Source organism: Bacillus sp. UNC41MFS5, assembly GCF_000686805.1.
The window spans coordinates 115,343-173,013 of sequence record NZ_JMLP01000011.1 but is presented as its reverse complement, the minus strand read 5'-3'; the positions used below and the strand labels follow the sequence as shown (position 1 = coordinate 173,013).

56 protein-coding genes and 1 riboswitch (2 of these 57 running past the window's edge) are annotated in these 57,671 nt (G+C 39.7%); of the genes, 48 read left to right on the top strand and 8 right to left on the bottom strand.

Annotated elements, in window-relative coordinates; translation table 11 throughout:
* Positions 1-1,313, bottom strand: the 5' portion of a protein-coding gene (locus BR30_RS35130) for a glycoside hydrolase family protein (RefSeq protein WP_051633476.1). Its footprint begins 469 nt before the window's first position; the window shows 1,313 of its 1,782 coding nt (coding positions 1-1,313); it begins with the start codon at positions 1,311-1,313; its stop codon lies beyond the left edge, outside the window.
* A gap of 241 nt (positions 1,314-1,554) precedes the next feature.
* Here BR30_RS35130 and BR30_RS0105760 point away from each other — a divergent pair, with 241 nt between their 5' ends.
* On the top strand, positions 1,555-2,556 hold the full coding sequence (locus BR30_RS0105760) for a LacI family DNA-binding transcriptional regulator (RefSeq protein ID WP_026564186.1): 1,002 nt from the start codon (positions 1,555-1,557) through the stop codon (positions 2,554-2,556).
* A 169-nt stretch (positions 2,557-2,725) separates the two neighbouring features.
* On the opposite strand, the gene BR30_RS0105755 is transcribed toward BR30_RS0105760, so the two are convergent.
* The 3 genes from BR30_RS0105755 to BR30_RS0105745 form a co-directional block, all read right to left on the bottom strand.
* Positions 2,726-3,631 (bottom strand): aminoglycoside phosphotransferase family protein, encoded by a 906-nt coding sequence (locus tag BR30_RS0105755; protein WP_026564185.1) that lies wholly within the window; start codon positions 3,629-3,631, stop codon positions 2,726-2,728.
* A 76-nt stretch (positions 3,632-3,707) separates the two neighbouring features.
* On the bottom strand, positions 3,708-4,229 hold the full coding sequence (locus BR30_RS0105750; RefSeq protein WP_442852956.1) for an AAA family ATPase: 522 nt from the start codon (positions 4,227-4,229) through the stop codon (positions 3,708-3,710).
* 8 nt (positions 4,230-4,237) lie between these two features.
* On the bottom strand, positions 4,238-5,257 hold the full coding sequence (locus tag BR30_RS0105745) for a LacI family DNA-binding transcriptional regulator (protein WP_026564183.1): 1,020 nt from the start codon (positions 5,255-5,257) through the stop codon (positions 4,238-4,240).
* Between the two features lie 469 nt (positions 5,258-5,726).
* Here BR30_RS0105745 and BR30_RS0105740 point away from each other — a divergent pair, with 469 nt between their 5' ends.
* From BR30_RS0105740 to manA, 11 genes are all read left to right on the top strand, one after another.
* Positions 5,727-7,046 carry an extracellular solute-binding protein gene (locus BR30_RS0105740; RefSeq protein WP_026564182.1) on the top strand — a complete coding sequence of 440 codons (1,320 nt, stop codon included), beginning with the start codon at positions 5,727-5,729 and terminating at the stop codon, positions 7,044-7,046.
* Positions 7,046-7,924, top strand: coding sequence for a carbohydrate ABC transporter permease (locus BR30_RS0105735; protein ID WP_026564181.1), 879 nt, complete (start codon positions 7,046-7,048; stop codon positions 7,922-7,924). Before BR30_RS0105740 ends, BR30_RS0105735 begins: the two co-directional genes overlap by 1 nt.
* Positions 7,911-8,741 carry a carbohydrate ABC transporter permease gene (locus tag BR30_RS0105730; protein ID WP_026564180.1) on the top strand — a complete coding sequence of 277 codons (831 nt, stop codon included), beginning with the start codon at positions 7,911-7,913 and terminating at the stop codon, positions 8,739-8,741. Before BR30_RS0105735 ends, BR30_RS0105730 begins: the two co-directional genes overlap by 14 nt.
* Positions 8,742-8,761: 20 nt before the next feature.
* Positions 8,762-10,378 (top strand): glycoside hydrolase family 13 protein, encoded by a 1,617-nt coding sequence (locus BR30_RS32720; RefSeq protein ID WP_051633474.1) that lies wholly within the window; start codon positions 8,762-8,764, stop codon positions 10,376-10,378.
* On the top strand, positions 10,356-11,300 hold the full coding sequence (locus BR30_RS0105720; protein ID WP_026564179.1) for an MTP-1 family protein: 945 nt from the start codon (positions 10,356-10,358) through the stop codon (positions 11,298-11,300). Before BR30_RS32720 ends, BR30_RS0105720 begins: the two co-directional genes overlap by 23 nt.
* A gap of 27 nt (positions 11,301-11,327) precedes the next feature.
* Positions 11,328-12,392 carry a BtaManbiosPhlase gene (locus BR30_RS0105715; RefSeq protein WP_026564178.1) on the top strand — a complete coding sequence of 355 codons (1,065 nt, stop codon included), beginning with the start codon at positions 11,328-11,330 and terminating at the stop codon, positions 12,390-12,392.
* Positions 12,393-12,517: 125 nt separating this feature from the next.
* Positions 12,518-15,040, top strand: a complete 2,523-nt coding sequence (locus BR30_RS0105710) for a beta-mannosidase (RefSeq protein WP_026564177.1) — start codon at positions 12,518-12,520, stop codon at positions 15,038-15,040.
* Entirely contained in the window at positions 15,037-16,029 is a 993-nt protein-coding gene (locus BR30_RS0105705; protein WP_026564176.1) for a zinc-dependent alcohol dehydrogenase family protein, read from the top strand. Before BR30_RS0105710 ends, BR30_RS0105705 begins: the two co-directional genes overlap by 4 nt.
* A gap of 54 nt (positions 16,030-16,083) precedes the next feature.
* A complete protein-coding gene (locus BR30_RS0105700; RefSeq protein ID WP_026564175.1) occupies positions 16,084-17,313 on the top strand; it encodes an MFS transporter in 1,230 nt (409 codons plus the stop codon).
* A 26-nt stretch (positions 17,314-17,339) separates the two neighbouring features.
* The gene (locus BR30_RS0105695) at positions 17,340-18,212 is read left to right on the top strand and encodes an ROK family protein (RefSeq protein WP_026564174.1); all 873 of its coding nucleotides are present in this window, start codon (positions 17,340-17,342) and stop codon (positions 18,210-18,212) included.
* Between the two features lie 20 nt (positions 18,213-18,232).
* Positions 18,233-19,180, top strand: a complete 948-nt coding sequence (gene manA / locus BR30_RS0105690) for a mannose-6-phosphate isomerase, class I (RefSeq protein ID WP_026564173.1) — start codon at positions 18,233-18,235, stop codon at positions 19,178-19,180.
* A gap of 131 nt (positions 19,181-19,311) precedes the next feature.
* Here the strand turns inward: manA and BR30_RS0105685 are convergent, their stop codons facing one another.
* Positions 19,312-19,701, bottom strand: a complete 390-nt coding sequence (locus tag BR30_RS0105685; protein WP_026564172.1) for a VOC family protein — start codon at positions 19,699-19,701, stop codon at positions 19,312-19,314.
* A gap of 237 nt (positions 19,702-19,938) precedes the next feature.
* On the opposite strand from BR30_RS0105685, the gene BR30_RS0105680 reads away from it, so the two are divergent.
* The 19 genes from BR30_RS0105680 to BR30_RS0105580 all read left to right on the top strand — a co-directional run bounded on the left by BR30_RS0105680 (position 19,939) and on the right by BR30_RS0105580 (position 39,468).
* A complete protein-coding gene (locus BR30_RS0105680) occupies positions 19,939-21,066 on the top strand; it encodes an acyl-CoA dehydrogenase family protein (protein ID WP_026564171.1) in 1,128 nt (375 codons plus the stop codon).
* Positions 21,067-21,112: 46 nt separating this feature from the next.
* Positions 21,113-21,439 carry a hypothetical protein gene (locus BR30_RS0105675; protein ID WP_026564170.1) on the top strand — a complete coding sequence of 109 codons (327 nt, stop codon included), beginning with the start codon at positions 21,113-21,115 and terminating at the stop codon, positions 21,437-21,439.
* A 13-nt stretch (positions 21,440-21,452) separates the two neighbouring features.
* Complete coding sequence (locus BR30_RS0105670) at positions 21,453-23,342, top strand: XylR N-terminal domain-containing protein (RefSeq protein WP_026564169.1); 1,890 nt, start codon at positions 21,453-21,455, stop codon at positions 23,340-23,342.
* 46 nt (positions 23,343-23,388) lie between these two features.
* Positions 23,389-23,877 carry a flavin reductase family protein gene (locus BR30_RS32715; protein ID WP_035445148.1) on the top strand — a complete coding sequence of 163 codons (489 nt, stop codon included), beginning with the start codon at positions 23,389-23,391 and terminating at the stop codon, positions 23,875-23,877.
* A 29-nt stretch (positions 23,878-23,906) separates the two neighbouring features.
* Entirely contained in the window at positions 23,907-25,187 is a 1,281-nt protein-coding gene (locus BR30_RS0105660) for a Rieske 2Fe-2S domain-containing protein (RefSeq protein ID WP_026564168.1), read from the top strand.
* A gap of 3 nt (positions 25,188-25,190) precedes the next feature.
* A complete protein-coding gene (locus BR30_RS0105655) occupies positions 25,191-26,396 on the top strand; it encodes a dipeptidase (RefSeq protein WP_231507631.1) in 1,206 nt (401 codons plus the stop codon).
* Between the two features lie 27 nt (positions 26,397-26,423).
* A complete protein-coding gene (locus BR30_RS0105650) occupies positions 26,424-27,179 on the top strand; it encodes an SDR family NAD(P)-dependent oxidoreductase (protein ID WP_035445146.1) in 756 nt (251 codons plus the stop codon).
* A gap of 25 nt (positions 27,180-27,204) precedes the next feature.
* Complete coding sequence (locus BR30_RS0105645) at positions 27,205-27,573, top strand: hypothetical protein (protein WP_026564165.1); 369 nt, start codon at positions 27,205-27,207, stop codon at positions 27,571-27,573.
* A 159-nt stretch (positions 27,574-27,732) separates the two neighbouring features.
* Positions 27,733-29,148 carry an amidase gene (locus tag BR30_RS0105635; protein ID WP_026564164.1) on the top strand — a complete coding sequence of 472 codons (1,416 nt, stop codon included), beginning with the start codon at positions 27,733-27,735 and terminating at the stop codon, positions 29,146-29,148.
* A 112-nt stretch (positions 29,149-29,260) separates the two neighbouring features.
* Positions 29,261-30,361, top strand: coding sequence for an NAD/NADP-dependent octopine/nopaline dehydrogenase family protein (locus BR30_RS0105630; RefSeq protein ID WP_026564163.1), 1,101 nt, complete (start codon positions 29,261-29,263; stop codon positions 30,359-30,361).
* Entirely contained in the window at positions 30,348-31,367 is a 1,020-nt protein-coding gene (locus tag BR30_RS32710; RefSeq protein ID WP_051633473.1) for a 3-hydroxybutyryl-CoA dehydrogenase, read from the top strand. Before BR30_RS0105630 ends, BR30_RS32710 begins: the two co-directional genes overlap by 14 nt.
* Before the next feature lie 132 nt (positions 31,368-31,499).
* Positions 31,500-32,831, top strand: coding sequence for an MFS transporter (locus BR30_RS32705; RefSeq protein ID WP_081825357.1), 1,332 nt, complete (start codon positions 31,500-31,502; stop codon positions 32,829-32,831).
* A 296-nt stretch (positions 32,832-33,127) separates the two neighbouring features.
* Entirely contained in the window at positions 33,128-33,955 is an 828-nt protein-coding gene (locus tag BR30_RS0105610) for a dioxygenase family protein (protein WP_026564162.1), read from the top strand.
* Between the two features lie 194 nt (positions 33,956-34,149).
* On the top strand, positions 34,150-34,983 hold the full coding sequence (locus tag BR30_RS0105605) for an alpha/beta fold hydrolase (RefSeq protein ID WP_026564161.1): 834 nt from the start codon (positions 34,150-34,152) through the stop codon (positions 34,981-34,983).
* Between the two features lie 34 nt (positions 34,984-35,017).
* A complete protein-coding gene (locus BR30_RS0105600) occupies positions 35,018-35,734 on the top strand; it encodes a carboxymuconolactone decarboxylase family protein (RefSeq protein WP_026564160.1) in 717 nt (238 codons plus the stop codon).
* Positions 35,735-35,757: 23 nt separating this feature from the next.
* Positions 35,758-36,447, top strand: coding sequence for a CoA transferase subunit A (locus BR30_RS0105595; protein WP_026564159.1), 690 nt, complete (start codon positions 35,758-35,760; stop codon positions 36,445-36,447).
* Positions 36,440-37,081: a 3-oxoacid CoA-transferase subunit B gene (locus tag BR30_RS0105590; protein WP_035445085.1), complete on the top strand. Its 642-nt coding sequence runs from the start codon at positions 36,440-36,442 to the stop codon at positions 37,079-37,081. Before BR30_RS0105595 ends, BR30_RS0105590 begins: the two co-directional genes overlap by 8 nt.
* Positions 37,082-37,094: 13 nt before the next feature.
* The gene (locus tag BR30_RS0105585) at positions 37,095-38,225 is read left to right on the top strand and encodes a muconate cycloisomerase family protein (protein ID WP_026564157.1); all 1,131 of its coding nucleotides are present in this window, start codon (positions 37,095-37,097) and stop codon (positions 38,223-38,225) included.
* Between the two features lie 49 nt (positions 38,226-38,274).
* Entirely contained in the window at positions 38,275-39,468 is a 1,194-nt protein-coding gene (locus BR30_RS0105580; protein WP_026564156.1) for a thiolase family protein, read from the top strand.
* Between the two features lie 59 nt (positions 39,469-39,527).
* Here BR30_RS0105580 and BR30_RS0105575 read toward each other — a convergent pair whose 3' ends face one another.
* Positions 39,528-40,421, bottom strand: coding sequence for an AraC family transcriptional regulator (locus BR30_RS0105575; protein WP_051633471.1), 894 nt, complete (start codon positions 40,419-40,421; stop codon positions 39,528-39,530).
* A gap of 118 nt (positions 40,422-40,539) precedes the next feature.
* Between BR30_RS0105575 and BR30_RS0105570 the strand changes: the two genes are divergently transcribed.
* The 8 genes from BR30_RS0105570 to crcB (BR30_RS0105535) all read left to right on the top strand — a co-directional run bounded on the left by BR30_RS0105570 (position 40,540) and on the right by crcB (BR30_RS0105535) (position 47,243).
* Entirely contained in the window at positions 40,540-41,322 is a 783-nt protein-coding gene (locus BR30_RS0105570; RefSeq protein WP_026564154.1) for a phytanoyl-CoA dioxygenase family protein, read from the top strand.
* A gap of 186 nt (positions 41,323-41,508) precedes the next feature.
* Entirely contained in the window at positions 41,509-43,569 is a 2,061-nt protein-coding gene (locus BR30_RS35125; protein WP_051633470.1) for a sensor domain-containing protein, read from the top strand.
* 77 nt (positions 43,570-43,646) lie between these two features.
* Positions 43,647-44,450 (top strand): prohibitin family protein, encoded by an 804-nt coding sequence (locus BR30_RS0105560; protein ID WP_051633469.1) that lies wholly within the window; start codon positions 43,647-43,649, stop codon positions 44,448-44,450.
* Between the two features lie 251 nt (positions 44,451-44,701).
* On the top strand, positions 44,702-45,046 hold the full coding sequence (locus BR30_RS0105555; protein WP_026564152.1) for an ArsR/SmtB family transcription factor: 345 nt from the start codon (positions 44,702-44,704) through the stop codon (positions 45,044-45,046).
* Positions 45,047-45,074: 28 nt separating this feature from the next.
* Positions 45,075-45,716, top strand: coding sequence for an MIP/aquaporin family protein (locus BR30_RS0105550; RefSeq protein WP_026564151.1), 642 nt, complete (start codon positions 45,075-45,077; stop codon positions 45,714-45,716).
* Positions 45,717-45,729: 13 nt separating this feature from the next.
* Positions 45,730-46,149 (top strand): arsenate reductase (thioredoxin), encoded by a 420-nt coding sequence (gene arsC / locus BR30_RS0105545; protein WP_026564150.1) that lies wholly within the window; start codon positions 45,730-45,732, stop codon positions 46,147-46,149.
* A gap of 208 nt (positions 46,150-46,357) precedes the next feature.
* Positions 46,358-46,419, top strand: a riboswitch (Fluoride riboswitch).
* A gap of 66 nt (positions 46,420-46,485) precedes the next feature.
* Positions 46,486-46,881, top strand: coding sequence for a fluoride efflux transporter CrcB (gene crcB / locus BR30_RS0105540; RefSeq protein WP_026564149.1), 396 nt, complete (start codon positions 46,486-46,488; stop codon positions 46,879-46,881).
* On the top strand, positions 46,881-47,243 hold the full coding sequence (gene crcB, locus BR30_RS0105535) for a fluoride efflux transporter CrcB (protein WP_035445083.1): 363 nt from the start codon (positions 46,881-46,883) through the stop codon (positions 47,241-47,243). Before crcB (BR30_RS0105540) ends, crcB (BR30_RS0105535) begins: the two co-directional genes overlap by 1 nt.
* 157 nt (positions 47,244-47,400) lie before the next feature.
* Here the strand turns inward: crcB (BR30_RS0105535) and BR30_RS0105530 are convergent, their stop codons facing one another.
* Entirely contained in the window at positions 47,401-47,727 is a 327-nt protein-coding gene (locus BR30_RS0105530) for an ArsR/SmtB family transcription factor (protein ID WP_026564147.1), read from the bottom strand.
* 287 nt (positions 47,728-48,014) lie between these two features.
* Between BR30_RS0105530 and BR30_RS0105525 the strand changes: the two genes are divergently transcribed.
* Positions 48,015-48,461, top strand: a complete 447-nt coding sequence (locus BR30_RS0105525) for an ArsI/CadI family heavy metal resistance metalloenzyme (RefSeq protein ID WP_026564146.1) — start codon at positions 48,015-48,017, stop codon at positions 48,459-48,461.
* Between the two features lie 56 nt (positions 48,462-48,517).
* On the opposite strand, the gene BR30_RS0105520 is transcribed toward BR30_RS0105525, so the two are convergent.
* Positions 48,518-49,387, bottom strand: a complete 870-nt coding sequence (locus BR30_RS0105520) for a cation diffusion facilitator family transporter (protein WP_026564145.1) — start codon at positions 49,385-49,387, stop codon at positions 48,518-48,520.
* A gap of 347 nt (positions 49,388-49,734) precedes the next feature.
* Here BR30_RS0105520 and BR30_RS0105515 point away from each other — a divergent pair, with 347 nt between their 5' ends.
* The 8 genes from BR30_RS0105515 to BR30_RS0105480 all read left to right on the top strand — a co-directional run.
* Positions 49,735-50,928: a hypothetical protein gene (locus tag BR30_RS0105515; protein ID WP_026564144.1), complete on the top strand. Its 1,194-nt coding sequence runs from the start codon at positions 49,735-49,737 to the stop codon at positions 50,926-50,928.
* 97 nt (positions 50,929-51,025) lie between these two features.
* Positions 51,026-51,982, top strand: coding sequence for an NAD-dependent epimerase/dehydratase family protein (locus BR30_RS0105510; RefSeq protein ID WP_026564143.1), 957 nt, complete (start codon positions 51,026-51,028; stop codon positions 51,980-51,982).
* Positions 51,963-52,916, top strand: coding sequence for a lysylphosphatidylglycerol synthase transmembrane domain-containing protein (locus BR30_RS0105505; RefSeq protein WP_026564142.1), 954 nt, complete (start codon positions 51,963-51,965; stop codon positions 52,914-52,916). The genes BR30_RS0105510 and BR30_RS0105505 overlap by 20 nt, the downstream gene beginning before the upstream one ends.
* Positions 52,913-54,406, top strand: a complete 1,494-nt coding sequence (locus BR30_RS0105500) for an alkaline phosphatase family protein (protein WP_026564141.1) — start codon at positions 52,913-52,915, stop codon at positions 54,404-54,406. The genes BR30_RS0105505 and BR30_RS0105500 overlap by 4 nt, the downstream gene beginning before the upstream one ends.
* On the top strand, positions 54,366-55,142 hold the full coding sequence (locus BR30_RS32695) for a glycosyltransferase family 2 protein (RefSeq protein WP_051633468.1): 777 nt from the start codon (positions 54,366-54,368) through the stop codon (positions 55,140-55,142). The genes BR30_RS0105500 and BR30_RS32695 overlap by 41 nt, the downstream gene beginning before the upstream one ends.
* A 96-nt stretch (positions 55,143-55,238) precedes the next feature.
* Positions 55,239-55,994, top strand: a complete 756-nt coding sequence (locus tag BR30_RS0105490; protein WP_026564140.1) for a hypothetical protein — start codon at positions 55,239-55,241, stop codon at positions 55,992-55,994.
* 30 nt (positions 55,995-56,024) lie between these two features.
* Positions 56,025-56,948, top strand: coding sequence for an FTR1 family iron permease (locus BR30_RS0105485; RefSeq protein ID WP_026564139.1), 924 nt, complete (start codon positions 56,025-56,027; stop codon positions 56,946-56,948).
* A gap of 63 nt (positions 56,949-57,011) precedes the next feature.
* Positions 57,012-57,671: the beginning of a hypothetical protein gene (locus tag BR30_RS0105480; protein ID WP_051633467.1), read on the top strand. It continues 825 nt past the right edge of the window; only the first 660 of its 1,485 coding nucleotides appear in the window; its start codon is at positions 57,012-57,014; the stop codon falls past the right edge of the window.

The window sequence follows — 57,671 nt, the reverse complement described above, 5'->3', positions numbered from 1 at the left end:
GTCCCTTCTTGTGCCGTGAAACCTTCAGCTTCATAAACTTCTGTCGTGTGCCTTTCGGTTGTTTTCACATGAAGCATACTCTTCGCTTGTGGAATCACTTGCACAGCCTGGATAGCTAGTAATGCTTCAATCGTTGATTCTGCACCGGAGTTCCTGTTCATTTTTCCAGTCACGCCGTTTAATCCGTCGTAACCTCTTCCAGTTTTTGAATCGTACATCACAAAGTTTGCATCATTGTTACCAGTGAACCAGGAAGCTGTGATACCAGCATACTGGGCATATTTTTTCTGATGGGATGCTTTATACAATTCTGTAAACGTCTGAGTAAGCATATTGACTCCATAAGCAATTTGTTCATCTTTAGCTGCGGTAGGTGCCATTTCTTTGATCATTCCAGACACAAGGAGATGACTAAACCATTGATCCGCTTCTTGTTTAGCAGAATCAATCCATTGTTTTTTCTTCAATACGGCTCCGGCTTTAGCAAGAGCGAAAGATTGGCCGCTGCCCCATGCATGCCAGAGAGTAGGGGAGCCTTCCCAATCTAAATGAGCGCCAAAAGGATACTGATCGGCTGAACCGAATTGATATTCTTCGAGTCCACGTCCGACTTTAAGCATGGAATCCTTGATTACGGGAAGGGGCTTGACGCTATAATATTCTGCTAAACCTAGTAAACTGTTGGACATAGCATCAAATCCACCGATCCAGGCAGGGATTTTGTAGCCATGAATCACAAGGTATTCACCATACTTCGTGTTCACTTTGCGCTGTAGGGCATCATTGGCTAGTAAAAAGCTTTTCTCCAATTCTTTTGCATAAGCAGGGTCTGCTTTCGAGAATACTTTATATCCATGGCCGAGCGCCCACATACCTCGAGCTGCCCACCAGTCAAAAGACTTTTTGCTAGTAGGGCCATCGGTATTGATGGAAAAATCACGATTAATAAAGTTATAAAATTCACCGTCTGCAGCTTGCATATGCATGACAAAGTTTAATGCTTTTTTTGCTTTGTCCAGCGATTCCTTATTGCCAGTTTGTTCATAATGATTTAAATAAACTATCGCTGCCCGGGCAACATCGTCAACGCAGGCAATTCCTTCTCCAGATGCATCCACCCAGTTGTAATCGGGAAATTCCGAATAAATATGGGTTATTAACATCTCCTTACCGTCGATGGTGACTTCTTCATTCAAAAAATCAAGGTGATTAAGATTAACCTCAACCTTTTCGGTTTCCATGGCTTTAGCTCCTGTTGGAACAGCCAAGCTAAATACAAGAAGTAAAGCTAGAATCATTTGAAATAATTTCATAATATCCTCCTTTATGATAATCTTCTGTAAGCGCTATCAAGATGTGGCTTTATTTTATCATCTGTCACGTGATTTTTCAATTTACTTTATCGTTTTGTCAATTAAATGAGTCGAAAGTAATGTTAATAATTCGCATGATTATTAATGCTATTAAGGAATATTAATAAAAACAACTCTACTTGACAATTACTTGACAAAATTTGTACTATATAAAAAAGCGTAACAAAATGGGAGGTTTACAATGAGGAAACCCACGATGCAACGAATTGCTGATCAGCTTGGAATTTCGAAGAACTCTGTGTCTCTGGCATTAACGGGACGGGCAGGTGTAAGTGAAGAATTACGGGAGAAGGTGTTGGACACAGCACTGGAAATTGGGTATCCGCTGGAAAAACTGAAAACGAAAACCTCTATGAAATCTGCTCACATGATCGGATTAATTGCTAGAGAGGAAATATTTGCTGAGAACACCTTTTTTGGTGTGATTAATTTACATATTGAAAAGGAAATCAAAAGCAGAGAAGGTCATTTATTGCTTCATGCAGTAGATAAGGAAAGTGAAGAAAACTTGTTATTGCCTTCCTTTGTAACTGAAAAAAAGGTAGATGGACTCCTGGTACTATCACATCTTCGAAAGGAGTTCATTCAAGCGATTATTCAATCGGGTATACCAGTTGTTTTGGTCGATCACCATGATCCTAATCTGAATGTGGATTCTGTTTTGACGGATAACAGAAAGGGAGCTTATCTAGCCACTAAACAATTGATAACTAAAGGAGCGAGATCGGTTGGCTTTATCGGAGAAATAGCAAAGTCACCGAGCTATCGTGAAAGGTTTGAAGGATTTCTTGATGCGATGGAGGAAGAGGGGCTTTTTGTTGAAAGTCAGTGGATAAACCACCATGTAAATGAGCAGGAGTCTTTGGTGAATGCCTATATCCAGTCATTACACTTGTTGCCAGACGCCTGGTTTTGCGCAAATGACCACATTGGTTTTTTAATTACTCGAAGCTTGGATAAACTTGGGGTTCGCGTACCTGAGCAATGTTCTGTCTGTGGGTTTGACGATTCTATTTATGCAACACTGTCTTTACCTCAGCTTTCGACGATTGCGATAAACAAAGAGCATTTTGCAAATCGCTCGGTGGTACAGCTCTACCGACGAATCGAAAATATGGAAAAACCGTTTGAGAAGATATTGCTTACTACCGAATTGGTTGAAAGGAACACGACTAAACTATAAAACGGATAGTGAAAAATGGATAATGGAATGGGGGGACTTTAAACTTCATTTTTTAGATGTGCCTGGTAACGGAATTTATGGGGATTCACGGTGATCTTGTCTGATTGCCGCGAATCCCCATTTTTGCCTTTTATAAAAAGCAACAACTTTTCAGTAAAGTAACTTCAAATCATAGGCCTTTCTTGTAATCGGCGAGAACTTCATCAATTAGGCGGCGGGCGACACTAGCGAAAACAGGGTTGCTGCTTTGGTAATAAGGAAGGGCAATCAGTCCTACTGACAATGCCCAGCCACGCCCGCGTGCCCAGGTTGCGTCGTCAACTGATTGAGCTACTCGCAACATTTCTCGGTTTTCGACGGAAAGCAAATTCCACGCGAACATCCAGTCTGTTGCGGGATCTCCCACGCCAAGGCCCCCGAAGTCGATGACTGCACTGAGTCGCCCTTGTTCGACAAGCAGGTTCCCGGGAAGGAGATCTCCGTGGATCCAGACGGGCGGACCGTCCCACACGGGTGCCTGGAGTGCTGCCTCCCACGCCAGGGTTGCCGCATCGGTATCAATTGTGTTGTGCAGATTTGCAATTGCTTCGCGGACGCCGGCATCTCGCATGGCAAGTGGCAGGCCGCGTCCGAAGTTGTGATCCCCTGGGGGCGGACCGCCGGCGGGATTGATCCGCTGCAGGGCGGTTACAAAATGAGCCAGCTCGGTCGCCGCTTGGTATGGATTGTCAATGTGCCCCATAATTGCGTTCTCACCCTTGATCCATCGATACACGGACCAGCGCCAAGGGTAACCCTCGGCGGGCAATCCAAACGCGAGAGGTTCAGGGATGGTAAGTGGTAAGTGCGAGGCAAGGAACGGCAGCCACTGCTGCTCCTTCTTTACCTGATTGATGGCCCAATCGCCAAGGGGTAATCGCACGAACATATCTTCACCGAGACGATAGATGGCATTTTCCGTCCCGGAGGAGTGGAACGGCTCAAGGGCAAGGTCTGTCCATTCCGGAAATTGCCCGGAAATCAACCGTTTCACGAGAGATAGGTTGATTTCTGGTGCGTGATTTGAATTGGTCATGAAGAAACCTCCTAGTGAATGCGGCTCTAAAAAACATATATAAAGCATATTTTTATCAGAAAGTGGCGTAAAACGTTTATTTAGAAATATCTAAATCAAAATGAGAAGAATTCATAATATCCTTTAAAACTTCAGCCGGATTTTTATGAGTGGTGTCGTAAAGATGTTTCGTATTTGCTGGTGAATTCTCAAGTTGATTTAGCAAAAATATGGAGCGGTCAATTAAAAATTGATCTCCACGCTTATTTAAACGTTCTATTAACTTGTTCTCATCTGCTCGTAAGACAACATACTTAATCTTTAAATTTAGATATGAAAAATGCCTGCAGAACCACTCTAACTCATCTTCCACAACAATATCGATAATCACATTGTAATCATGTTGAATCAATGTTTGCGTTACCGAAAGTATGTTTTTCCACATGATGACAATATTTTCTTCCCAAGGTGGCACAGAGCCTTCCTCAAACATGGAGAGGAAGTCATCTCCTTTAATAAGGGCACTTTTCTTTACGTTTCGTGTTAGTTCTTTTGCAAGAGATGATTTGCCCACTCCGCAAGGTCCAGAAATAATATAAATGGTTTTCAAATGATACACTCCGATGATTATTGTTTTTTCTTAGCTGTAGACTCTCTTATGATTAATTTGGTTGGTAACAGGATTTCCTGGATCGGTTCTTCTTTGTTTTCCATTCTCCAACAAAGTTGTTCGACTGCCTTTTTACCGTAATAATTTAAATCGATATCCATTGTTGTAATCATAGGGGTTGCAATTTGTGACAATTGCCCATTATCAAAGCTGCATACAGAGGCATCTTCGGGTACTTTGAAACCTCTTTGCTGCAAAATGGATGTAACTAGGAAACCTTTACCGTCATTCACACAAAACCATGCTGAAGGCATGTCTTGAAGGCCGTTAAGAAATAAATGGATATCATGCTGATTTTCCTGTGTGTTTGTTAATATAAAATCTTCATTAGGGCTTATCCCGTATCTTTTTAAAGCTAGCAGGTATCCTTCTAATCTTTCTTGATAGCTAGGAGAAATGTCCACATTACCTACAAACGCTATTTCGCGATGCCCTAATTGAATTAAATGTTCTACAGCAGTGTAGGCTCCGAACCGATTATTTGTCAGGATCGAATCAGCCTCTAGGTACGGTTCATGATGATCAATTAATACAGTAGGGATACCAGTATTTATTATCGTAGAAATATAGTCGGTACTGATATGAGATAGGATTAAAATGCCATCAATTTCGTGATTTGTTAATAAGGAAGGCAGCGTTAAATTATTTTTGGCTTCGCTATCAATCGATTCAATAAACAAATTCATCCCGCGAGCTCTAAGCTCTTTTTCAACACTTAAGTAAATTTCACCAAAAAAGCTTTTAAGTGAAAAAGCATAATCAGAAGCAATTAGAGCGATGTTTTTTAGTGTCTTTTTTTCAACTTGCTTTTGATTCCTACTATTAGAATAGGAATAACCTAATTCATCGGCAGTATTTTGTACAAGCCTTCGGGTATCTTCACTAACTCCCGGCTTTCCAGATAATGCTTGGGAAACCGAGTTTTTCGAGATATTTAACCGATCCGCTATATCCTGCATGGTCACTTTTTTTTCCATTTCTTTGTTCTCCCTTAATCTATATCTTAATAATAAAGTGTCACTGTTTGTAATTATATTGTAACGTTACAAGCGAACAATTACAAGAGTGGTGTAGATGACGAATATGGTGATTGATGTACTTTCGACTTTAGAATTCTAGTAATTAATGATTGACATCATGAAAGTAAGGTGTAATAATTACATTTGTAAGGCAGATAATAACGTTATTAAATAATTATTTATAATTTTGTAATTCTATCATTGCTGTTGAGAAATGAGGGATTTCGGTTAAATAGTCTATTTTTGACTGTGATTACAACTATTATACTTTTTTTTAAAGCTCGATGATAGCGCTGTCAAATTAGGTAAATGCATCATGGGATAAAAGTAAAAAAATAAGTGTGATTTACATGTTGTTTAGGGAATTACTATTTTTATAGCAAGTGTTTGGATTAGATATTAAACAATGGAGGAATATAAGATGAAAATGAAAAAAGTGGCATCGATCTTATTTGCGGCTTCACTCACTGTTTCTGGTCTTGCTGCCTGTTCTACAGGTAACAACAAAGAGCAAGAAACAGGAAAAAAGGATGGAGTAACAACAATTGAATTCTGGGCTGCTCCAAACCCAACACAGCAAGTATATTGGAAGGAAGTCGCAGCAGAGTTTACAAAGGAAAATCCTAAGATCAAAGTTAATGTAAGTCCTATGAAGGAAAGCCCAACATCTGAAGCGAGTATCCAATCTGCGATTGCTGGTAAAAGTGCACCTACCATGTCTGAAAATATTAACCGTGGGTTTGCCGCTCAATTATCTGATAGTAAAGCACTTGTGCCATTAGATGAATTAGATGGATGGGATGAAGTAAAGAAAAACCGTCACATGGAAAATACGATGAAGGGCTGGGAATTTGCTGACGGCCACCAATACGTATTACCAATTTACTCAAATGCGATGTTATTTGGCTGGAGATTAGACATCTTAAAAGAGCTTGGCTACAACGAGCCGCCAAAAACCTATAGCGAAATGCTAGATGTAGCGAAGAAATTAAAAGCGAAATATCCTGATAAATACTTATGGGCAAAAGCAGACCTTGCCGACCCAACAGCTTGGAAAAGATGGTTCGACTTCTTCATGTTGTATGATGCTGCATCAAACGGTAACAAGTTTGTTGAAGGAACGAAATTCACTGCTGATAAAAAAGCTGGCGAACAGGTACTTGGCTTAATGGATGATCTTCGTAAAGCAGATGCCTTATTAACAAGACAGTCAAAAGATCCGTTTGAAAGTGGGTTAGGAATCTTCGTCGATGTTGGTCCTTGGACTATTCCATACTGGGCAGAAAAATTCCCGGATTTGAAATTCAACGAAACGTATACTTTAGCAGCACCACCTGTTCCAGATGGTATGGATACTACTAATGTTAAAACGTTTGCTGATACAAAAGGTCTAGTTGTTTACGCTTCTGCAACAAAAGATGAACAAAAAGCAGCAATGGAATTTATTAAGTGGGTTTATTCAAAACCTGAAAATGATGTGAAATGGCTTGAAAAGACAAGCTTACCACCTGCTCGTGATGATTTAACATCAAACGATGCGTTTAAAGCGTTCTTTGACAAAAACCCAGCATTACAACCATATGCAGCTGCCGTTCCAAATGGTATCCCTCCAATGGATAACGCGAAATACAATGATATTCAAACATTAATTGGTCAACATGCTTTCAATCCAGTGGTAAAAGGTGAGAAAGATCCGAAAACTGCCTGGAAGGACATGCAAGAAGCAATTGAGGGGGCTCTGAAATAATGAGCACAAAGCAAGGAAGGATGGGCTGGCTATTTGCCAGTCCTTATCTTATATATGCGGTCGTTTTCTTTCTGATTCCACTAGTGTGGTCACTGTTTTTATCGGTAACCGATTGGAATTTAATTGCTCCAACTTTTACTTTCGTTGGATTTGAAAATTACATGCAGGCTTTCAAAAGCCCAGGTGTGCAGAGTGCATTTTTTGTATCCTTTAAATTTATGGCCCTATTTGTTCCATTAGTAGTGGCATCTTCGATTATCGTTGCACTAATCGTTCAAGGACTACCTAAATTTAAAGGATTGTTTTTAATTGGTTTTTTCCTCCCTTATTTAGCATCAGGGGTTGTATCGTCATTTATCGTTAAAGGAATTTTATCTTACAACAGTCCGTTGAATGAATTCTTGCGAGGGTCATTTGGATTAGATATTAACTGGCTTGGAACACCTTTTGCTGCACTCTTTGTAGTTGCGATGATTATCGCTTGGAAATTCACTGGCTACTATGCGCTGATTTTAACGTCAGGGTTTGAGAGTATTGATAAGGAAGTGTATGAAGCAGCTAGTATTGATGGGGTAACAGGCTGGCAGCGTTTTTGGAAGATCACCTTTCCGCTTCTGTACCCGGCTTTGTTTACAGTATTAATCCTATCGATTGGTGTTACGTTTGGTATTTTCACAGAGGTGTATCAATTAACAGGTGGAGGACCAAATTTTGCAACCAATACATGGCAAATGGAGATTTTTACAAGAGCGTTCACGAATCTTCAAGCGGGTTATGCTTCAGCGATTGCCATTATTGCGTCTGTAGTAACGTTTATTTCAATATTTATCATTCGAAAACTCTTAGAAATGTGGGGGAAACGAAATGGGTGGAGCTAAGAAAAACGGATTATTGTTTCGTTACCTAATTGCCGTTGTTCTCTTACTGATTATGATCTTTCCGTATATTTATATGGTGTTAAATTCTTTTGCTGTTTGGGATCAAGTAGATAAGAAGCTAATTCCAACAGAGTACAGCTTGAAATCGTATCAATGGTTGCTTGGTGGAGGCGAAGCGGTCATCCCAAGGCCATGGCTTAATGCGTTTTTTAACAGTTTTATCGTTTCAGGTGCATCCACATTTTTAATGATGGTCACAGGTGTTATGGTTGCGTATGCATTAGCGAAAATGCCTTTTAAAGGAAGAGACACTGTTAATAACGTTATTTTATTTCAAATGTTTTTCCCGGCGATTATTTTGTTAATCCCTACGTTCCTTGTGATTCAAAGACTCGGCATGTATGACTCTTATTGGGGAATGATTTTACCAAAAGCCCTCAGCTTATGGGCGGTATTTATGTATACGAACTTCTTTAAGGCGATACCAGATACATTTATTGAAGCGGCAAAATTGGATGGGGCGAGTGAATTGCAAATCATGTTTAAAATCGTCCTGCCAATGTCGAAATCGATTACGACCGTTATCTTCTTATTCTTGTTTATGGAAAGATGGACAGAGTTGTTATGGGATATGTTAGTCGCGAAAAGCGATAATATGCTAACGCTGAACGTCCTTTTATCACAAATGTTCGGTCCTTACGGCGGCTATCCAGGTCCTATGTACGCGGCTGCTGTGTTATTAACAATGCCAATCATTATTATCTTCTTACTATTCGCGAAAAAGTTCCAAGAAGGAATGCAATTTACACTTAAGTAATTAATAGGAGTTCTAACATTATGGTGAAATGGTGGAAACAATCGACTTTTTATGAAATCTATATGCCCAGCTTTAAAGATGGAAATGGTGATGGAATCGGCGACTTTATTGGGATGACCTCTAAACTCGACTATCTTAAAGAATTGGGGATTGACGGATTGTGGCTGACTCCGTTTTATCCATCACCAAAGGTCGATAACGGCTATGACATTTCCGACTATTATGGAATCGATCCGGAATATGGAACGATGGCGGATTTTGAAACGTTTATAAAGGAAGCACATCAACGTGGTATCAAGGTAATTGCCGATTTAGTGCTCAATCACACTTCTTCTGAACATCAATGGTTTCAAGAGTCAAAGTCATCAATGGACCATCCTAAACGTGATTGGTATATCTGGAGAGATGAGCCGAACAACTGGGAGTCTTTCTTTGGCGGCCCGGCTTGGGAATATGACAGGGAGACAGACCAATATTATTACCATGCTTTTGCGAAGGAACAGGTTGATTTGAATTGGGCCAATCCTGAAGTGAAACAGGCCATGTTTGATGTGATGCAATTTTGGCTTGAAAAGGGAATCGATGGTTTCCGGCTGGATGTCATCAACTTCTTAAAGGTTAATGATGCGTTTCAGGACAATCGATATGATTTGAAGAATAAGGAACAAATTCATTTATACGATAAAGACCAAGAAGGAATTATAGCGATTATTGAGGAAATTGCAGAGTTTGTTCATCAATATCCGGAAAAATTTCTTGTTGGTGAGGTAGGTTCCGAGGACTTGGAAGTTCTAAAAAAATATTCGGGCCTTAACAAATTAGATGTGGTGTTTAATTTTAATATCGGGAGTATGGGTGAGTTTGATACGGGTAGGCTCTTTCAGCAATTAGTGGAAACAGAGAAAACCTATGATTCATCTCAAATTCCAACCTTATTTTTTTCTAGTCATGATATGTCCAGACATATTTCAAGATTTGGCGGCAATGAAGATCGTGCCAAACTGGTTGCTACTTTGATGCTGACGGCAAAGGGTGTTCCGTTCATCTATTTTGGCGATGAAATCGGGATGAGAGATTGGATTACAGACGACCTATCGAAAATGAAAGATATTCAAGGAATCATGGGCTATACGCTCGCATTACAAGCGGGTAAGTCACCTGAAGAAGCCCTAGTTGTTGCGAATGAAAAATCTCGCGATAAGTCACGTACTCCGATGCAATGGAATTCACATGACAATGTCGGCTTTTCAGAGGGGCTGCCGTGGATTACGGTGCCAGAAGATGCCTACAAAGTTACTGTTGAAGACCAGATAAATGATCCGGAATCGATGCTTTCTTTTTATAAAAAATTGCTGAAGCTGCGAAAAGAACATTCATCTCTACAGTTCGGAGATTATGAATTTTTACGAAACGAAGATGGAATGATCTATTTCGTCAGAACGGATTCAGTTGAAAAAATATTAGTAGTTTTGAATTTCACTGATCAACCAAAAACGCTTGAAGTAGCAGGCACTATGAAGTTGTTACTTTCAACAAAACGAACAAGGTTGGATCGTGAAAATGTCGTAACAATCTTAGCGAATGAAGCAATGATTCTAAAGGGGGAAATAGGAAATGACCTTGTTAAGGAAAGGTAATGCTCAAACATGTGAACAGCTTTTAGAGGAATATACTTCAAAAACACAACCAACCAATCCTGAAAAAATTGTATTCACAGGTATTGGGGAAAATGATGTTTATAATATTAGCGCACCGTTTGAGGATGAGGGAGAGCTTGTCATTGCCGGACGAGTGGAATCACGTGACAGTGAACACTCCAATGTATACTTCTTTGTCGAAAGAAACGGTGAGTGGGTACCAAGAGAAAATGCGCCAGTCCTGGAATTGCAAGATCCTTTCTTTACTCGAATCGCGGGAGAGCTAGTATTGGGTGGCGTCCAAATTTTCCCTCACCCAACGAATGAAGGACAACTTGGCTGGAGAACAGTTTTTTATAAAGGTCCATCGATTGCAAGCTTACAAGAATTTGCAAAAGGTCCAGACGGGATGAAAGACCTCAGGCTTGTGGAATTAAAAGATGGGAGCATTGGGGTATTAACCAGACCTCAGGGTGAAAAAGGTGGAAGAGGAAAAATTGGCTGGACTAGTATTTCTTCATTAGAAGAATTGACTATTGATGTGGTCAACGAAGCGCCGTTACTAAAAGGGCAGTTCATTGATGAAGAATGGGGCGGGGCCAACGAGCCGCACCTTTTATCAAATGGTCTTGTTGGAGTATTAGGACATGTTGCCTCCTTTGATAGTGAAGGAAACCGCCACTATTACCCAATGGTTTTTGCCCTTAATCCGGAAACAAGTGAATTTTCTGATATGGAGTTAATCGCAACTAGAAGTCAGTTCCTTCCTGGTCCAACGAAGCGTCCAGACTTAGTAGATGTCGTCTTTAGTGGTGGGTTAGTTCGAAAACCCGATGGAACGGCTGATATTTATGCAGGAATTAGTGATGCAGAAGCTCAAAAAATTACCATTGTCGATCCGTTTTTACAATACGAGCGGTAAATCTGATACAACAAAGGAGTCATTAAAATGAATGTATATAGATATGAAGAGAACCCTCTAGTCACTCCAGCAGATGTGAAACCGCATCGAGCTGATTTTGAAGTTATCGGTGCTTTTAATGCAGGTGTTACAACGTATAAGGATGAAATTATCATGCTTCTTCGTGTAGCAGAACGACCAATTAGTGAAGACCCGATTATCGTTAAATCGCCAATTTATAATCCTGAAACAAACGAACTTGAGATTTTAGAGTTTCGATTAGATGATCCTACTTATGATTTCGCTGATCCACGTGTGATTCGAAAAAGCGGGGATATTCATTCATGGGACTATTTAACATCTATAGCATACTTGCGGATTGCAAGAAGCAAAGATGGTGGTCATCATTTCACCATTGATGAGAATCCGTTAGTTTACCCATCTAATGAGTTAGAAACATTTGGGATAGAGGATCCAAGGATTACTAAAATTGAAGATACTTATTATATCTATTTTAGTGCTGTTTCACCTGTTGGTGTGGGAGAATCGATGGTTTCCACAAAAGACTTTGTGTCGATTGAACATCATGGAATGATTTTTGCACCGGAAAATAAAGACGTCTTAATTTTTCCAGAAAAAATTAATGGAAAATACTATGCGATCCACCGTCCTGTACCAAAAAGTGTAGGGATGCCAGAAATGTGGATTGCTGAATCAACTAACCTCCTGCATTGGGGTAATCACAAGCATTTACTAGGTTTACGTGAGGGCATGTGGGATAGCGCTCGTATGGGCGGAGGGGCTGTTCCTTTTAAGACAGAAAAAGGCTGGCTGGAGCTTTATCATGGTGCAACTGAGGATCACCGCTATTGTATGGGTGCCGTTCTCCTAGATTTAGAAAATCCAACAAAGGTTATTGCTCGTTCGAACCAACCGATTCTAGAGCCTGAAGCAGACTATGAAGTAGAAGGGTTCTTTGGAAATGTAGTCTTTTCTTGCGGTGCTGTTGTTGAAGGCAATGTAGTTAAAATGTTTTATGGCGTTGCTGATACATCCATGGCATGTGCGGAATTAAGTTTAAAAGAAATCTTGGATTCATTGACTTATCTATAATTTGAAAAAATAAGTGCCAAAATCGTGAGACTGATTTTGGCCTTTTTACTATGTTTTAAGTTTAAATAGGCTTTACTAGTAAGACTGATATATTGAAAGCATTTTTCAATGGCAGGTGACGAACTATGAAAATAAATGATAACTGGAAAATAAAACATTTTGATGTAGGGGCTGCACGTGATCTTGAGGTCGCTGCACCTGAATATATTGATTACTTCTGGATGACAGCCTCAGTACCAGGTGATGTGCATTCAACGCTGATGGACCGAAACCTGATTGAAGATCCTTTTTACGGACACAATGATTTGAAATGTCAGTGGGTAGAGGAAAAGGTTTGGTGGTATCGCAATACGTTTGAGTTCAATGATGAAATTACGAAAGACCACAAATATGAGCTTATCTTTGAGGGGCTTGATACGTTTGCTACCGTTTATTTAAATGGTGTGGAGCTGGGTTCAACGGAGAATATGTATATTAGTCACAGCTTTGAGGTTGCACGGGAGCTGAAGCAAGGGAAAAATGTATTGGCGGTAAAATTTGATCCAGTCCATGTTCATGTGAAAGACAAGGTTCAATATTATTGGTCTGGATTTAGCAAGAAACGAATTTGGACGAGGAAAGCCCAAAGCCATTATGGCTGGGACTGGGGTCCGCGCTTAGTTGCGGCGGGGATTTGGAAGGAAGTTCATTTAGAGAAGAGAACTTTTGCTAAAATCGACTCTGTATTTGCAAAAACAAAATCTATTTCTCCTGACAAAGCAATTGTCGAGATCGAAGTGGAAATAGCGTCATTTAGAAAAGATAGAGATTATGTGGTAGATATAAACCTTTCTTATGGTGAAGAGAATTATATAACCAAGGTAAAAGAAGACTGTAAAAAGGCACAAGCTGTACTCGAAATAGAAAATCCAAAGCTCTGGTGGACACATGACATTGGCACGCCACACCTTTATCAACTAAAGGTTGAATTGCATGCGGACGGTGTGAAAGTGGATGAAAAACAAGAAGACTTCGGGATTAGAACCATTGAGGTACTGCGTAAGGACGAGGAAGGAAACCGCTGTTTTACCTTTGTTTTAAATGGTGAAAAGCTGTTTGCTAAAGGTGCCAATTGGATTCCAATCGATAGCTTCATCGGAGCCGTCCCAGATTCTCGTTACAAGCACTTAATCAAGATGTCCAAAGATGCGAATATGAATATGCTTCGTGTTTGGGGCGGCGGTATCTATGAAAAAGAGGTTTTCTATGACGAGTGTAATCGGCTTGGCATTTTAGTCTGGCAGGATTTCATGTTTTCCTGTGCTCTCTATCCTGATTACAATAAGAACTTTATGGCCAATGTCAAAGAGGAAATCATTCATGTCATCAAACGCCTGCGTAATCATCCTTGCTTGGCACTTTGGTGTGGAAACAATGAGAATGATTGGCTGTATGAAGCATTATTTTCATCAGGTGAAATCACTCATCCTTTTTACGGTGAAAAAATCTATCATGAATTAATGCCTGAATTACTTGAAGAACTCGACCCAACTCGTTTGTTTTGGCCAAGCTCGCCATTTGGTGGAAATGATCATAACTCAAGGAAAGAGGGAGACACGCATAACTGGCAGGTTTGGCACGGGAATATTGAGCCTAGAACGTTTGGTGAGCCACAAACGGTGAATTACAGTGTTGAAGGGCTGTCATTTAAAAATTTTAAAAATGATATGACACTTTTTGCGAGTGAATTTGGCATGCATGCTTCTTCTAATCGCTATACATTAGAACGAAATATCCCGAAGGATCAATTTTACTGGGGAAGCGAAGAAATGGCCTATCGCAATAAAGATATCCATCATCCAAAAGGAATTTTGCTGATGGAAGGCTATACAGGAGTTCCAAAGGATTTAGATGAGTACATTTCCTATTCGATGTTAACGCAAGCAGAAGGTTTGAAGTATGGAATCGAACATTACAGGCGCAACAAACCACATACAAGCGGTGCGTTATTTTGGCAGTTAAATGACTGCTGGCCGGGTACAAGTTGGTCAGTTATCGACTATTATTTATTGCCCAAAGCTTCCTATCATTATGCTAGAAAGTTCTATAGTCCAGTTCTATTAACGCTTGCTCATGAACCAGGTAAAGATATGGCTATTTGGGTGATAAATGACCGGTTAGAAACCTATGAGGATGAAATTGAACTGGCCGTTTATCAATTTAATGGCGAAAAAGTATTTTCAAAGCAATGGATGGTTTCGGTGCAAGCCAATGTTTCGCAGCAAGTAGACGTTGTTTTAGAGCAGGAAGCCCTTAGTGGTCTGCAGCCAGAAGAGGCCGTTATCGTCATTCGCTCAAAAAGGAATAAAACGGATGAAAACTTCTACTATTTCCGCGATCAAAAGGACTTGAGATTGGAAGAGTCTGAAGTAACTGTTTCGATTGACCGTGAGAAAAATGAGTTAACCGTTTCTACGAATATGCTCGCGCGAATGGTCACCATTGAAATGGAGATGGAGCAGCTTGTAATCGAGGATAATTTCTTTGATTTACTGCCAAATGAGAGCAGAACAATTAAGATCAGACAGGCTGAGGGGAAAGACGTTCCTTGGGAAACCTTGAGAGTGAAGGCCATTAATAGTACAAAAACAGAGGGGATATTCGGATGAAAGCGGCGGTTTTGAAAGGTACAAAGCAAATAGAGATAATGGATTGGAACTATCGTTCACCATCACCCAAAGAGGTCATTGTAAAGGTAAAAAGCTGTGGAATTTGCGGTACGGATCAGCATATTTATCATGGTCATCCCGGTTCAGCTGAAGTCCAGCCGCCAATTGTCCTCGGGCATGAATTGTCAGGTGAAGTAGTGGAAGTCGGTGCAGAAGTATCAACCCTCCAAAAAGGGGATCGTGTTTCGATTGATCCGAACATCTATTGCGGGACATGTGAGTATTGCCGGAGCAACCGGGCTCATTTATGTAATCATCTCCAAGCGGTAGGCGTAACAAGGGATGGCGGTATGGGTGAGTATTGTGTTGTGCCCGATGCCAATTGTTACAAGCTCCCAGACCAGATGACTTTTGAAGAGGCTGCGCTTGTCGAACCTTTAGGCTGTGTATTACATGGTTTTAGGAAGGTTCGATTGTCTCCCTTAAGTAAGGTACTCATTATTGGAGGCGGCTTTATTGGCCAATTGTTTTTGCAATTGGTGAAACAACAAAACGTTGATTCAATCATTGTGAGTGAACCTGCGGAGAACAAACGAGAGCTTCTTTATAAACTGGGTGCTGATGACGTGATCCATCTAATGAATGCGTCTAAGCTAGAGGCAGATGTTGTGATTGAATGTGTGGGCAGAGCGGATAGTATGGAATTGGCAGTTAAATCAGCAGCAAAGGGCGGTCAAGTGCTACTTTTTGGGGTGTCAGCGCCTGATACTGTTATTTCTGTGTCACCATTTGAAATTTTTTCAAAAGAACTTACCATAAAGGGTTCATTCGTAAACCCTTATACCCATGAAGAAGCTATTTCACTTATTGCGAAAAAAGTGGTGGATGTCGAGTCGCTCATTTCTCATCGTTTTACAATAGAAGAGCTGCCAACAGCAATGGCTAACTTTCCTAATCTTAAAGTTTCAAAAGCGATAATTAACCACTAGTTGCAGGAGTTTTCGACCCTGAGGCCGAAAACTCCTGTATAAGGAGATCAAAGAATGCTTCAAATTTTTAAGTCTTTTTCTACGGAATTAAAGTTTTATTTACTGATGAATGCCTTATTTTCCTTTGGCGGCGTTTTGTCTGGTGTTTTTCAAAGTGTTTTCTTATGGAAATTGGATAAAACCTATTCACTGCTAGCTTATTATAGCTTGTATTGGTCCATCGCGATTATCTTTTGTTTTGGCCTTTGCGGTTGGCTGGCTAGGAAAACGAGCCCGATGATTACGATGCGTTTAGGATTTGTATTTTATCTGATTACCTATTTAATTATGCTTATTTTTCATGACACATTAAGTGAGCATATCATGTTGTTAGGATTTTCAAATGGATTAGCGATGAGCCTATATTATGTCGGCATGCATTTGGCTGTATTAGATTTAACAACCAATGATAATCGGGATCAATTTTTATATGTTCAAGGAATTCTATTTACCATTGGAGGTGTGATCGGCCCGGTTCTTTCAGGGATCATCATCTCGCAATTGAAAGGTATGTTGGGTTATTATGTCGTTTTTATTGGAACTTGTATATTCTTTTTTATATCCTTTTTAACCTCTCTAAAAGTGAAGGGACACCCGATTACAACAAAAAGTTATTTTTGGGATGTTATCAAGAATCCGTCAAAGGAATGGAAAAAGATGTACAAGGTAATGTTTGCTGATGGGATTGTATCAGGCGTGTACGGGACCTTTTTGATTACGATGATTACCTTCAAAGTAGCTGGTGGAGAATTAAGTTTAGGAGTTTATAATATGGCTGCAGAGTTGATTGCAATTGCTACATTCTATCTGCTCGCTAAGTTCTCTAATCCGAAATATCGTCTCGCCATTTATGCAATCGGTTCGGTAAGTATATTTTTGAGTTCTGTATTGTTATCCGTCCTTCCTGTCCTCATTTCGTTGATTATTTTTGGAATTATATCGCCATTAGCACAAAATATGGTGATCACTTCGATGAGCGCTATGATTTATGAAGCGATTGAGAAGGACCCTGAGTACAAGGAAAAGCGCTTGGACTATATCATTATCCGAGAAATCCCACTTGGTGTTGGAAGAATTATCGGGGTATTTTTGTTTTTAGCGATGAGAAAATACTTTGATTTTGGCCTGCTTTTACCTGTCTCGTTTAGTCTTTTTCCGATTATCTATGTCATTATGATTCCATCTCTTTATTTTATTTGGAGAAAATCAAAAAAAGGATCTGTGCTTAGTTCTAATAAAATGTAGAAATTCTTTTTGGGAGGTATTTATGTATGTTGGGTGCAATTGAAGCGGGCGGGACAAAGTTTGTGTGTGCTATTGGCGATGAAAATGGTAATATTGTAGACCGTATTCAGATTCCAACCACTGTACCGGCGGAAACGATGCCAAAGGTGGTTGAATTTTTCAATCAATATCCTATACATGCAATTGGTGTGGGTTCGTTCGGTCCCATTGATGTGAATCCGGAAAGTGCTACATACGGTAATATTACTTCTACGCCGAAGCCAGGGTGGAGGGATTATCCGTTTGTACAATCATTAAGAGATGTATTTTCAGTACCCATTGGGTTTAATACAGATGTAAATGCAGCAGCATTGGGAGAGGTTACCTTTGGTGCGGCAAAAGGATTGGATAGCTGCTTGTACATTACAGTTGGTACTGGAATTGGGGCAGGTGCAATTGTTCAAGGGAAGCTTCTTCAAGGACTTTCACACCCTGAAATGGGGCATATTCTTGTAAGACGGCATCCAAATGACGAGTTTCGAGGAAAGTGCCCGTATCACCACGATTGCTTAGAAGGTCTAGCGGCTGGACCTGCCATTGAAGAGCGCTGGGGAGCAAAAGGAGATCAGCTTGTTAATCGAATGGAAGTTTGGGACCTAGAAGGATACTATATTGCCCAAGCCTTGATGCAATATGTATTGATTCTTTCGCCGAAAAAAATCATCCTTGGCGGGGGAGTTATGAATCAAAAACAAGTGTTTATTTCTGTCTATAAGTATTTGAAGGAATTTGTTAATGAGTATGTGGCTTTGCCGGATCTTACTGAATATATTGTCGGTCCAGGTTTAGGTGACAATGCGGGAATTACTGGCTCGCTCATGCTTGCTTATCAAGCATTTCAAGAGGAAAATCAACGATAAACGTATGCCTGGAGGTAATAATTATGCAACCATTGTTTTTAAGACCAGTTTTTAAAGAGCGAATTTGGGGCGGTACCGCTTTACAAACCGAATTTGGGTACAACATTCCAAATGATCAAACAGGGGAATGCTGGGCGATTTCCGCACATCCCAATGGGCCATCTATTGTGGAAAACGGTCCATATGCGGATATGGCATTGGACGATTTATACCGTAAACATCCCGAGCTTTTTGGAAGCCCGAAGGAAGAGGTTTTTCCACTTTTAACGAAAATATTAGATGCGAACATGGATTTATCCGTTCAGGTCCATCCTGAGGATTCTTATGCGAAGGTTCATGAAAATGGGGATCTTGGGAAAACCGAATGCTGGTATATTCTTGATTGTAAAGACGGCGCGGATATGATTTTTGGCCATAATGCGAAAACAAAAGAAGAATTAATTGAGCAAATCAATGATGGGAAATGGAACGAGCTACTGCGTAGAGTCAAAATCAAGCCAGGCGACTTTTTCTATGTTCCAAGCGGAACCATCCATGCTTTATGTGAAGGAACGCTAGTTTTAGAAACGCAGCAAAGCTCTGACACAACCTACCGGGTGTATGATTACGACCGTCGAGATGCGGAAGGGAATTTGCGCGAACTTCATTTAGAAAAGGCTATAGATGTGACAACTGTTCCACATCAAGATGCTAGAATTGCTCCTAAAGTCGAGGAGCTTGAAAATGTAACGATTACTACGTTTGTGAAGTCAGACTTTTTCTCTGTTTACAAATGGGAGGTTAGTGGAAAAGCTGCTTTCTCATTTAATAATCAATATCTGTTGCTTAGCGTCATTAATGGGAATGGAACACTTCTTCATAATGGTCAGCCATATGGATTGGAGAAGGGGGCTCATCTGATCATCCCTGTGGGATTTGGCGAATTTGAAGTAGACGGGAATTGTGAATTGATCGTTTCGCATACTTGATATATCTACATTGGCTAATTAAAAAGCGTAAAGATTCCGTGATAAGGGTATTTACGCTTTTTTTATTACCATGAATAAGGTTTTACCTAAAAAAGTTCTGTGTATCATCCCTCCTACTAGGTTATACCCTGCTAGGATTTCACACGTTCTACAAGTTGGAGAAGCTCGTGGTCTGGTCCATAGAATAAAATCATTCGCCCGCCTTCCAGTGTCGGCTTTGGTTCACCAGATGTGAAATGAATTCCTTTTTCATTGAAATGGTGGATGGCCACGGTTATATCTTCGACAGTAAATGCAAGATGGTTCACGATTCCACACTCTGCATACTCTCCGATAGGATTAATATCACGAATCAGTTCAATTTCCATATCGGGCTGTGACTCAAGATATAAAAATGCTAGCTCCCTATTTGGATTGACTCCCCGAAGGCGAACGCTAAATCCAAGGATTCTTGAATAAAATTCGATCGACCGGTCCATATCCGAAACAATAATGGCCGTATGTTCCATTTTGGAAATCATGTTTTTTCCCCTTTTCAATTGAATAATATGATCCACTTTAATCTTATAGTAAGTGAGTTTAATAGAAAAGAAATGGCCTGCAAGAATTATAAATTAGCACTAAAAGGTCTGAAATATTTGAATTTTCAAACTGGATGATAGATTGTTTATGTTTTATTAATCCCTTAAGATGTGAACATAAGTAAAATATTCAAAAATTTCAGATAGTACTATTTAGGATATAGGGAGGAAAGAATCATGACTGCTGAAATAAAAAGTCAGAACCTGCTCAACTGTGTGTTGACCGAAATCCGCGCCCGACGGAATGAATTTGACGCGAAGCGGCACGTGCCTCGGGACATGGTAGCGCAACTAAAGCAACTGGGCGTCTATCGCGCTCACACGCCGCGTTGCTATGGCGGCGATGCCTGCTCGCCCGCGGAGTTCCTCAGGCTGATCGAGGCCATCTCTGAGGCTGACGGCTCCGCCGGATGGGTGGCGAGCTTCGGTTCTGCTGCGGTCTACCTGGCGGCCCTGCCACGCAATACGCTCGCACGCCTTTACGCAAATGGCCCGGACGTGTCCTTCGCGGGTGGCCTGTTTCCGGTCCAGCCAGCAGAGAAGGTCGAGGGCGGCTGGCGAGTGAACGGTCTTTGGAAGTTCGCGAGCGGCTGCAAGGGCGCCGACATTCTCGGCGTCGGTATTGGCACCGTGGAAGGCGGCAAGCCGCTTACCGCTGTGCTTAGACCTGAGGACGTGGAAATCGTCGAGAACTGGGAAGTGCTAGGGATGCGCGGAACGGGTAGCCATGACCTGCGGGTGAAAGACGTCTTCGTTTCAGACGAATGGACCTTTGTCCGTGGCGGTGTGCCTTCTATTGAAGAGCCGATCTACCAGTATCCATCCATCGCATATGCAGCGCAAGTCCTGGCGGTGGTCAATCTTGGCGTAGCTCGCGCCGCGCTTGATGAAGTTTCTCAGATGGCGGGTGTCCGTTCTGGCATCACCGGTGCACCGAAGATGGCCGATCGCGCTTACCTTCGAATCGCAGTGGCAAAGGCAGAAGCCTCGCTAAGGTCGGCGCGCTCCTTCTTTTACGAGGCCACCGATTCTGCTTGGGACTCGATCCTGAGGGGCGACGGTGTCTCCACTGACCAAACAAGCATGTTGCGTCTGGCAGCTGTACAAGCTTCCCGCGCAGGCGCGAGCGCCGTGCAGTCAGCCTACCTGCTTGCCGGCACCGCAGCAATCTACGACGGGCACCCGCTGCAGCGCTATTTGCGCGACGCGATGGTCGTGACCCAGCACGCGTTCCTCAGCGAAGGCATGTACGACGGCGCCGGCTCGGTATTCCTAGGCGTGCCGCCGATGCCCGGCTACATCTGACCCTGCCAATCAGACTTGATTTCACAAGTAAAGGAGGACATCGCCGATGCACGCACTAGATATGCAGGAATCACCATCCGATTATCAGTTTGAATGGATTGTTCATTTACCAGACAAAGGATTTATCGATTTTTGTTCGAAACAATATTCCGTCAATCGGGGTGTCTTTAACGTCATCGATCATTGGTTTTTTGACTTCGGGCTGGAGAATATTATATTGCGCCGGAAAGCCATCATTCAGTTTTTAACATATCTCCATTCAGAAAATAGTTACAACCATAAGAAAATGTACTTGCAGTTCGGGAAAGGCGGAGTAAAAAAAAGCCTTTATTATTTCGTTGACGAATGTTTAAATAAACAAAAGTCAATATAATGAGGGTGATACCGTGAGTATTAAAGCTAGTGACCTTAATTTAGACCATTTTATGAGTATATCGGAAAAACCGGGCATGAATTTAAAAGAATTACAGTTGTCTCTTACAAGTGCAACGGCCTGGGGAGTGCTCCGAAAAGACTTAATTACGGCACTTGGTGTTCAGCGGGCCAAACGATTTCTACTAAGATATGGTTATCAATGTGGCGTTCACGAAGCACGTATCCTTAAAGAAACGATTAATTGGCAGGATGAACTAGAGTGGCTTATTGCCGGATCCAAAATGCATTATTTGACAGGAAGGGCCTTCTCGTACCCAGAAACATTCAATGTGGACATGAAGAAAGGTTTCTTTGATGTAACTGGTTATTGGATTGACTCGGACGAAGCCAATCAACACCTGCAGCATTTCCCCAAGCATACAGAACCAGTCTGCTTTTATTTAGCTGGATATGCAAGCGGTTACACAAGTGAATGTTTAGGAAAGCGAACCATTTTTAAAGAGGTTAATTGCAAAGGTAAAGGCGATGATCACTGCCGTTATGTAGGTAAAACGGTTGAACATTGGGGCGAAGAAATTGCTGAAGATCTTTTTTTCTTTGAAAACGAAGATATGTCCGGTGAACTTGACCAAATGTATCGGCGAGTGGAGCATCAGAAACAAAGATTTGAATTAGGTTCTTCATTAAGCCGAAATTTGACACAAGCCATGCTTCAGGGAGAAGGTTTCCAGACCTTTGCCAATCTGCTAGGAAAAAGCCTTCATTGCCAGGTTTTAATTGAAAATAAACATTTTGAACTGCTTGCTAAATATGGAGATAATCCAGGAATGGATGAATATATGACAGCACGAAATATCTGGGACAAGTGCAAAGAAGTGATTCATCATAACTCCATTGTTGAAACACCATTTAAGGATAAAACATTTACCATTTTGACGATACCAATCACTAACAGAAATCAGATTTATGGGTTTATCACGATAGATTCAGATCAAAAGAACGATGATTTTCGCAAAGATTTGCTTGAAAGGGTAGCGACAGTTGCCGCCTTACATGTACAGAATGAACGAGTGGCCATCGAAACAGAACAACGGATGAAAGGTGAACTTCTTGAGCAGCTGCTAAACAATAAGGAAGTGGACACAAAGGAAATTAACAGCCGCTTTTCCTACATTGGTTATGATTTATCGGAGCCGCATTTTATCTTGCATATGGAAATTAATGACCGGAAGGTGAAAGAAAAGGGCTCTGTTAATTACGATTATCTGAAAATTAGAAATAAATTAACCAATAAATTCTATCAAAAACAGCATAAATTTGATGCTCCCCTTATTTTAACCAAATTAAATACCATTCAGGCTATTATCTTGAAGAAGTATATCGACTCTGAAGGAACCACGATTAAAGAGTTTGGTGAGCAGCTTCTGAAGCAGATTGGAAACCAGGAACAGCAGATTTATATTGGAATCAGTGATGAAACCCGGCAGCTTTCTGATTTTCATAAAAATGCTGAAGAAGCGAAGAAGGCGGTTGAATTAGCCAAAGTGAGATCCTCAGATTCTCGGGTTATTTTAACAAGTGAATTAGGTCATTTAACCTTATTTTTAAATGCAAGAGAACCGATGGAGCTGGAGCGATTTGCAAATGAAAAATTACATCCCATCCTCGAATATGATCAAAAGAAAAATTCAGAGCTGTTGGTGACACTATTCTATTATTCGCAAAATGAATTTAATTTGCATAAAACAGCACGAGAAATGTCGATTTCGATTAGTGGAATGAGATATCGAATACAAAAAATTGAAGACTTGCTCTCTGTTGATCTATCAAGCTCTAATAGCCGCTTTGAAATTCAGATGTCCCTGCAAATCATGTTAATGCTTGGAAAAATAAAAATGTAAAGAGGTGCTGCATATGATGGCAGCTCATACCAAAGGAGGAGAAAATATGGATTCACTTCAATTTCGAAAAACGCTTGGACATTTTGCTACAGGTGTTACAGTCATTACCACAAAAAGTGAGAGTGGTTTTATTGGTTTAACAGCGAACGCTTTTTCGTCGCTTTCATTGGATCCGCCTTTAATTCTAGTTTGTATCGATAAGAAGGCAGGCAGCGTACATGCGTTTAAAAAAGATCATCCTTTTACCGTTAATATATTACAAGAGAACCAAGAAGAAGATTGCTGGCGCTTCGCAAAAAAATCCGAAGATAAGTTCAAGGGTGCTTCGTACTCTCTATCAGGTGATGGCGTACCAATCTTAACAGGGAATTTGGCAACGATTGAATGCAGTGTAGATGACTTACTTGAAGGTGGTGACCATTATATTGTCACTGGACGTGTGAAGAGTGCCGCATTTGATGAGGAGAAAAAACCGCTTCTGTTTTTCCGTGGAAAAATCGGTCACTTATCAGAACCAGTTGAGATAAAGCAATAATAAATGAACTGAATTCAGGGGGGAAAAAAATGCTATCTAAAGAGGATAATCAGTTATTAACGCAAACAGGCCCTGGGACTCCAATGGGTGATATGTTCCGCCGCTATTGGATTCCTGTTCTGAAGTCTGAGGAATTAGAACGTGATGGGAAGCCTCAGCGGGTAAAATTATTAAGTGAAGACCTCATTGCTTTCCGTGATACGGAAGGGAAAGTGGGATTGATTGACGAACGGTGTCCGCATCGTGGAACCTCCCTTTATTTCGGGATTAATGCAGGGTGCGGTATCCGCTGTATGTATCATGGCTGGAAGTTCGATTCAGAGGGGAAATGCACTGAAATTCCTTCAGAAGAGAAAGATGGAAAATTCAAACAATCCATCAAGTTGAAGAGTTATCCGATAATAGAAACTAATGGAGTTGTTTGGACATATATGGGCCCTGAAGACGAACAGCCGCCATTACCAGATTTTTATTGGATGAGCCTTCCGGATGAGAACATATTAGTCGAACGTGTATGGCAGGAATGTAATTATGCGCAGGTGATGGAAAATGATTTAGATTACGTTCACGCTGCTTTCTTGCATAAAGCTCATCACACCCAAGCAGTAGAAGAAGGGATATTAAGCAGTGATTTAGGGATCGATCCGGATCATCCGCTTGTGAAAAATCCACCAGTAAAACAGGCCGTTGAAGATACGAACTATGGGAAGCGTTGTGTTGCGGTCGGAATTGGAACGGAAAAAGAGAATGCTTTCATGGAGATTCATTATATCTTCCCATTTTACACATATCCACCGAGATTTGGCGGGGAAGATGGAATGTGGCACGCGTTTATTCCAAGAGACGATTATAGTACCTGGTCATGGGATGTACAGTTTGCGCACAACCGGACCATTGATGTCGAGGCGCAGCATCAGCGCCGGGGGTTAAAATTGGATAAGGAATTAAAGAAACAAATCAATCTTGAAAACGAATATGCTCAAGATCGAGAATTACAAAAGACAGGAAACTTCACAGGCATTCGTGGGATTGCCAATCAAGATCATGCTGCCACTGAAACAATGGGACCGATTGTGGACAGGACTATTGAGCATCTTGGGACGAGCGATTTACCGGTTATTCATATGCGCCGGATCTTACTTCAGCAGGTGAAAGCATTCCAAAAAGGAGAAACACCGCTGGTCTTAGATAATCCATCACTTAATTCATTGTATAGTGATGGTCTCTACGATGATAACCAAAAATCATGGAAAGATGCTTTTCCTATGAAAGAGCAATTTCAATTGAAAAAAACGGTTGCTAAACTGTGATTCATGATGAATGTGAAGCAATATGACGGTTATCAATCCTTTAGCTATTTAAAGGCAAATCAAGATTATAAATCATATGAATTATCCTATAATCTTGATCGAGTCCCAGCGTACACGCTTCATTTAACGGAGAATGAAGAAGAGAAGCTGAAAAAAATATTTACAAAATACCCAATCGTTTCATTACGCGACCATGGCTTTATTGTGCCAAAAAAATCTGAACAGATTCTTCCTTATTGCGGTGAGTTTCATACTGCTTTTCATTATGAAGGAATCTCTATGTCGGGAATTGACGTAATATTTGAAAATTTTATGGATGGCATTTCGATCATTGCCTCGAAAAACGGCTTGAAATGGGACGATGTCCTTTACTTACTTGGTATGCGCTACGCTGATATCCAGCGTCAAAAGACGATTTATGTCGCCAGCACATACGATGACTTGTTAAAAGCAAAGCGGAAGAAACAAGTAGCCATCTTGCCGTCACTAGAGGCGGCAAGTATTTTAGAAAATGAACTTGATCGTGTAGATATATTATATGGCTTCGGTATCCGCTGCATGGGAATTACCTATAACGAAGCAAATAGTCTTGGTTCGGGACTTATTGAGAATCGAGATGGCGGACTAACCAATTTCGGACGTCGCGTAATTGAACGAATGAACCGATTAGGGATGATGATAGATATATCTCATTGCGGGGATCAAACGAGTTTAGATGTGATTGAAACAAGTAAGCATCCTGTTTTCATCACACATGCAGGAGCAAGGGCTTTGTGGAACACACCACGAATGAAGCCTGACCATGTTTTACAAGCATGTGCTGAAAAAGGCGGAATCATTGGAGTTTGTGCTGCCCCGAATACGACATTAACGAAAAGCTCACCTAACCATTCGCTGCAATCCGTGATGGAACATTTTGAATATATTAGCAAATTAGTAGGCATTGATCATGTTGGTCTTGGACCCGATACTTTTTTTGGAGACCATGTAGCCTTACAGCATGCCTTTGACGATATGTTAGGCATTTCAGCTTCTCACAGTGGAGAGGATTTTGTGGAATCAACCTATGTAGAAGGGGTGGAAAACCCTGCTGAGGCTATGAAAAATATGATTGGATGGCTGGTGAAACACCATTATTCAACTAAAGCTATTGCCAAGGCAGCAGGAGGGAATGCCATGCGAGTGATAAAAAGTATTTTAATAAACTAAGAGAGGAGTCGATTACTTTTGCAAAGGATGGTAGTAGAACAAGAAGTGGCGATCGTTACGGGTGCAGGGCAGGGTCTCGGTCATGCGATTGCCATAAAGCTCCTTTCAGAAGGAAAAAGGGTTGTTTTTGTTGATGTGAATGAAACTGCCTTAAACGAAGTAAAAGAATCTGATCTTTTGCAGTGTTACCATTCTTCCTATTCGATGTTTTTAACGGTGAATGTATCAGATGTCGATGCTATTAAAAAGAGTGTGGAAACAATCCTGGAAAACTGGGGCCGCATTGATATATTGGTGAATAATGCCGGTGTCCGTAAAGAAACAGTGATTGAGGAAGTAACGGAAGATGAATGGAACCTTATATTATCAGTCAATCTTGGTGGGACCTTTTTCTACTCTCAAGCTGTACTGAACTCAATGAAACAGCAAAAAAAAGGGCGTATTATTAATGTTTCTTCTTTCGGGGGTCAAGCGGGTCCGCTGACATCAGGTGCCCATTATTGTGCTTCTAAAGCAGGGCAGCTGGTTTTAACAAAAGTATTTGCAAGGTCTTTAGCTGATCAGGGGATCACTGTAAATACTGTTGCTCCCGCTGCCATTGAAACACCAGAAATGGAAAAGATGGACCCAGCTGTGTTAGCAAGAATGAAGGAAAGCATTCCAGTAAAGCGCTTTGGTGAAGCGGAAGAAGTGGCAAACATGGTCTCTTACTTAGTTTCAGATGCAGCTGGTTATATTACGGGTTCAACTTTTGACATTAACGGCGGATTGCTCATGCGTTAAGCAGATACTAAAGGAGATGAATGTAATGGGAGAAATTAAACATGGTGCACCTGAAATACCCAATCCATTGAGAGTTTTTATGACGTTTGAGTCGACAGGGTGGTTTGATACTACTCAGGAGCAAAAGGAAAAAGAAATATTACCGCAGCTTCATGAAGTTTTAGTGGCGTGGAAAGAAAATGGATCTGAATTATTAGGCACGTTTGACAGAGATATATTAACAGCCGGGCATGCTGGACCGGTTAATTGGCATGCGTGTTTTTTATATAATGTCCCTGATTTGCAAACGGTTACAAATATGACACACTCATTTCGAGCAACTGGCCTCGATCGCTTCTTCCGTTTAGAAGCGTCAATTGGACGTCCGTTTTTCTTGTTAGAAAACAATCGTTAAACAGTCAAATAAAAGAGATATGTCATTCTGGAGGAGAGGGGGGACCTTCTTGACTTTAGTTGAATATTTACAGGATATCCTGGAACTCGAAGAGGCTGAGATGTTTATGGTAGATCCTGCTTTTACGTTGAACCTTGAAGATTTTGAGAAGGATGTAAAATGAGTGAATTGCTTTTCTCAACGATTGAAACAGCTGGATCATTAATGGCAAGGAAAGAGATTTCACCAGTGGAATTGACTAAATTAACACTGGAACATATTAAATTAAATGAACCCGCCCTTCAAGCATTTATTACGGTGATGGAAGAAGAAGCATTGGGTCAGGCGATGAATTTAGAAGAAGAAATTCAAAATAATCAACTTCGTGGTCCACTGCACGGGATTCCAATTATTGTGAAGGATTTATTGCAAACCAAAGGTGTACGAACAACTGGAGGGTCAAAAGTTTTTAAAGACTGGGTACCTTCAGATGATGCAACATCTATACAAAAGCTGAAGGACGCAGGAGCAGTCATCATTGGTAAAGCAAACTTGCATGAATTTGCGATGGGAGCCACAACTGAAAATCCTCACTATGGAAGTGCGAAGAATCCATGGGATTTAACAAGAATACCAGGCGGGTCGAGTGGTGGCTCAGCTGTGGCCACTGCAACAGGTATGGCCTTTGGTGCTGTTGGAACAGATACAGCAGGTTCTATACGTCTGCCTGCAGCAATGTGTGGCACGGTAGGATTTAAACCGACGTATGGACTTGTTAGTCGTGAGGGCTGCCTGCCATTTAGCTGGTCTTTAGACCATGTAGGTCCAATGGCAAGAACCGTAAACGATACGGCCATTATGTTAGAAGTGATGAGAGGATATGATTCCAAAGACCATTCGACTGTTAAGAGGGATGAGTCTGTCCTTTATCCTGCCCTGCAAACTCTTAAAGGAGTTAAGCTAGGCTTTTATGAACCCTATATGTTTTCAGGAATCGATGAAAAGGTGAAGATTGTAATTCAGCAGGCTTTTCAACGTTTAACCGATTTGGGGGCAGAAATCGTTTCCATCAAGCTGTCAGGGATAGAAAGGGCTCTTGATGCTTTAAAAACAATTGCGCAAGCAGAAGTTGTTTCCTTTCATGAACCGTTGTTAAAGAGATTTGGAGATTTATATGGGGATGATTTGAAATATCGCTTTCAATTTGGACGTAGTATTTCCGCAACCGATTATATAAATGCTCAACGAACCAGAAGACAGTTTATCACCGAAACTCTTAAGCAAATGAAAGAGCTGGATGCTTTAGTCGGCCCTACCAATGTTCAGCCTCCTTTTGAGATCGGCACGATGGTTCCAGAACAGGCGATTAGCAATATGTTTACGCTTGGAAAAACACCACTTGCCAACATTCTCGGATTTCCGGCGCTTTCTGTTGCCTGCGGCTTTACGGCAGGGACTCTGCCAGTCGGTCTCCAGCTGATAGGAAAACCTTTTACAGACAAAAGAGTTCTGCAAATAGGAGATTGCTATGAGAAGTCAGAGAAATGGGTACAAGCCTTGAGAGAAAATCAGCGTTATCTCCATGCAGTTAAATGATATTTTTTAGAGGGATTAGAAGATAAGGAAGCCCTTTAAGATGAGGACTGAATACGTTACTAGCTTGTATACAGAAGACAGTATTCCAAATGACAAGTAGGAGGAAAAGGGAATGGAAATTGCGGTAATTGGTGGAGGAAATGGATCTTATGCAGCAGCAGTCGATTTAACGGAAAACGGTCATCACGTAAGGTTATGGAGAAGAGACAAGGATGCTTTTCAAGCAGTTCTCGATAATCGGACCATCCATGTAAAAGACCATAATGGATCAAGAACTGTTTCTATAAAGCTAGCAAGCACCGATTTGAAGGAGGTGGTTAAAGGAGCCGAATTAATTGTCATTCCATTGCCGGCTGTTTCACAACAATCAATAGCCAAACAACTAGCGCCTGTGCTTGAAGATGGCCAGGTGATATTCTTGCCGCCTGGAACGTTTGGAAGCTATTTAATGTCAAAGGTTCTAGTCGATGAAGGCTGCAAGGCGAGGGTTGCTTTTGCCGAAACAGGTACATTACCTTATTTAGCAAGAAAATATGATGAACAAACGGTTTCTATTTCTGGAAGAGCAACACGGCTTCCGACAGGTGTGTTTCCTAGTGAACGATCTGAGCATGCATTTGAAGTGTTAAGAAAAGCATTTCCATCCATTGAACCCATTCAAGATGCATTGGACGGGGCATTAATGAATGCCGGTCCCATCATTCATCCACCGCTTATTTTAATGAACGCTGGTCCAATTGAGCATTTTGACAAGTGGGATATTCACAATGAAGGAACACAAACTTCTGTCAGAAATGTTCATAAAGAACTGGATCATGAAAGAATTAGGATCCGTGAGGCATTAGGATACACTGCGCCACATTTTCCGCTAGATGATCATTATAATCCTGAAGGGGAAGAATGGATGTATGGGAACGGGGCTCATGAAAAACTAGTGGATGGAGAGGATTGGTTTGAGCCATTAGAGTTAAAAACGCACCGTTACATGAGAGAGGATGTTGCGTGTGGTCTTGCCTTTCTTGTTTCAGTCGGTGAATGGCTGGATGTTCCCGTGCCAACGGCAAAAGGGCTGCTGGCCATCGCTTCCGCTGTAGTTGGTGAAGACCTGCGCGCAACCGGAAGAACGTTGGAGAATCTTCAGCTTGCTTCGAAAACAAAAGCCGAGTTGAAAGAGATGCTGAAGAAAGGATTACTCCAATATGAAATCAGCTAAAAAGACCATTTTCATCGCTGGTGCCGGCCGAATGGGTAGAGGGATCGCTTTAACCTTTGCTTATCAGGGGTTTCCAGTAACACTTATGGATATTAAAAATCGGAAGAGGGAAGAATTCAACCAATTACAATCATCCGCCTTAACTGAAATCAGGAGCCAGCTGGAGATTCTAGCACGGTCTAACGTTTTTCCATTTGAAATGATTAATCATATTGTCGATAGAATAGAAGTTCGTCATATTGATGATCAGGATGACATATGGAAAGATGCAGAAATCGTGTTTGAAGCTGTGCCAGAAATTCTCGCATTAAAAAAAGAAGTGTACAGTCGTATCTGTCCATTTTTACAGAAAGACGTACTGATTGCTTCTACCACCTCTTCCTTTTCTGTAAATGAACTAGCTGAGTTTGTTTTGCACAAAGATAGATTTATGAATACACATTGGCTAAATCCTGCTTATTTGATTCCGTTAGTTGAAGTAAGTCCAGGTAATGAAACGAGCGATATATCGTTAAAGGAAATGTTTAAACTACTTGAGGAAATTGGCAAGGTTCCTATTAAATGTGCACCTTCCCCAGGATTTATTGTTCCAAGGATTCAGGCGCTCGCGATGAACGAAGCATCCAGGCTTGTTGAAGAAGGGGTTGCTTCCATTGAGGATATTGATAAAGCATCAAGGGTTGGCTTTGGACTTCGATTTGCCGTATTAGGTCTATTGGAGTTTATTGACTGGGGAGGAGCAGATACGCTTTTCCATGCAAGTAACTATCTAAAAGAATCATTAAAGTCAGAGCGATTTGCACCGCCGGAAATTGTTGAAGAGAAAATGAGAAGCGGAAATATCGGATTAAAAACCAAAAAAGGTTTTTATCATTTCGATGAAACGAATATAGACCAATATCAATTGGAGACACTTCAAAAATTTATTGATTTATTACAGCATCTAGGGTTTATCACAGCCCCTAAGGAAGATCACTTTGCAATCATGAATGAGGGAAATTATTAAAGTTTTTGATACATGTAGAAAAAAGTCTGAAGGTTTGAAAAATACTTATGAGGAAATCACACTTCAACAGGATGTTGTTAGCGGTATATTCCTGTTCGTTTATGTTTGGACAATTTTTAGGGGAGTGAGTCTATGAAAATTGAAGGTGTAAAACATAAAAAAATGGGAAGAATTGCAGCCGTTGCTGCAACGATAGGTTCAGTGATTGAATGGTATGACTTTTTCTTGTATGCAACTGCCTCAGCTTTAATTTTTCCAAAAGTATTTTTTCCCGCTTCCGATCCTTATATAGCAACGTTGCAATCATTTGGCGCATTGGCAATTGGCTTCTTAGCACGTCCTATTGGAGCAGCTATTTTCGGACATTTTGGGGACCGGGTGGGCCGCAAAACGGCACTGGTTCTTACCATGTTTTTGATGGGAATAAGCAGTCTAGCGATGGGGCTTTTACCAAGCTATGACAACATAGGCATGTGGGCACCTACTTTGCTGATCCTATTACGATTAATTCAAGGTATTGGAGTAGGAGGAGAATGGGGTGGTGCGGTTCTTCTTTCAATGGAGTGGGGGAAAAAGAAGCGGCAAGCCCTTATGGCGAGTTGGCCACAGATGGGTGTAGCAGCAGGTCTCTTGTTATCTTCCTTTGTCATGTCACTGATTATGAATATTTCAGGTAACTCCTTTTATACATGGGGGTGGCGTATACCTTTTCTATTCAGTGTAGTACTGCTGATTGTTGGCTTAATTATTCGATCAAAGATTACGGAAACACCTTCTTTCCAAAATGTTCAAGAGGAAAAACAAGTATCGCGCATGCCTGTGCTAGAGGTGCTCAAAAAGCACCCAAGAGAGATTATTTTAGCAGCTCTGATCAGACTATCTGAAAATGGACCATTTTACGTCTACACTGTTCTTATGATCAATTATGGCATGGAAACATTTAAAATAGACAAGCAATTTTTAGTAAATGGAAACACAATCGGAAGTGTGGTAATGGTATTTTGTATTCCTCTCTTTGGCTATTTGTCAGATCGATTTGGCATTAAGCGTATGTATTTGGTTGGAGTGGCCGCTACCTTCTTATGGGCATTCCCTTACATTGGACTTATTAATACAGGCACTCCGATGATTATTTTACTGGCCACCTCCTTAGCTATGATTCCTCATAGTATGCAGGTGGGTCCACAAGGTGCGCTTCTTGCGAAAAGCTTCCCTGCTAGGTTACGATATAGCGGACTTTCGCTAGGAACACAGCTTGGATCTATCATCGCGGGAGGAATCGCACCGCTTATTTGTACGTTTCTTTTACACAAGTATGGCACGGCCTATGCAGTGAGCGGCTATATTATTTTTACTGCCATAGTTACGTTTACAGCCACATTAATGCTTAAAAGTTATCCTGATTCGGAGGATACTCCTTTAGAAGTCAAAGGAACTTCTTCCGCTACTGTTACCGCTCAATGAAACTAATATAAGGATAGTTAACTAAAAGAAAGCCCTCTTACCCATCTGTGAGAGGGCTTTCTTATTTTTTGGGAAAGAAAAATTTCTAATGACTAGATAGGTTTTTTCTGAAATAAGTAGATAAAATATTGTTCAAAGTGAAAATCCAAACGATTAATACTAAATATTATGAATTTTCAAACCTATTGGTAGATTGTGATAATAATCCGCGCGCTTTATCATTAAGACATAGCTAGATTATAAGAACAGAAAAGTGTAACCGCTGCCAATTAAGAAACTTAGAGGAGGAAAGAAGCATGAAAAATCAAAAGGTTATCGCTGTTTATCAAGGATTAGTAGGTAAGTTTAAAGAATTAATCAGTGAGCACGAGCTTGACCATGACGATTACCAGGCACTGGTTCATTGGATGGATCAAGTAGGAAAATCAGGTGAAATCCCGTTATTTATGGATGTGTTTTTTGAAACGCATGCGTTGCAAGAGATGTATAAGAGTGTAAAGGGAACGGAGCCAACGATTTTAGGACCTTATTATATTGAAAATGCCACTGAAATTCAAAATCCAGGGGTCATTCCACAAAGACAAGAGGAGCCAGGGGAGGTATTATTCTTTAGTGGTTCGGTCAAGGATACCGCTGGAAATCCATTAGTAGACACGAAGATTGATCTATGGCAAGCGGACGCTAATGGAGAATATTCTCACTTTGCTGAAGGTATTCCAGCTGATAACCTTAGAGCGGTTTTGTATACAGATGAAAAGGGTAATTTCGAAATTCAAACGGTTGTTCCAGGAAATTATTCGATTCCAGCCGATGGTCCTACTGGTCATTTCTTAAAGTTAATTGATCATCATTCTTATCGACCTGCACATCTTCACTTACTGTTCAAGCCTGAAAATGGAGATAAATTAGTGACCCAAATTTATTTTGAAGGGGATCCATATTTGGAAAGTGACGTAGCACAAGGGGTAAGAGGAACCTTAATTACCAAACTTGAAAAACAAGAAGACCCTATTGTCCTGATTGAGAAAGGGTTAAATAAACCATTCTATACCGCCCATTTAGAATTTGAATTGAGGCTTCAAGATACGCCTCATCTGAACAAAGCTAGTTTACAAACATTATAGAATCTGTTGGTAAATTGGTTGTAAATACAATAGACATTCTTCCCTAAATAGATAGGATGGTTTAGAAAAGATTGATCAAAACGACGAAACTCGTGAATGGTCAGTCTTTTTTTTACAAAGGATGGTCGGAGGAAGATTACTTCATTATTAAAAAGATAATAAAAATAGCTACATAAAAACAAGGAGTGTCATGGATGCAAATGTATATAAAAGAAGTGAAGCATCATCATTTTCAAATAGCAGATTATCCAGGGGAAAAAGGGACGATTATTGCGATACATGGGTTAACAGGAACACATAAAAATATGCACTATTATGCAGAAGCACTAAAAGGGGAATATCGATTATTAGCGGTTGATTTAAGAGGACGCGGCAATAGTTCTGAAACGGCTGATCATACATCTATCTTTCAGCATGCAGAGGATATCATTGATTTAATCACGGAGCTGAAAATAGAATCTCCTATCTTGATCGGTCATTCTATGGGGGCATTTATCGCCTCCATTGTCGCAAGTAAATTGGATACGGTGAAAGGCTTGGTTTTATTAGACGGGGCGGCGAACATGTCTGATCAGCAGCGTGACATCGTTCAACCATCTTTAGGGAGATTAAGTAAAAAATATGATTCGAAAGAAAGCTATGTAGAAGAAATAAAAGGGATTTATCACCGATTAGGCGTTGAATGGACTCCTATAGTAAACGAGGTAGTGGAGTATGACATTCAAGAAGCCGGAGAAATGTGGGAGCCTAAATCGACAGAATCTAAAATCCTAGCAGACTTTGAGAGTTTTTATTCCTATAACCCTAAAGATGTGTGTTCCAAGATTAGTTGCCCGACTTTATTAGTGTATGCCAAAGGGGAAATTGGTCCATTTCCGCCATTATTTTATGAAGATGCGTATGATGAAACGAAGAAATATACGGCTCATATTCAAACGTTTGTCTCAGATTGTAATCACTATACTATGGTGTTTGAGAATAGACTGGAGATTAATCAAACGATAAAGGCATTTTTAAAGGGACTATAAAGGAAGAAAAACTAGTTTGAGAGGTGTTCACGATATGAGTCAAGGCTTAGCGTATTTTAAAGAAGTGTATGATGTGGTGCCTGGCTGGGTCCAAAAAATGCATGATTATAACAACAATGCACTGGAGCACTACACAAGCTTACGGAGCGAAATCATGAAAGAAGGGGCTTTAACTAGAAAAGAGAAGGATCTTTTATTAGTGGGTATGAATGCAGCTAGGTTGTATGAACGAAGTATGGTGTACCACACCAAAGGGGCCATAGATGGCGGCGCTACTCTGCCAGAGCTTGTGGAATATCTTATTGTTCCCTATTTATATAACGGAGCAAAAGCATTAAAAACTGGAGTAAAGTCTCTAGAATATGCACTTACTTTAAAAGGCATTGAATTTCAGGCACTAAGTGAAAGTGAAAAAAAAACAGAAGAGCTTCTTTTTCAAATGTGTGAATTATTAGGTGAGGAGAATACATCCTTTGTCACTAAGGTGATCATGCTTGTTCAATCAGGAGAGGAAGAATTAATTAAAGAATATATTCTAAGTGATTCCACCGTTTCAAAAACCCTGAAACATATTCTAATGGTTGGGATTTACATTACAGAATTAAAAGGGAAACATGCAGGAGAATGGATGATTGCGGCAAGAGCAAACGGAGCATCAGAAGGACAATTAGCTGATGTAGGATTTATTAGTTTATTAACGGCAGGAATCCCTGCTTGGTTTGAAGCAAGTGATTCATTGCTAGAATTCTAGAATGAGATTGGCGGGTGAAAAACATGACGAAAATACATCAGGATATAGAGACAGCTTTATCTTGTGTAAAAAATGGTCATACGTTAATGGTTGGTGGGTTTGGATTAATCGGTGCCCCCCTTACCTTAATTGAAGGGTTAACAACAAAACAAGTAACTGAACTAACAGTGATCAGCAATAACTTAGGTGAAGCGGGTAAAGGATTAGGTGAACTCCTAAGACAAAAGAAAATCAAAAAAGCGATAGGATCCTATTTTACGAGCAATCGCGAGGTAGGGGACTTTTACCAAAGAGGGGAAATAGAATTAGAGCTATTACCCCAAGGTACCTTATCCGAATCTATTAGAGCGGGCGGTGCCGGCATAGGCGGCTATTATACGAAAACCGGTGTTGGAACAGAACTAGCAAAAGGGAAAGAAGAAAGAGAATTGAATGGAGAAAAATATATATTTGAACCAGCCTTACGAGCAGATGTGGCTTTGATCAGGGCCTGGAAAGCCGATACACTTGGTAATCTATACTATTACAAGACAGCTCGCAATTTCAATCCACTGATGGCAACAGCAGCAGATGTGGTCATTGCAGAAGTTGATGAGATTGTGGAAGTTGGAGAACTGTCTCCAGAAGCGATTGTCACACCTCATTTATTCGTCGATGGCCTGATTATCGCGAAAAAAATCCTGACCAAGGAAGGTGTGATTGATTATGAATGAAAATCATCAAATTCAAGAGATAATCGCAAAACGAGCAGCGAAAGAACTCACAGGCCCATGTATCGTAAATCTAGGGATTGGAATTCCTACGTTAGTGGCGAAATACATTGAAGATGAAAATGTCTATTTTCATACAGAAAATGGCTTGTTAGGTGTTACCGATGTAGCTGAAGCACAAATTGACCCTAACTTAGTAAATGCAGGAAAGCTGCCAGTTGGGGAAACTATCGGTGCCTCGTTCTTTAATAGTGCAGAATCGTTTGCAATGATTCGCGGCGGGCATGTGGACGTTGCAATCCTTGGTGTTTTGCAGGTAGATCAGTCAGGTCTAATTGCCAATTGGGCTGTTCCAGGTAAGAACATTATGGGTGTAGGTGGAGCAATGGATTTGCTAGTGGGGGCAAGGAAAGTCATTGTAACGACGACACATACATCTAAAGACGGAAAAAGTAAGCTATTAAAAAAATGTCATTACCCTATTACATCAACAAGAAGTGTAGACATGATCATTACGGAGTTAGCCGTCTTTGAAGTAGATGGAGAACAATTAAAATTAATCGAATTAATGCCCGGTGTAACCCTTGAAGAAGTAAGAGAAAAGACGGAAGCGGACTTTTTTTACCAAAACAAATAAAGGAGGGAAGGAAATGAAAATACATTCTTTAGATGTGTACATAGTGGACTTACCAACCATCAGGCCTCATCATTTGGCGATGCATACGATTGTCACGCAGACAATTGTGATGGCCTGCATGAAAAGTGAAGATGGGATGGAAGGCTGGGGAGAAGTTGCCACCATTGGCGGCGCCTCTTACTCGGAGGAAAGCCCAGAGGCCATTAAAGTGAATGTTGATAAGTATATAAAGCCTTTAATCCTTGGAAAGAACCCGATAAACTTTGATGCCCTTTCCCACCAGATTGGTATACATGTGAAGGGGAATTACTTTGCAAAAGCATTGGTTGAATCAGCGATGGCGGATTTAGTCGCTAAATCCATGGATATTCCAAGCTATCAATTATTTGGGGGACAGTGTCATTCTTCATTACCGGTTGCTTGGACATTAGCGAGCGGAGACACAGCAAGGGATATTGAAGAGGCGCAAAATTGCCTAGAAACCAAAAGGCATAATATTTTTAAATTGAAAATTGGTAAAGGCGATCCAAAGAAAAACGTAGCACACGTCATCAAAATTAAGGAAGCAGTCGGCGATGCAGCGAGTGTTCGAGTGGATGTCAATCAAGCCTGGGATGAAGTAACGTCACTCTATTGTATTGAAGCATTAGAAAATGGCGGTGTGGACTTAATTGAGCAGCCTTTAGTTCGTTGGAATAATGAAGGGATGTCGAAATTATCCTCGCGCTTTAAAGTACCTATTATGGCCGATGAATCACTTGGAACAATTCAAGAGGCTTTTCAAATTGCAAAGCATAGAGCAGCGGATATATTCGCTCTAAAAGTTCCAAAAGCAGGAGGATTAACGGCAACGAAGAAAGTAGCGGCCATTGCCGAAGCAGCGGGCATTCCGATGTATGGTGGAACAATGATCGAATCATCATTAGGAACGGCTATTTGTGCCCAGCTTTATTCAACGATCCCAGAATTAACATTCGGAACAGAACTATTTGGTCCCCTTCTATTTAAAGACAATGTCACAGTAAACCAAATTGAATATGAGAATTTTGAATTGAAAATTCCAAACGGCCCAGGGTTCGGCATGGAAATTGATAAGGAAAAGCTGAAACATTATTCGAGAGAATTTGTCGGAAGTATTAATTAATTTGTAAAGATATTAAGAAGAAAAAATAAAATTTGAGGGTGTCGAAGAAGTGACTAATGTCGTTATTATTGACTCCGTTCGAACTGCTATTGGGAAAATAGGGGGAGCATTAGAAAATGTTCCTGCTGACTATCTAGCAGCCACTGTTCTTGACGAAGTGGTTAAGCGAGCGGATATTTCAAAAGAAATGATAGATGAAGTAATAATGGGACAAGCAAAACAAAGTTCTGATGCATCCAATTTAGCTAGAATATCTTTACTCCGTGCAGGTTTTCCAGTTGAAATACCAGGTTATACCGTTCATCGTCAATGTGGATCAGGAATTCAAGCAATAAATTCAGCTAGTCAACAAATACAATGTGGTCTAGGGAATATCATTATTGCAGGTGGAGCAGAATCAATGAGTACCGCTCCGTATTATATGAGAAATATTCGTTTTGGATTGAAATCGGGTAATGGACAGTTATTAGACCCCAATACAGAAAGTCAGCCAGGTTCACAGCCAGTTGAAGATTATGGCATGTTAACAATGGGGATGACAGCAGAAAATTTAGCTGAAATGTATTCTATTTCAAGAACCGAACAAGACGAATTTGCCTTACGTAGTCAAGAAAATTCAAAAAGGGCAATTTCGAAGGGAATATTCGAACAAGAAATCGTTCCATATCAAATAAAAACGCGAAAAGGTGTGGCTGAGTTTAAAGTGGATGAGCATCCAAGAGAAACGAGTTTAGAAAAATTGGCTCAGTTAAAACCAGCTTTTAAGGAAAATGGAACTGTAACAGCGGGAAATAGTAGTGGTCGAAATGATGGAGCAGCTGCTCTCGTCCTTATGTCAGAGGTAGAAGCAAAGAGACTAGGTAAAAAACCAAAAGCAAGAGTAATTGCTCAAGCAGCTGCAGGAGTCTTACCAAATATTATGGGAATTGGACCAGTAAATTCAACTTTGAAAGCACTTCAATTAGCTGGTTTAAAATCAGCTGATATTGATTTAATTGAATTAAACGAAGCATTTTCTGCACAAGCTTTAGCTGTAATAAAAGAATTAAAACTTGATCTAAAGAAGGTGAATCCAAACGGTGGTGCCATTGCCATGGGGCATCCAATTGGTGCCACAGGTGCCATTCTAGCAACAAAAGCTATACACGAACTAAAAAGAACAGGAAAAAGATATGGGCTTATTACGTTATGTATTGCAGGTGGGATAGGAATTTCAACCATCATTGAAAACCATCAGATATAAACTAAAAAGATAATTTGCTTTTTTTAGCCCTCTTGATTAGTGGGCTTATTTTTATAAGACTATATTTTCTTCTTCAAGTAATCATTGCGATACCTAGCAGGTGAAACGTTCATCATCGATGTAAATACGCGTGTAAAGTAATGTACGGATCCAAAGCCGGTAACATCAGCAATCTCTTTAATTGGAATACTTGTCATTTCAAGCAGGCGGGCCGCCTCTTTTACTCTTTCCTTGCGAATATAAGTGGAGAAACTTTCACACAGTTCCTTGGAAAAGAGCCTCGATAAATGACGACTGGATATATGAAGATAGTCGGCGACATCTTCTATTTTCAATGGTTCTGATAAATTATCACGAATAAACAACTTTGCTTGATATAAGTGTGTAGGAGAACTATTCGAAAACGACTTTTCTGGACTTCGGCTTCGCTGATTTGCTTCGGAAAACATAGATTGAAAGGACAGTATGAGTGTGTGTGCCATATTAGTAATGAAGTTAAAATCGTTGGCACTGCCGTTTGACGTATAATCTACCAATGCCCTCCATATTAAGGCGGTAGGGGAATCATCCGCTACATTAACACAAATCCTATTGGTTTTCTCCAATTGATTAAACATGCGACTAGCATCTTCCATTGATTTTTCTTGTAAAATCTCAAAAGCGACAAATACAAGAAACAGGCCTGTTTCACTTAAAATCTGGTGATGAATGTTCGGACGGGATAAAAATACTGTCCCTTTCTTTAAGGGATATTGTTCATCCAAATCTTTATAAAGTCCTTCGCCACTTAGTACATAACAAACTTCAAAAAAAGAGTGCCTATGTATGGGGTTGTTGAAATGGTTCGGATTCACTCCCCAATAATTCACCTTAAAGGCAATTTTATCTCCAAGCGGCCCCAGGACATATTGATTTAAAATTCCTTCACTATGTTTACATGATTGGACGACCAAAGATATCCCCCTAATGTCCTCATAAGACAAAAAAACAGCCTAATTTGATAAAGACAGAATTCCTTTATTTTCTTAAAATTATAACAATTATACTTTCAACCTTAAAGGAGGAAATAGAATGATTACTTTAAAGGATGCGGAATTTTACAAAGAAAATGGGTACCTGCTTGTTAAAGGGGTTTTTTCTAAAGAGGAAGTAGAGCAGATGAAAGCGGCGGTAGAACGCATTATTCAACGGGCAACCAATACAAAACATGATCGTAACCATGCCTGGCAAGGGGAGTACATCCCGGCAAACGAGTTAAAGAAATTGGTGTTAAAAGGGTTTCATGATGTTCATTATCATGATGCATCTTTTTCCAGGGCCGTTATCCATCCCAATATGGTGTCGATTTTGCAAAAGCTGATCGGACCGAACGTGCAATTACATCACTCCAAAATGCTGGTTAAGCCACCTGAAAAGGGGGCAGCATTTCCCATGCATCAGGATCATCCCTATTTTCCTCATGAAAGTCATACCATGTTGGCTGCTAGTGTTCATCTTGATGATGCAGACCTGGAAAACGGATGCCTGAGGGTCATCCCAAAATCTCATCAAGAAGGTCCCATCTCTCATGTCGGGCGTCATTACTTAAATCATAAGGAATATCCGATTTCTATAGGGACACCGTGCCCTGCCGAAGCTGGCGACGTTCTTTTTTTTAATTATTTAACGATACACGGGTCGGATAGTAATCGAAGTGATCGGCCGCGTAGGAACGTATTATTCCAATATCGTGATCCAATGGATAAACCGACTGCCGATGTACACGTAAACTGGGGGCAAGGTTTAATGGTTTGTGGAGAAAACCCAACCTTCCGTGATTATCATGCAGATTTTGCCTCAAAAGTAGTGAATTAATGTTAACAGAAAATAACAAAAAAGCGTAAAGACGGCAGTTAATGGTCTTTACGCTTTTTTTGTCGAAATTATGCCACAATCAAGTGACATTTGAAACAGTCAAATTCCGACATTTCCTTTAAGATATACAGTAGACAGATTACAAAAAATGAGTAATTTTGCATAAACCATTGAGAGGAGTCCTTTATGAGAAATCAGGGCCTAAAGTCCGATTTAAGTTTGTTTATTCAAACCTTTAAATCCGTTCTGCTCAATCTGCCTGTGCCTTGCTCTATTCTTGACCTTGAAGGTACGATTGTCTTTTCAAATGATGCAACGATCCTGCTTACTGGGTATCAGCGTGAAAAAGATTTCAATAGGAGTTTTCTCTCACAATTAGATGATGAATATATCGATAAAACAATCGAGCCCTTAAAAACCGTACTAACGGGAGCAAGCCTCCAGTTTCAGATAGAAATTAGGCATCAAAACGGTAAAAACATCCCGGTAACTATCGTCTCGATTCCACTTGAAATCCGTGGATTGGTTCAAGGAATTTGCGGCTTTATTTTAGACGAGTTCGACAAAGGTGCTATGAGTCATCAACTTTATGAACTGAGCAATTGGGATCGTATTTTTAACGAAATTGATATTTGTTTGTGGTCTATTGATGCAAAAACGATGGAGACCCTTCATATATCCTCAGCCTGCCAGCGTATTTTGGGTTATTCCGAGGAGGAATTTATCGAGAATCCTTATTTGTGGATGGAAATCATCCATCCGCATGATAAAGTGGACGTCCTAGCGCAACTGGATTTATTGGAAAAGGGGCAGTCTGTTAAACTTGAATACCGGATTCGCACCTTTCAAGGGATGGAGAAGTGGGTTTTTGATTATATCGTTCCCATTTTTGATGAACAATCCATTGGTCCTGTGAGATTTGATCGTGTTGTGATGGATATTCATCAGCGGAAAAGAAACGAGGCAGAATTAACTTATTTAGCCTTTCATGATTCATTAACAGGGTTGCCTAATCGGAGGAAATTTGATGAACAGCTTTGTACAGCCATAATAGAAGCGAAGCGAAATAATCAGTTTGCAGGGATCTTATTCATCGATATTGATCGGTTCAAGGATATCAATGATTCACTGGGGCACAAAATGGGTGATCGATTGATTAAAATTATCGCGAATCGGTTAAAAAGTCATATTCGTGCGGAAGATGTCATTTCACGTCAGGGTGGGGATGAATTTGTCATTCTATTAAAAAATCTGCCGAATGCACAAGTGATTGATGAAATCGCCGCAAAAATAAGCAAAGTGGTTGCGGAGCCGATCAAGCTGCTTGAACATGAGTACAGGATAAGTGTCAGTATTGGAACAAGTATTTTTCCGGATCATGGAAAAGATGGCGATGTACTCATGATGAGAGCCGATCAGGCGATGTATCTGGCTAAGGAGAATAGGACGGGGATTCAGCAATATCAACTGGGCATGTCAAATAGTCTATCACGAAAAATGCTCCTTGAACAATATCTTCATCAGGCTATTGAAAAAAATGAGTTGTATATAGAATATCAGCCCATTTTTGATGTATATACCAAGAATGCAATCGGTTTGGAAGCACTCCTCCGTTGGGAGCATCCTGTATTGGGAAGTATTTCACCATGTGAATTTATCCAGATTGCTGAGGAATCCGACCTGATTATTAAACTGAGCAACTGTGTTTTGGCAACGGTCTGCAGCCAGCGCCGCTTATGGCTGGATAAGAATTTACCGCCTTTTTATATATCTATTAATGTTCCTGCTCGTCAGATCCATCAGGATGATTTCATAGAAACGATTAAACATTCATTAGAATGGTATGACTTACCGCCTGAATTAATAAAAATTGAAATAACCGAAAGAACGGCGATGACAAATGTCGAGAAAACCTTGAAAACAATTCAGGAATTGCAAGAATATGGGGTTGATATCATTCTTGATGATTTTGGGATTGGTTATTCCTCAATAAGTTATCTTGTTCAATATCCTTTTAATACGATTAAAATTGATAAATCTTTTATCCAGGGTTTGGAACATAAAAACCAAAAGTCCATTTGCCGGGCACTGGTGGCCATGGGCAGGAATCTTGGGATGAATGTGGTCGCTGAAGGTGTCGAGAACATGGAGCAATACCATTACCTATGCAGTATTGGCTGCCATAAAATGCAAGGCTACTATTTTAGCAGACCCACTTCTGTTGAGTTGGTGGAGAAGTTTTTCTAAGAGTGGGAAAATCCCTGTTTTTATCTGTATAAATATGGAACTTTTTTCATAAAGTGTTTTAAAGGGGAGTGATCAGAATGAACTATACGAAATCGATCATTAGCGGACTTGTTGCGCTGGTGATTATCGTGGTTGGCTTTTTTTCTGGTACTACCGTGGATTCTGGATATCGAGGGGTTTTGTTACAATTAGGGGCGGTAAAACCGACGATTTTAACGGAAGGATTTCATTTTAAGATTCCATTTATTCAAACGGTACAGCCGATTGAAGTCCGGGTTCAAAAAGAGGAAAGTTCACAGACAGCGGCCTCAAAGGATCTGCAAATGGTCACCGCGATGGTGGCGGTCAACTATTCTGCTGATCCGGAAGCAGTGAATAAGCTCTATCAAGAAATCGGCTTGGATTATCGTACCCGAATCGTTGACCCGGCCATTGCGGAATCACTCAAGGCGATCACCGCCCAGTACACTGCGGAGGAGTTAATCTCGAAACGTCCGGAAGTATCGGCGAAAGTGAAAGACATGCTTGCAAGTAAATTAACAAAGTACTATATGATACTAGAAGATATTAATATCAAAGAATTCGCGTTCAGTGATGAATTCAATAAAGCGATTGAATCGAAACAAACCGCCGAACAAAATGCGTTACGTGCAAAAAGAGATCTTGAACGAGTCAAAATTGAAGCCGAGCAGAAAGTCGCTCAAGCGGGTGCAGAGGCAGAAGCCTTACGACTGAAAAAACAAGAAGTAACCGAGGAACTGATTCAATTAAAACAAATCGAAGTCCAAGAAAAGGCCTTGGAAAAATGGGATGGGCACCTGCCAAGTGTCACTGGTGGAGCTACGCCGTTTATTGATGTGGAGGGACTTTCTAAAAAATAAGTGGCGACTTGGGATAATGTAAATAAAAAAAGATTGATAGCTACGGCTCTCAATCTTTTTTTATTTACATTAACTTTACAATGAGAGTGCTTGAAACCAATTGAGGGTTGTTTTAATATATAAGCAAATAGTTATCTATTAATTTATCGATTAGAAAATATGAATAATTTTCTTCGATACATCAGAGAATAATAAATGGATTTTGTATAAGTAAATAATTATTTACTTATATTTGGAGGTGTAGATTATTAATGAAATCTCAAGTGGACTTGGAGAAGGCTGTTACCATTTTAAAATTATTAGGAGATAAAACCCGCTTAACCATTGTTGGCATTTTGAAACAACGTGAGTGTTGTGTTTGTGAATTTCAAGAGGTATTTGATATGAGTCAACCTTCCATCAGCCAGCATCTTCGCAAATTAAAAGATGCAGGTATGGTTAAGGAAGAACGAAGAGGTCAGTGGATTTACTATTCCCTGAATCAACAGAGTGAACTATATGGACTTATTCAAGATATTTTGGAACACGTTCCAGCTCAGTCAGAGAAAATCAAAATGATTGAAAAAAGCAATCCTACGCTTCGGTGTGGTTGTTAAGCATTTAATCATCAAGGGGATTATCGCAATGAAAAAAAAGTTAATAAGTGAATTTTTAGGTACCTACTTTCTAGTTTTTGCTGGAACGGGTGCCATAGTAATAGATTCGATTACTAAAAGTTTAACCCATGTGGGTGTAGCCATTACCTTTGGGCTGGTCGTTATGGCATTAATTTTCACTTTTGGCCACCTCTCAGGTGCACACTTTAATCCTGCTGTAACCATTGGATTTTTAATTCATGGGGATATAAATAAGAGGGAAGCACTTAATTATATTATTATTCAAGTCATTGCAGGAATTGCAGCTAGTGCAACGTTATTATGTTTATTTGGAAATGTTGCTTCTTTAGGAACGACCTTACCAAGAGGTTCATGGGGACAATCGTTTATCTTGGAATTTTTACTTACATTTTTCTTAATGCTGGTTATTTTCGGTTCTGCTGTTCATGGAAGAGCAGAAAAACCCTTTGCAGGAATTGCTATTGGCGCAACTGTCGGCTTAGAAGCCATGTTTGCGGGGCCAATCTGTGGTGCATCGATGAATCCAGCACGTTCTATAGGTCCAGCGATTGTATCAGGAACAACTCAACATTTATGGATTTATATTGTTGCAACGATTTTAGGAGCAGGGTGTGCGGCAATTATTTATAAATTACTACACGAAAAATAAAGGAGAATACATCATGTCGAAAAAAACAATTTATTTCTTATGTACCGGTAACTCTTGCCGAAGCCAAATGGCAGAAGGTTGGGCGAAAAAGCATTTAGGTGATGAGTGGGAAGTGAAAAGTGCTGGTCTTGAGGCACATGGATTAAACCCGAACGCAGTGAAAGCGATGAAAGAAGCTGGCATTAATATTTCTAATCAAACATCTGATGTGATCGACCCTGAAATTTTAAATCATGCAGAACTAGTGGTGACGCTGTGCGGCCATGCAGCAGAGCATTGCCCAGTAACTCCACCCCATGTTAAACGTGTTCACTGGGGATTTGATGATCCAGCGAAAGCAGAAGGAACAGACGAAGAGAAATGGGCATTCTTCCAACGTGTCCGTGATGAAATCGGTGATCGCATTAAGCGTTTTGGAGAAACTGGGGAGTAAGAAGAAGTTGCCAAGAGTAGAAATACTCTTGGCTTTAATTTAATCTTTCATAGGTAAATCCTTATATTTAGGTCCCTTAGGAAGTTTTATAAATGAGTAATGTGGAGATTTTTGACCCAGCATTGTGCTATTAGTGAATGAAAGTAATTGTTGTTAGATAGGACAACATCGGTTGCCTTCCTATCATTTTTCTTTTATAATTATCGATATTCAAATAGGCGATGGAGTTCGCCATAAATCGTCTTTGTGACTAATGGCTCCTACCGGTGATTATATGTATTACTGGTAGGAGTCTGTTTTATTTTATAGGGAAAATTTTGTAAGGGGTCGATTGGCATGAATATATTTGCAGTTGGGATAGGTGGCTTTTTTGGTGCAATATTTCGTTATTTGATAGGGAAATTGATTTCTCCAACAGATGGATTTCCATTCGGTACCTTGACCATTAATCTGTTGGGCTGCCTATTTCTTGCGTGGTTCTTAACTATTACATTTAATCGAAGGAATATTCATCCGAATCTAATATTAGCGATTGGAACAGGATTTACAGGTGCCTTTACCACGTTTTCAACCTTTTCCGTTGAAACATTGAATTTGATTAAAAATCATCAAATGATTTTTGCCTTGCTCTATGTACTTTTAAGCGTAGTAGGAGGAATCGCTCTGGCTTTGTTTGGTGCAAAATTGGCTGGAATTCAGTCTGGAAATCAACAAAGAGGAGGGGCGAAATAATGTTATTTGTAGGTATTGGGGGTATATTTGGTGCAATTTTGAGATTTCAGCTTGGGAAATGGATTACGAGCAAGACAACATTCAAATTCCCAATAGCTACTTGTCTCATTAATATTAGTGGATCGTTTGTACTTGGGCTTCTGGCTGTTTTACATCTAGGAAAGGAAATTCCCGATTGGTTCTGGTTACTGAGTGGAACAGGTTTTCTCGGAGCATATACCACCTTTTCCACCTTCGGTTACGAAACTATCCAAATGTTGCAGAAGCGGGAAACTAAACAGGCAGTAATTTATGTTAGTACTTCGGTTCTTTTAGGTATTCTTTTTGCGTGGATAGGAAGTATTATTGGCACCCATGTTTGATGTTTTTACAAGAAATGAAAAACACCAGTAAATCAAGAAACCCTCATTCACTGGTGCTTTTTGTTATTTTTTAATTTGATGAAAGTTCAGATTCCTCCTGTTAATCAAATTATATTGATGTATTAATCAAAAAAAATTGATTAATATTTTAAAAAAATTAGCAACTGGTTGGCTTGAATAAGCAACAAAGTTCATGGGATAACAAGTGATTAAGTTGTTCTTGATTCAGTTCGTAATAGCTCCATGTTCCCCGTGTTTCTTTTGTAATAATGTTGGCATCTAATAAGATCTTTAAATGATAAGATAGCTTTGATTGAGCCATATCCATCATTGGAGCTAAATCGCAAACACACATCGCACCTTTTTGAGTTAAAATATTCATGATTTGAAGTCTCTTTTTATCAGCAATCGCTTTAAATTTTAACTCATATTCTTCAAATACTTTTTCTAAAGATATATCTTGTAGTTGAATTTCTTCTTTCACGTTTTTCACCTGCTTCTTAAATCAAATAATCTTGATACGTTCATAATATATCCAATATTTTCATATGTCAATCGTTTTTATCGAGAAAATTTGATTTAGATAAAAAGCCCACATTTAGAAGAAAAAATCTACTTTAAAATAAAATCAATTTTTTTTGATTTATTAGTTGCAATTAGAAAAAATTGCTAATATACTTAGATTATAAAATCAAAAAAAGTTGATTAATGAAATGTAAATCAAATTTTTTTGATTTACTGTTTTAAAAAAATAAATCTAATGGAGTGGTTATGATGAAGATGCATGTAGGGGTAAATGTTACTGATTTAAATAAGTCACTTGAATTTTATACTAAAGTTTTTAATGTGGAACCAGTCAAAGTAAAGCCAGACTACGCTAAGTTCTTACTTAACGATCCAGGTCTAAATTTCACCTTAAACTTAAAAGAGCATGTATCAGGAAACCAGGTCGGACATTTTGGCTTTCAAGTGGAAAATCTAGAAGAAGTACTGCAGCATAAAGATCGTTTAGAAAAATTAGGCTTTTTTGCAAGGGAAGAGATGGATGTTACCTGTTGTTACGCCACACAAGATAAATTTTGGGTAACTGATCCAGACGGGAACGAATGGGAGTTCTTCTATACAAAAGGTGATGTAGAGACGACGACAGCAGAATCGGAGTGTTGTTCAGTTCAACCTGTTAAGGTAGAAATAAAGACATCATCTTGTTGCGGATAGTTTTTATTAAAAAAACGAGTTTGGAGAAAGTGATATGCTCCAAACTCGTTTTTAATTTAATTAGGTTCAACATGGACATGTACATCATAGACATGATGTTCTTTTATTAATACATTTTCAACCTTTGTTGCAATATCGTGGGCTCCGCGGATATCTAAATCGGAATTCACCAGAATCACAATGTCCACTACCACGTTATTACCGTAATTCCGGGCTTTGATGTCTTTAACACCTTTAACCCCATTACAATCAATGATTGTTTCTTTAAATGTCTCTATTTGTTTTTCGTCAAATCCATCAGTCAAATGATGGGAGGCATCTCTAAAAATCTCCCAACCGGTCTTACAGATGAGTAATCCAACGATTATCGCAGTAATAGGATCGAGCCACGGAAGGTTGAACTGGGCACCAACGATACCAATAAATGTACCGACACTGACCCATGCATCTGAAAGGTTATCCTTTGCCGCTGCCATAACAGATTGGCTATTTATCTCATTAGCTAATTTTTTATTATATCGATAAACCAAATACATAACCAAAGCACAAAAGAGACCTGTCCAAGCAGAAACCAAATCTGGAGTTTCATTTCTTCCATAAAATATACTCGAAATCGCTTCGTATGTTACTTGTATTCCCACAGCGATCATAATAAATGAAGCGACCATTGAGGCAACGGTTTCAGCTTTCCAGTGCCCATAGGGATGGTCATCATCAGCTGGACGCTGCGATAATTTAAGACCAATCAGTACAGCTATTGATGCAATAATATCTGTGACATTATTTAGACCGTCTGCTTTTAAGGCTTCAGAGTTAGCTATAAAACCGACTGCTAATTTTATTGAAGACAAGATTATGTAAGCAATAATACTTATTATCGCGCCTCGTTCTCCTCTTCTTAAATCCAAATATCCCTGTTCGTTCATAATTCTATCCTCCACCATTTCTCCAAATATATTATGGATTACAATTATCTAGTGGGTCTAGAGAAACCTTTTGTCATCCTTCAAACTAAGTAATGGCAGTGAAAAAAAGTTTCACTGGGGAAACTTGCCATGCCTCTTATCCTTTCACCACATCTTTCATAAAAATTACTATATGGCCCTGTCAAAAAAGTTATACTGGGTTTTTTATTTTTGAAATTGTGAATATTTTGTTACATATATTATTTGTCATTGACACTGATAATCATTCTCTATTATAATTGAAATTGTGAATGATAATCATTATCAAATAGACAAAAACAAAACAAAACAAAACCGGGGGAAACAACATGTCGATTAAATTTAAATTGCTAGCAGCCTTGGCAGCCTTTTCATTAATACTAGGGGCTTGCGGAAAAGCAGAAGAAACGGAAAGTAAACCAAAAGTGGAGAACAAGGAAAAAGCTTCTGAGAAGAAAGAGGCTGAGGAAAAAGAAACTGAGGAAAAAGAAGATGTAGCTTATGCTGATGTTTTTACAGAAGCATTAACTGAGCTTGATAAAGCTAAAGAAGGTAAAGAAGTTGATTTTGATAAAGTTACAACGTTATATAATGAAAATTTAAAAGAGTTGGTTAAAAAACGAGACGCAGAATTTGAAGATACAATTGATGATAAAATCACAACAGCACTTACTGCCGGTAAAGACGGAGCTATGGATAAAGTAGTAGTTAGACAAATTTTTGATAAATTAATGCAAAAAGTATTTTATACATCAATTAAACACGATTTTACAGAAGTAACAGAACTATGGGGTAAAACTGATGAAGTTAATGGTGAACTTGAAGAAGCAAAAGAGTACTATGCAATCCTAAAGACAACTGTTGAAAAGCGTGATGCAGCGTATGGAACAAACCTTGTCAGTGTTATTGATGGTGGATTTAACGAAATTGGTGAGGCCGTAAAAAATAATGATCTACTTAGCTTTAACTTAGGAAAACAAGTCGTTGATAAAACGTTAATGAAAACATTCTATCTTGCTACTGGTGCTCTTCCAAACGGATATGCGACAAAAGCGGCAGCAGAAGCAGGAAAAGACGCAGCCCTTGCTAAAGTTGAGCAGGCGGAAGGCTGGGCATTCTTCCAATCTTTATACGGATATTTCAGTAAGAATGCTGCAGATGAAACTGCCTTTATCGATAAATCATTTTCACTTGAATCAGATGTAAAAGCTTTAGATCCAGCTGCTGTAAATAAAGCATTTGTTCGCGGCTTTGCAAAAATTGCGATGGGTGAATATGAGGAAAGTAAAGAACTATTGGGCAAAGATGATAAAGCCGTTGTTACTGGTTTAGAAGGTGCATTATTTATTGACATTATCGGTGAAGATATCAAGACCCTTCTAGGTGAAGATGCTTATAAATCACTCAATGAAAAAGCGCAAAAATATGTTGAAACTGCAAAAGCGAAAGATAAAGCAGCTGGTGAGGCGCAATTGAAAGAACTTATTTCCACTCTGAATACAATCGTAGAAAAAGCGAAATAATGCAGAGGAAAAACCTTGTTCTAGATGTGCAAGGTTTTTCCTTTTTTCTTGTATATGAGAGAATAAGATTTAATGAACTATTTAGAGGTGTTTTTGATTGAAAATAATCGTAACTGGAGGGGCTGGATTTATTGGTTCCCACCTTACAAGAAGATTGATCAAAGAAGGACATGAAGTACTAATCCTTGACGTACTTCACCCATATTATTCGATTGAGAGAAAAAAGCGCCACCTTGAATTTGTTAGTAAGGCAGGGAAGTTTCATTTTTTTCAAGAAAGCCTTATACATAATGAAAATAAAGTCAGAGAAATATTTATTTCTTTTAAACCGGAAATAGTCATTCACTTAGCTGCCATTCCTGGAGTACCTCACTCTATTGCTGCCCCGAATGAGTATGTAGATTACGATATCAAAGCGACGATAAATGCTCTTCGTTTTGCTGGGGAATCCAATGTAAAACAGTTTATTTTCGCATCTTCGTCATCGGTTTACGGTGAACAAAAAAATGTTCCTCTTAAAGAGGAGATGGCAACTGGACGAGTTGTTTCTCCTTATGCAGCGGCCAAGTTTGGTGCGGAATCGTTTTGCCATGCTTATTCTTCCTTATTTGACTATAAAGTCTCAATCCTTCGCTTTTTTACAGTATATGGACCATGGGGAAGACCGGATATGGCGATTACAGGGTTTATCAAAAAGCTGATTAATAAAAAGGAAATTACCCTTTTTGGAAATAGGACGGCTAGGGATTATACCTATATTGATGATTGTATTGCGGGAATCATTAGTGCTTTTAACCAACTGGAAAAAGTGGGCACATTTAATATTGGCTCTGGCAGCCCTATTTTCCTTGAAGAGCTAGTAGATCACCTCAGGGTGTATTTTCCGGATCTAGCAATAAGGCAGGCTGAATTTCGCCAAGGTGATGTTCATTCCACTTGGGCAGATACTTCAAAGGCAAGGGAGCAGCTTGGATTTCAACCATCTGTTTCTTTTTCAGAAGGCCTTTCCAAGACGATAGAATGGGCAAAAAAACATGAGTCAGAAATCAGTTAATCGCCTGCTGATAAGGCTAATGGGGTTCATTCTTGCAGGGATATTTATTGTTCTATCACTGCGCTATTTGCATGTTGAAAAGTTATTTAATGCAATGCAGGAGTTTTTTGTAGGAAACCCTTTTATTATTGTAGCTGTGACGATTTCTTACCTGTTATCTTTTATTCTAAGAGCTGAAGCATGGAGATTATACTTAGGAAAGAGGGTAAGATTCTATAGCTGTCTGCAGGGGGTGCTCCTAAGCCTTTTCGTGAATCATATTACTCCAATTAAGGTGGGAGATGCAGTTAGAATTGGCGTTCTATCCTGGAGGGAAAAAAACATAAGTCCGGAAATTTCAGCCCATTCTGTTATTGTCCTTCGAGCAATAGATATGTTTTTTCTCCTAATGTTTTCATTTATTGGACTCGTTGCCTTTTCAAGGCCATTTGTCTTTCGTTATTCACTAGGTTTGTTGTTTATTTTAGTAATAATGATTTTAATTGGATCCTTTTTCGTCAAAAAACATCGTCCGCGGTTTGTGGAAAAGCATATACAAATAGTAAAAACAAGCTTAGCTGGGAAGAATTTCGTTTTAATTATGCTCTTAATTGCGTTTAGTTGGGCACTTGAAGGTGCCGTTGTCTGGAGTGTAACCGGATCGATAGGTAATGGTCTGCCGCTTTACAAGGCCATTTGGGTTAACTCGATCACTGTAGGGGGACAGATTTTTCAGATTACGCCTGGTGGAATTTCAACCTATGAATCCGTCATGACTGCTGCACTAGCAAGTTTTCATTATCCAATAAAAGATGGGTATATGGTGGCACTGATAAGTCATAGTTATAAATTTATTTTTTCCTATCTAGTTGGATTCCTATTATTAATCCATTCACCGTTAACGAAAATAAGACAAATAAGAGAGATATTATTAAGGAGGGGAAGACCTGAATGAAAAAAGCATCAAAATTTGAAAAATTTGCAGCCAGGTGCTGGAACCTTTTAAACGAGGGAAAGCCATTTACACCGATTTTTACCATTGGAGTCATGCTGATCTATTCCATTGCAAAGCTTGGTAATCCTTCATTTTTAGGAGATCTAGCCCTTGGGTTCCTCGCCATCCTGCCAATGCTGATTATTTACTATTTGTTCGATTACCCATTATTCTTAAGAAATTATTTATGGATTCCATTTACGGTATATCTTATTATCTGGGATCATGTGAATCTCAGTCTGCTTCTTACAGCAATAGGATTATATTTCTTCTTTACCGTATTTTTTTGGGGAACGTTTTATTATCATTTGCGAATTGGTACGTCATGGCTTAATTTTACGCGCTTCTGGAAACTTGTGCTAAAAAATAGTGATTCAACAAGCGGAAATGCCCAAGAGCAATTGCCTAAGTTTCTTTTATTATTGTCTCTTTGGAATTTAGTCACTTCAGAGCCGTCATGGTCTGGCGGTGAAGTTGGAGTACTAATCCTTTTTTATGCCGGCGTCCTCTTATTCTCATGGATTCTCCATAAAAATCTATTTGATTGGAAGCCGAAAATTATTCCAACCTATACGTCCAATATAGAGGAGCGGACATCTGCCATTAATGAAAAAGTGATTGTTATGGTCATAGATGGTATGCGGAAAGAACGCTTTGAAGAAGCCAATACTCCGTTTCTCGACTACTTGAGGAAAAATGGTACAGAGTATACCAATATGGAAACCGTTTATCCTGCAAGAACCGTTGTATGTTTTTCTTCTATGTTTACAGGAACGTATCCCTTCGAACACGGCATAAAGTCGAATATGGTTTGGAAGCTTGGGATTAAAGTCGAAAGTGTTTTTGATAGTCTACGAAAAGTAGGGAAAAAGGGTTCTTTATTAGCTGTAGCGCATCTCGTCGATTCCTTTGGTAAGGATGTTGAGACATTTACTGCTGTTATGAAAAATAATCTAGTGGATCGCGGCATTATTGAACGAGCTAAAAATATCATGGAAGAGCAGGATCCAGACCTACAAATCGTTCAATTAATAAGTACAGACCAAACTGGACACAGCCGTGGTGTTTTATATGATGAATATATTCAAAAGATTCAAGAAGCCGATTCCCTGGTAGAAGAATATTTTCATTGGTTAAAGGATAGAGGAAAGCTTGAAAATTACACGTTTATTGTTTGTGCCGATCATGGTCAGGCAGACGGTATCGGCGGGCATGGGCATTTGGATGAAGGGGAAAGATTTGTTCCCTTTTTCATGTATGGCCCTTCTATCGAGAAAGGAAAGAGTGTGGAGGAGAAGCATAGTTTAGTATCCCTCGCATCTACCATCTCTTACTTACTGGGTGCACCATTCCCTGATAAAGCCCGAGGCCCAGTATTAGTTGATGCAGTAAGGAAGGATGTTATGGATTATGAAGCAACAAAAAGTAATAGTTTTTCTGCCAGCCTATAATGAAGAAGACTCAATTACAGAGGTCATTCGAAAAATACCCAGAAATTTTAATCCCCATGTGTGTGTAGAGGTTCTTGTGGTAAATGACGGTTCTAGTGATCGGACAGAAGAACTATCGTGGGCAGCGGGAGCAAATTATGTTCACACGTTTGTTAAAAATCAAGGTTTAGGGGCAGCAGTGAGAAATGGGCTGGAACTGTGTGTTTTATATGGAGCAGATATTGGTGTTATGATTGATGCCGATAATGAATACCCAGCTGAACAAATTCCAGAATTAATTGAACCCATCCTATTGGGAACTTCTGATTATGTGATGGGATCCCGTTTTCTTGGAACAATAGATGGTATGAAATGGAACAGAAGAATCGGAAATTACTGTTTTACCATGCTACAAGCGCTTCTCCTCCGTAAATGGATCTATGATGGTCAATCTGGTATGAGAGCATTTTCTAGACAGGCCATGGAGGAAGCAGAAATTATCCACGATTACAATTATGCCCAAGTGGTCACATTAAATCTAATTCGAAAAGGGTTTCGTATGAAGGAAATTCCCATTCAATATCAGGTTCGTAAAACGGGTGAATCATTTATTAAATTTCGTTCGTATATGACCTCGGTCTTACCTGCTATATTAAAAGAAATGAGAAGGCCTGTGACAAAAGTAAACACGAAAAAGCAGACCTATAGGACGCAAGGCGGTAGGGTGTTTCCTATCTTAGATAGAAAGCAGGATTAATTTGTCAGATAAGTATGATAAATATGTGACAATCTTCAGTGCCATATTGACAGCGAGGATGATAATCATTATCATTAACCACAGGAGGGAATTTGGATGAAAAAACTCTCAGTTTTATTTTTTATTGTAACAATAATTGTTAACAGCCTTTCCATTAGTTATGCCCATGCTTACTCATATGGTGACCCGAATGAAGAAAAGGTTGCTGAGGTATATAAGGGCATGGTCACTAAACTTGATGAGAATCCACCGAATTTCACATCTGCTAAAAAGCTTTTTGATACCGTTAAAGAAGAAATCGATATGCATATGGGTCCTGAGCCTGCAAAGCTGATTTTAAAAAATATCGAAGCGGAAGATAAAAAAGCCACTTTAGAAAATATGGAAAAACTTCTTGTTTTAAATATTGCCAGACGTTTGGAGAGTATTGAAAATAACTTTAAGGAATATGACACAACGAAGCGACTACTTGCGAAAGGATTTGCTACATACGAAGCTATATCCCCGAGGGTTGAAGCTGAAAACCCTGATAATGATAAAAAAATCCGAACTGATTTTGATCAGGCATTGGTAGCATTGGGGAACCCCGGATTGTTTGGGGTAGGAAAAAAAGAAGCAAATTTAGAGGCCTTTAAGGAAAATAAAGAAGAAATTCTGGAGAGCTTAAAATCAGAATTTAAATTAAAAAGTCTTGAAGTAGGGCATTTTTCTGAAAGTGCCACAGAACAACAAAGCACTGGGAAAAAGGATTGGACGGATATATCAAATATCCGTAATTGGATCCCACTAATTTTAATAGTAGGAGTTATTATAGCTGTTATTATCTTTGTGATTCGCAAAAGAAGAAAGTAAACGAAGGCACCATGGGGGAGGAGAAGGACTGTGGAAATTCAGGCATTGTTAATCACATTCCGGGAAGTGTTAGAGGCCTTATTAATTGTAGGTATCATTACAACCTATCTTAAAAGAGTAGATCATAAGCAGTACACAAAATATGTTTGGATGGGGGCAGGTCTTGCCGTATTGGCAAGTATCGGAGTAGCCCTATTATTCCAAATTGTATTTACAGGTTTTGCAGCCATGGGAAGCGAAATGTATCTAAAAATAGGAATTATGCTTGTATCTGCAGTTTTACTTACCCAAATGGTTTTCTGGATGGCTAGTCACAGTCGTGATATAAAAGGGAATATGGAAGGAAAAATGAATAAGTTTATTTCCACTGGAAATGTTGTGGGTATGGTCGTCCATTCCTTTCTTGTTGTTCTACGAGAAGGTGTGGAAACGGTATTCTTCTTTGCCGCCATTACTGGAGGAAACATCGGTGCCGCGATGGAAGGCTGGGGTGCGATTACAGGTGTAGTCATAGCTGTTATCGTTTCATATTTGTTCTTTAAAGGAACAATGAGGATTCCATTAAGTAGCTTCTTTAAATTAACAGGAGCTTTTATTATTCTTATTTCAGCCGGACTGTTGGTTCAAGCTATATCCATGATGCAGGATATTAACATAATTGGAAGTGTCCTGCCGCATGTGTATGATCTTACCTGGTTTTTGCCAGAGCATCCTATTGATTATACTCATTACCTTCGTGATACTGGGACAGCACCCATCCTTTCAGGAGATATTGGAGTTTTCTTGAAAGCATTATTTGGTTATTCATCCATGCCTTCGATTGAAGAAGTTCTGGCATATATCGGATATTTTGTAGCCATTTATCTGCTAACCTCCTCCAAACCGGCAGCAAGTCAGCGGAAAAAAGAAAATGCTTCACAGAATGGCCACATTCTTAAGACACAAGCGAAATAACCCTTAAACAAAAAGTACAAGGCTTTTGCCTTGTACTTTTTCTCTGAAATGGAGTATGAATGAATGAAATTATCTCATCAGTTAAAAAAAAGCCTGTTAATAGGCTTAAGTATTACAGCTATAATGATTGTTTTTCTATCACAGCTTCTTTATGTCAATCCTTATACTTCCTCATGGGACCAGGTTGATTTTTCTCTTGCTGTTACACGATTTGATTTAATGGCTATGCAGCCGCATTTCCCTGGTTATCCTTTGTTTATTTTAGGAGGCAAATTCATTCATCTATTTGTGAATGATCCATCAGAGGCTCTGACTATGTTTAACATTCTTTTTTATGCCAGTACTGTGGTCCCAATTTATAAATTGTGCAGGAACTTTTTAAGCAGCAGCTATTCATGGCTATCGGCTGCGATTATTTATTCTAGCAGTTTTTGCATCATCATGGTTAACCAACCGATGTCTGAAGGAGCGGCACTTGCTGCTTTTTGGTGGTATTTGTGGAGTTTGTTTTTTGCTTTTAAGAGGACGAATTCAACATTTATTTTGATCCCCTTAGCCATGTTAAGCCTTATGATGGGAATTCGCCTTTCTTATCTGCCATTTTCCATCGGTATTCTTTTTCTTTTTTACCTTAAAGTTAAAAATAAAACGATTTCCAGAGTAGAGTTAATCTATTACTGTCTGTTTGGCATCGCCTTTCAAGCATGCTGGATCGTTGCTCTT

Coding starts and splice junctions, on each gene's coding strand:
- BR30_RS0105760 (WP_026564186.1), top strand. CDS start 1,555: ATGAGGAAACCCACGATGCAACGAATTGCTGATCAGCTTGGAATTTCG.
- BR30_RS0105755 (WP_026564185.1), bottom strand. CDS start 3,631: ATGACCAATTCAAATCACGCACCAGAAATCAACCTATCTCTCGTGAAA.
- BR30_RS0105745 (WP_026564183.1), bottom strand. CDS start 5,257: ATGGAAAAAAAAGTGACCATGCAGGATATAGCGGATCGGTTAAATATC.
- BR30_RS0105740 (WP_026564182.1), top strand. CDS start 5,727: ATGAAAAAAGTGGCATCGATCTTATTTGCGGCTTCACTCACTGTTTCT.
- BR30_RS0105735 (WP_026564181.1), top strand. CDS start 7,046: ATGAGCACAAAGCAAGGAAGGATGGGCTGGCTATTTGCCAGTCCTTAT.
- BR30_RS0105730 (WP_026564180.1), top strand. CDS start 7,911: ATGGGTGGAGCTAAGAAAAACGGATTATTGTTTCGTTACCTAATTGCC.
- BR30_RS32720 (WP_051633474.1), top strand. CDS start 8,762: ATGGTGAAATGGTGGAAACAATCGACTTTTTATGAAATCTATATGCCC.
- BR30_RS0105720 (WP_026564179.1), top strand. CDS start 10,356: ATGACCTTGTTAAGGAAAGGTAATGCTCAAACATGTGAACAGCTTTTA.
- BR30_RS0105715 (WP_026564178.1), top strand. CDS start 11,328: ATGAATGTATATAGATATGAAGAGAACCCTCTAGTCACTCCAGCAGAT.
- BR30_RS0105710 (WP_026564177.1), top strand. CDS start 12,518: ATGAAAATAAATGATAACTGGAAAATAAAACATTTTGATGTAGGGGCT.
- BR30_RS0105705 (WP_026564176.1), top strand. CDS start 15,037: ATGAAAGCGGCGGTTTTGAAAGGTACAAAGCAAATAGAGATAATGGAT.
- BR30_RS0105700 (WP_026564175.1), top strand. CDS start 16,084: ATGCTTCAAATTTTTAAGTCTTTTTCTACGGAATTAAAGTTTTATTTA.
- BR30_RS0105695 (WP_026564174.1), top strand. CDS start 17,340: ATGTTGGGTGCAATTGAAGCGGGCGGGACAAAGTTTGTGTGTGCTATT.
- BR30_RS0105685 (WP_026564172.1), bottom strand. CDS start 19,701: ATGATTTCCAAAATGGAACATACGGCCATTATTGTTTCGGATATGGAC.
- BR30_RS0105680 (WP_026564171.1), top strand. CDS start 19,939: ATGACTGCTGAAATAAAAAGTCAGAACCTGCTCAACTGTGTGTTGACC.
- BR30_RS0105675 (WP_026564170.1), top strand. CDS start 21,113: ATGCACGCACTAGATATGCAGGAATCACCATCCGATTATCAGTTTGAA.
- BR30_RS32715 (WP_035445148.1), top strand. CDS start 23,389: ATGGATTCACTTCAATTTCGAAAAACGCTTGGACATTTTGCTACAGGT.
- BR30_RS0105660 (WP_026564168.1), top strand. CDS start 23,907: ATGCTATCTAAAGAGGATAATCAGTTATTAACGCAAACAGGCCCTGGG.
- BR30_RS0105655 (WP_231507631.1), top strand. CDS start 25,191: ATGATGAATGTGAAGCAATATGACGGTTATCAATCCTTTAGCTATTTA.
- BR30_RS0105650 (WP_035445146.1), top strand. CDS start 26,424: ATGGTAGTAGAACAAGAAGTGGCGATCGTTACGGGTGCAGGGCAGGGT.
- BR30_RS0105645 (WP_026564165.1), top strand. CDS start 27,205: ATGGGAGAAATTAAACATGGTGCACCTGAAATACCCAATCCATTGAGA.
- BR30_RS0105635 (WP_026564164.1), top strand. CDS start 27,733: ATGAGTGAATTGCTTTTCTCAACGATTGAAACAGCTGGATCATTAATG.
- BR30_RS0105630 (WP_026564163.1), top strand. CDS start 29,261: ATGGAAATTGCGGTAATTGGTGGAGGAAATGGATCTTATGCAGCAGCA.
- BR30_RS32710 (WP_051633473.1), top strand. CDS start 30,348: ATGAAATCAGCTAAAAAGACCATTTTCATCGCTGGTGCCGGCCGAATG.
- BR30_RS32705 (WP_081825357.1), top strand. CDS start 31,500: ATGAAAATTGAAGGTGTAAAACATAAAAAAATGGGAAGAATTGCAGCC.
- BR30_RS0105610 (WP_026564162.1), top strand. CDS start 33,128: ATGAAAAATCAAAAGGTTATCGCTGTTTATCAAGGATTAGTAGGTAAG.
- BR30_RS0105605 (WP_026564161.1), top strand. CDS start 34,150: ATGCAAATGTATATAAAAGAAGTGAAGCATCATCATTTTCAAATAGCA.
- BR30_RS0105600 (WP_026564160.1), top strand. CDS start 35,018: ATGAGTCAAGGCTTAGCGTATTTTAAAGAAGTGTATGATGTGGTGCCT.
- BR30_RS0105595 (WP_026564159.1), top strand. CDS start 35,758: ATGACGAAAATACATCAGGATATAGAGACAGCTTTATCTTGTGTAAAA.
- BR30_RS0105590 (WP_035445085.1), top strand. CDS start 36,440: ATGAATGAAAATCATCAAATTCAAGAGATAATCGCAAAACGAGCAGCG.
- BR30_RS0105585 (WP_026564157.1), top strand. CDS start 37,095: ATGAAAATACATTCTTTAGATGTGTACATAGTGGACTTACCAACCATC.
- BR30_RS0105570 (WP_026564154.1), top strand. CDS start 40,540: ATGATTACTTTAAAGGATGCGGAATTTTACAAAGAAAATGGGTACCTG.
- BR30_RS35125 (WP_051633470.1), top strand. CDS start 41,509: ATGAGAAATCAGGGCCTAAAGTCCGATTTAAGTTTGTTTATTCAAACC.
- BR30_RS0105560 (WP_051633469.1), top strand. CDS start 43,647: ATGAACTATACGAAATCGATCATTAGCGGACTTGTTGCGCTGGTGATT.
- BR30_RS0105555 (WP_026564152.1), top strand. CDS start 44,702: ATGAAATCTCAAGTGGACTTGGAGAAGGCTGTTACCATTTTAAAATTA.
- BR30_RS0105550 (WP_026564151.1), top strand. CDS start 45,075: ATGAAAAAAAAGTTAATAAGTGAATTTTTAGGTACCTACTTTCTAGTT.
- arsC (WP_026564150.1), top strand. CDS start 45,730: ATGTCGAAAAAAACAATTTATTTCTTATGTACCGGTAACTCTTGCCGA.
- crcB (WP_026564149.1), top strand. CDS start 46,486: ATGAATATATTTGCAGTTGGGATAGGTGGCTTTTTTGGTGCAATATTT.
- crcB (WP_035445083.1), top strand. CDS start 46,881: ATGTTATTTGTAGGTATTGGGGGTATATTTGGTGCAATTTTGAGATTT.
- BR30_RS0105525 (WP_026564146.1), top strand. CDS start 48,015: ATGATGAAGATGCATGTAGGGGTAAATGTTACTGATTTAAATAAGTCA.
- BR30_RS0105520 (WP_026564145.1), bottom strand. CDS start 49,387: ATGAACGAACAGGGATATTTGGATTTAAGAAGAGGAGAACGAGGCGCG.
- BR30_RS0105515 (WP_026564144.1), top strand. CDS start 49,735: ATGTCGATTAAATTTAAATTGCTAGCAGCCTTGGCAGCCTTTTCATTA.
- BR30_RS0105505 (WP_026564142.1), top strand. CDS start 51,963: ATGAGTCAGAAATCAGTTAATCGCCTGCTGATAAGGCTAATGGGGTTC.
- BR30_RS0105500 (WP_026564141.1), top strand. CDS start 52,913: ATGAAAAAAGCATCAAAATTTGAAAAATTTGCAGCCAGGTGCTGGAAC.
- BR30_RS32695 (WP_051633468.1), top strand. CDS start 54,366: ATGAAGCAACAAAAAGTAATAGTTTTTCTGCCAGCCTATAATGAAGAA.
- BR30_RS0105490 (WP_026564140.1), top strand. CDS start 55,239: ATGAAAAAACTCTCAGTTTTATTTTTTATTGTAACAATAATTGTTAAC.